At 36.7% G+C, this 50,844-nt stretch carries 47 protein-coding genes; 26 read left to right on the top strand and 21 right to left on the bottom strand.

From position 1 onward, the window contains the following. Nucleotides 1–82: 82 nt before the first annotated feature. On the bottom strand, nt 83–529 hold the full coding sequence (locus tag ACRD7B_RS17500; protein ID WP_430825907.1) for a YkgJ family cysteine cluster protein: 447 nt from the start codon (nt 527–529) through the stop codon (nt 83–85). 39 nt (nt 530–568) lie between these two features. Beyond that, nucleotides 569–1,627 (bottom strand): LamG-like jellyroll fold domain-containing protein, encoded by a 1,059-nt coding sequence (locus tag ACRD7B_RS17495; protein ID WP_430825906.1) that lies wholly within the window; start codon nt 1,625–1,627, stop codon nt 569–571. Between the two features lie 398 nt (nt 1,628–2,025). On the opposite strand from ACRD7B_RS17495, the gene ACRD7B_RS17490 reads away from it, so the two are divergent. Genes ACRD7B_RS17490 through ACRD7B_RS17475 form a run of 4 tightly spaced genes read left to right on the top strand, consistent with a single transcriptional unit; the run spans nt 2,026 to nt 6,618 of the window. Then, nucleotides 2,026–2,910, top strand: a complete 885-nt coding sequence (locus ACRD7B_RS17490) for an AAC(3) family N-acetyltransferase (protein ID WP_430825905.1) — start codon at nt 2,026–2,028, stop codon at nt 2,908–2,910. Beyond that, the gene (locus ACRD7B_RS17485) at nt 2,910–3,749 is read left to right on the top strand and encodes a glycosyltransferase (RefSeq protein ID WP_430825904.1); all 840 of its coding nucleotides are present in this window, start codon (nt 2,910–2,912) and stop codon (nt 3,747–3,749) included. The genes ACRD7B_RS17490 and ACRD7B_RS17485 overlap by 1 nt, the downstream gene beginning before the upstream one ends. 11 nt (nt 3,750–3,760) lie before the next feature. Then, nucleotides 3,761–5,254 (top strand): oligosaccharide flippase family protein, encoded by a 1,494-nt coding sequence (locus ACRD7B_RS17480; RefSeq protein ID WP_430825903.1) that lies wholly within the window; start codon nt 3,761–3,763, stop codon nt 5,252–5,254. 2 nt (nt 5,255–5,256) lie between these two features. Then, nucleotides 5,257–6,618 (top strand): polysaccharide deacetylase family protein, encoded by a 1,362-nt coding sequence (locus ACRD7B_RS17475; protein ID WP_430825902.1) that lies wholly within the window; start codon nt 5,257–5,259, stop codon nt 6,616–6,618. Here the strand turns inward: ACRD7B_RS17475 and ACRD7B_RS17470 are convergent. Continuing rightward, nucleotides 6,605–7,891: a CgeB family protein gene (locus tag ACRD7B_RS17470; protein ID WP_430825901.1), complete on the bottom strand. Its 1,287-nt coding sequence runs from the start codon at nt 7,889–7,891 to the stop codon at nt 6,605–6,607. The two genes, ACRD7B_RS17475 and ACRD7B_RS17470, sit on opposite strands and share 14 nt — an antisense overlap. A gap of 120 nt (nt 7,892–8,011) precedes the next feature. Here ACRD7B_RS17470 and ACRD7B_RS17465 point away from each other — a divergent pair, with 120 nt between their 5' ends. The 10 genes from ACRD7B_RS17465 (at nt 8,012) to ACRD7B_RS17420 (ending at nt 16,990) form a co-directional block, all read left to right on the top strand. Continuing rightward, the gene (locus tag ACRD7B_RS17465; protein ID WP_430825900.1) at nt 8,012–8,890 is read left to right on the top strand and encodes a cell division protein FtsX; all 879 of its coding nucleotides are present in this window, start codon (nt 8,012–8,014) and stop codon (nt 8,888–8,890) included. Between the two features lie 12 nt (nt 8,891–8,902). Beyond that, a complete protein-coding gene (locus ACRD7B_RS17460) occupies nt 8,903–9,154 on the top strand; it encodes a DUF3098 domain-containing protein (RefSeq protein WP_430825899.1) in 252 nt (83 codons plus the stop codon). Between the two features lie 13 nt (nt 9,155–9,167). Further along, the gene (locus ACRD7B_RS17455; protein WP_430825898.1) at nt 9,168–9,962 is read left to right on the top strand and encodes an undecaprenyl-diphosphate phosphatase; all 795 of its coding nucleotides are present in this window, start codon (nt 9,168–9,170) and stop codon (nt 9,960–9,962) included. 21 nt (nt 9,963–9,983) lie between these two features. After that, a complete protein-coding gene (gene truB, locus ACRD7B_RS17450; RefSeq protein ID WP_430825897.1) occupies nt 9,984–10,691 on the top strand; it encodes a tRNA pseudouridine(55) synthase TruB in 708 nt (235 codons plus the stop codon). A gap of 69 nt (nt 10,692–10,760) precedes the next feature. Continuing rightward, on the top strand, nt 10,761–11,810 hold the full coding sequence (gene queA / locus ACRD7B_RS17445; RefSeq protein WP_430825896.1) for a tRNA preQ1(34) S-adenosylmethionine ribosyltransferase-isomerase QueA: 1,050 nt from the start codon (nt 10,761–10,763) through the stop codon (nt 11,808–11,810). Between the two features lie 116 nt (nt 11,811–11,926). After that, on the top strand, nt 11,927–12,736 hold the full coding sequence (locus ACRD7B_RS17440) for a universal stress protein (RefSeq protein ID WP_430825895.1): 810 nt from the start codon (nt 11,927–11,929) through the stop codon (nt 12,734–12,736). A 75-nt stretch (nt 12,737–12,811) separates the two neighbouring features. Continuing rightward, nucleotides 12,812–13,846 (top strand): ATP-dependent 6-phosphofructokinase, encoded by a 1,035-nt coding sequence (locus ACRD7B_RS17435; RefSeq protein WP_430825894.1) that lies wholly within the window; start codon nt 12,812–12,814, stop codon nt 13,844–13,846. Between the two features lie 89 nt (nt 13,847–13,935). Next, nucleotides 13,936–14,640 (top strand): phosphoadenylyl-sulfate reductase, encoded by a 705-nt coding sequence (locus ACRD7B_RS17430; RefSeq protein WP_430825892.1) that lies wholly within the window; start codon nt 13,936–13,938, stop codon nt 14,638–14,640. 82 nt (nt 14,641–14,722) lie between these two features. After that, nucleotides 14,723–15,631: a lysylphosphatidylglycerol synthase transmembrane domain-containing protein gene (locus ACRD7B_RS17425; protein WP_430825890.1), complete on the top strand. Its 909-nt coding sequence runs from the start codon at nt 14,723–14,725 to the stop codon at nt 15,629–15,631. Between the two features lie 75 nt (nt 15,632–15,706). Next, nucleotides 15,707–16,990: an NAD(P)/FAD-dependent oxidoreductase gene (locus ACRD7B_RS17420; RefSeq protein ID WP_430825888.1), complete on the top strand. Its 1,284-nt coding sequence runs from the start codon at nt 15,707–15,709 to the stop codon at nt 16,988–16,990. Here ACRD7B_RS17420 and ACRD7B_RS17415 read toward each other — a convergent pair. The 4 genes from ACRD7B_RS17415 to ACRD7B_RS17400 all read right to left on the bottom strand — a co-directional run bounded on the left by ACRD7B_RS17415 (nt 16,987) and on the right by ACRD7B_RS17400 (nt 20,205). Then, complete coding sequence (locus tag ACRD7B_RS17415) at nt 16,987–17,502, bottom strand: hypothetical protein (protein WP_430825887.1); 516 nt, start codon at nt 17,500–17,502, stop codon at nt 16,987–16,989. The two genes, ACRD7B_RS17420 and ACRD7B_RS17415, sit on opposite strands and share 4 nt — an antisense overlap. Nucleotides 17,503–17,742: 240 nt before the next feature. Beyond that, entirely contained in the window at nt 17,743–18,768 is a 1,026-nt protein-coding gene (porQ, locus tag ACRD7B_RS17410) for a type IX secretion system protein PorQ (RefSeq protein WP_430825886.1), read from the bottom strand. Between the two features lie 65 nt (nt 18,769–18,833). Continuing rightward, the gene (locus tag ACRD7B_RS17405) at nt 18,834–19,325 is read right to left on the bottom strand and encodes a YkgJ family cysteine cluster protein (RefSeq protein WP_430825885.1); all 492 of its coding nucleotides are present in this window, start codon (nt 19,323–19,325) and stop codon (nt 18,834–18,836) included. Continuing rightward, nucleotides 19,315–20,205 (bottom strand): DMT family transporter, encoded by an 891-nt coding sequence (locus ACRD7B_RS17400; RefSeq protein ID WP_430825909.1) that lies wholly within the window; start codon nt 20,203–20,205, stop codon nt 19,315–19,317. The genes ACRD7B_RS17405 and ACRD7B_RS17400 overlap by 11 nt, the downstream gene beginning before the upstream one ends. Nucleotides 20,206–20,329: 124 nt before the next feature. Here ACRD7B_RS17400 and ACRD7B_RS17395 point away from each other — a divergent pair, with 124 nt between their 5' ends. The 4 genes from ACRD7B_RS17395 (at nt 20,330) to ACRD7B_RS17380 (ending at nt 24,857) form a co-directional block, all read left to right on the top strand. Further along, entirely contained in the window at nt 20,330–21,925 is a 1,596-nt protein-coding gene (locus ACRD7B_RS17395; protein ID WP_430825884.1) for a M14 family metallopeptidase, read from the top strand. 210 nt (nt 21,926–22,135) lie between these two features. Further along, entirely contained in the window at nt 22,136–22,579 is a 444-nt protein-coding gene (locus ACRD7B_RS17390; protein WP_430825883.1) for a deoxycytidylate deaminase, read from the top strand. Nucleotides 22,580–22,589: 10 nt separating this feature from the next. After that, the gene (locus ACRD7B_RS17385) at nt 22,590–24,194 is read left to right on the top strand and encodes a S41 family peptidase (protein WP_430825882.1); all 1,605 of its coding nucleotides are present in this window, start codon (nt 22,590–22,592) and stop codon (nt 24,192–24,194) included. Between the two features lie 408 nt (nt 24,195–24,602). Beyond that, nucleotides 24,603–24,857, top strand: coding sequence for a DUF4834 family protein (locus ACRD7B_RS17380; protein WP_430825881.1), 255 nt, complete (start codon nt 24,603–24,605; stop codon nt 24,855–24,857). A gap of 15 nt (nt 24,858–24,872) precedes the next feature. Here ACRD7B_RS17380 and ACRD7B_RS17375 read toward each other — a convergent pair whose 3' ends face one another. From ACRD7B_RS17375 to ACRD7B_RS17350, 6 genes are all read right to left on the bottom strand, one after another. Continuing rightward, nucleotides 24,873–26,117, bottom strand: a complete 1,245-nt coding sequence (locus ACRD7B_RS17375) for a DEAD/DEAH box helicase (RefSeq protein ID WP_430825880.1) — start codon at nt 26,115–26,117, stop codon at nt 24,873–24,875. A 44-nt stretch (nt 26,118–26,161) separates the two neighbouring features. Then, complete coding sequence (gene modC / locus ACRD7B_RS17370) at nt 26,162–27,244, bottom strand: molybdenum ABC transporter ATP-binding protein (protein WP_430825879.1); 1,083 nt, start codon at nt 27,242–27,244, stop codon at nt 26,162–26,164. A 1-nt stretch (nt 27,245) separates the two neighbouring features. Beyond that, nucleotides 27,246–27,953 (bottom strand): molybdate ABC transporter permease subunit, encoded by a 708-nt coding sequence (modB, locus tag ACRD7B_RS17365; RefSeq protein ID WP_430825878.1) that lies wholly within the window; start codon nt 27,951–27,953, stop codon nt 27,246–27,248. A 92-nt stretch (nt 27,954–28,045) separates the two neighbouring features. Next, nucleotides 28,046–28,495: a hypothetical protein gene (locus tag ACRD7B_RS17360; RefSeq protein WP_430825877.1), complete on the bottom strand. Its 450-nt coding sequence runs from the start codon at nt 28,493–28,495 to the stop codon at nt 28,046–28,048. A gap of 93 nt (nt 28,496–28,588) precedes the next feature. Next, on the bottom strand, nt 28,589–29,359 hold the full coding sequence (gene modA, locus ACRD7B_RS17355; protein WP_430825876.1) for a molybdate ABC transporter substrate-binding protein: 771 nt from the start codon (nt 29,357–29,359) through the stop codon (nt 28,589–28,591). Between the two features lie 16 nt (nt 29,360–29,375). Beyond that, nucleotides 29,376–29,984 (bottom strand): hypothetical protein, encoded by a 609-nt coding sequence (locus ACRD7B_RS17350; protein WP_430825875.1) that lies wholly within the window; start codon nt 29,982–29,984, stop codon nt 29,376–29,378. Nucleotides 29,985–30,180: 196 nt separating this feature from the next. Between ACRD7B_RS17350 and ACRD7B_RS17345 the strand changes: the two genes are divergently transcribed. Further along, nucleotides 30,181–30,894: a hypothetical protein gene (locus tag ACRD7B_RS17345; protein WP_430825874.1), complete on the top strand. Its 714-nt coding sequence runs from the start codon at nt 30,181–30,183 to the stop codon at nt 30,892–30,894. A 6-nt stretch (nt 30,895–30,900) separates the two neighbouring features. On the opposite strand, the gene ACRD7B_RS17340 is transcribed toward ACRD7B_RS17345, so the two are convergent. Beyond that, nucleotides 30,901–32,352, bottom strand: a complete 1,452-nt coding sequence (locus tag ACRD7B_RS17340) for a DUF5723 family protein (protein WP_430825873.1) — start codon at nt 32,350–32,352, stop codon at nt 30,901–30,903. A 4-nt stretch (nt 32,353–32,356) separates the two neighbouring features. Further along, nucleotides 32,357–32,959 carry a hypothetical protein gene (locus ACRD7B_RS17335; RefSeq protein WP_430825872.1) on the bottom strand — a complete coding sequence of 201 codons (603 nt, stop codon included), beginning with the start codon at nt 32,957–32,959 and terminating at the stop codon, nt 32,357–32,359. A gap of 191 nt (nt 32,960–33,150) precedes the next feature. On the opposite strand from ACRD7B_RS17335, the gene ACRD7B_RS17330 reads away from it, so the two are divergent. Beyond that, a complete protein-coding gene (locus ACRD7B_RS17330) occupies nt 33,151–35,148 on the top strand; it encodes a thioredoxin domain-containing protein (protein ID WP_430825871.1) in 1,998 nt (665 codons plus the stop codon). Between the two features lie 410 nt (nt 35,149–35,558). Here ACRD7B_RS17330 and ACRD7B_RS17325 read toward each other — a convergent pair whose 3' ends face one another. Then, nucleotides 35,559–35,786, bottom strand: coding sequence for a putative signal transducing protein (locus ACRD7B_RS17325; RefSeq protein ID WP_430825870.1), 228 nt, complete (start codon nt 35,784–35,786; stop codon nt 35,559–35,561). 191 nt (nt 35,787–35,977) lie between these two features. Between ACRD7B_RS17325 and ACRD7B_RS17320 the strand changes: the two genes are divergently transcribed. Next, nucleotides 35,978–36,352 carry a BlaI/MecI/CopY family transcriptional regulator gene (locus ACRD7B_RS17320; RefSeq protein ID WP_430825869.1) on the top strand — a complete coding sequence of 125 codons (375 nt, stop codon included), beginning with the start codon at nt 35,978–35,980 and terminating at the stop codon, nt 36,350–36,352. Next, complete coding sequence (locus ACRD7B_RS17315) at nt 36,345–38,342, top strand: M56 family metallopeptidase (protein WP_430825868.1); 1,998 nt, start codon at nt 36,345–36,347, stop codon at nt 38,340–38,342. The genes ACRD7B_RS17320 and ACRD7B_RS17315 overlap by 8 nt, the downstream gene beginning before the upstream one ends. Nucleotides 38,343–38,434: 92 nt before the next feature. Here ACRD7B_RS17315 and ACRD7B_RS17310 read toward each other — a convergent pair whose 3' ends face one another. Further along, nucleotides 38,435–39,946, bottom strand: a complete 1,512-nt coding sequence (locus tag ACRD7B_RS17310; protein ID WP_430825867.1) for an acyl-CoA dehydrogenase family protein — start codon at nt 39,944–39,946, stop codon at nt 38,435–38,437. 404 nt (nt 39,947–40,350) lie between these two features. On the opposite strand from ACRD7B_RS17310, the gene ACRD7B_RS17305 reads away from it, so the two are divergent. Both ACRD7B_RS17305 and ACRD7B_RS17300 read left to right on the top strand, forming a co-directional pair. Next, a complete protein-coding gene (locus ACRD7B_RS17305; RefSeq protein WP_430825866.1) occupies nt 40,351–41,274 on the top strand; it encodes an outer membrane beta-barrel protein in 924 nt (307 codons plus the stop codon). Between the two features lie 19 nt (nt 41,275–41,293). Continuing rightward, a complete protein-coding gene (locus ACRD7B_RS17300) occupies nt 41,294–42,862 on the top strand; it encodes a WG repeat-containing protein (RefSeq protein WP_430825865.1) in 1,569 nt (522 codons plus the stop codon). 3 nt (nt 42,863–42,865) lie between these two features. Here ACRD7B_RS17300 and ACRD7B_RS17295 read toward each other — a convergent pair whose 3' ends face one another. The 3 genes from ACRD7B_RS17295 to ACRD7B_RS17285 all read right to left on the bottom strand — a co-directional run bounded on the left by ACRD7B_RS17295 (nt 42,866) and on the right by ACRD7B_RS17285 (nt 46,671). Further along, nucleotides 42,866–43,285 (bottom strand): hypothetical protein, encoded by a 420-nt coding sequence (locus ACRD7B_RS17295; RefSeq protein WP_430825864.1) that lies wholly within the window; start codon nt 43,283–43,285, stop codon nt 42,866–42,868. A 129-nt stretch (nt 43,286–43,414) separates the two neighbouring features. Beyond that, nucleotides 43,415–45,289, bottom strand: a complete 1,875-nt coding sequence (locus ACRD7B_RS17290; RefSeq protein ID WP_430825863.1) for a metallophosphoesterase family protein — start codon at nt 45,287–45,289, stop codon at nt 43,415–43,417. A gap of 125 nt (nt 45,290–45,414) precedes the next feature. Further along, nucleotides 45,415–46,671 (bottom strand): ABC transporter permease, encoded by a 1,257-nt coding sequence (locus ACRD7B_RS17285; RefSeq protein WP_430825862.1) that lies wholly within the window; start codon nt 46,669–46,671, stop codon nt 45,415–45,417. A gap of 293 nt (nt 46,672–46,964) precedes the next feature. On the opposite strand from ACRD7B_RS17285, the gene ACRD7B_RS17280 reads away from it, so the two are divergent. Together ACRD7B_RS17280 and ACRD7B_RS17275 are read left to right on the top strand one after the other, a co-directional pair. Continuing rightward, nucleotides 46,965–48,428: a sensor histidine kinase gene (locus tag ACRD7B_RS17280; protein ID WP_430825861.1), complete on the top strand. Its 1,464-nt coding sequence runs from the start codon at nt 46,965–46,967 to the stop codon at nt 48,426–48,428. 265 nt (nt 48,429–48,693) lie between these two features. Continuing rightward, on the top strand, nt 48,694–50,607 hold the full coding sequence (locus ACRD7B_RS17275) for a S9 family peptidase (protein ID WP_430825860.1): 1,914 nt from the start codon (nt 48,694–48,696) through the stop codon (nt 50,605–50,607). A gap of 94 nt (nt 50,608–50,701) precedes the next feature. Here ACRD7B_RS17275 and ACRD7B_RS17270 read toward each other — a convergent pair whose 3' ends face one another. Beyond that, the gene (locus ACRD7B_RS17270) at nt 50,702–50,836 is read right to left on the bottom strand and encodes a DUF559 domain-containing protein (protein WP_430825908.1); all 135 of its coding nucleotides are present in this window, start codon (nt 50,834–50,836) and stop codon (nt 50,702–50,704) included. Nucleotides 50,837–50,844 lie beyond the last annotated feature (8 nt).

The following is a 50,844-nucleotide window of genomic DNA, read 5'->3' as shown; positions in this document are numbered from 1 at the left end:
ATACAAGAACTGCTTACAGAATATCAAATCAATCAAGATGTCAAAGAACAACTAAAATTATTTGGTGACTAATTTTAACGCATCAGCAGTAATTCATCATGAATAATTTGCTATTATTGGTGTCTTGTTCGTAAACATTGTCCTCGTCGAAATAAGTATCATCAACTTTTGTAAAGTTTAGTTCGCAAAAGGATAGTTCCCATTGATCACCAGCCTCGTTCATGTTAATTAATGGGTAGCCATGTGTTCTGCAAATAATAGGACGAGCGTTATAAATAGTGCATTGTCCGTTTATTAAAAAAGCACAACGTTCCTTGTTCTCGCTTTGATTAAGGGTTTTAATGATATCGGGATATTCTTTTTGGATTTGAACCTTTACAGCTTCATATTCAATAGGGAAGACATCGAAATCGAGACAGCATTTATCGCAACCTTTTTTACATACCATATTCTCTTGGTGTAATAGATCGAAATGTTTGGTTTGTGCGTCAATTTCGTTTCTTAGCTGATAGTACTTTTTAATACTCATTGTCAATGCTTTCCCTCCTGCAAACTTAAAAAATATGTTTTACTCTTTGAATATTAATTTAACTTCTTCATGTGTAAGAATGCGGTCATAAATTCTTAGATCATCAAGGTTACCATTTAAAAACCTATCCCAACAATTTCTTCCTGCACCTAACACGACGGCTTTATGCCCATCAACAGAGTGATTATTAGTCTTTTTTAATTTATTTACCAAGTTTCCATTTAGATAAAAATTAACATATTGTTGCGATATTGTTAAAACAGCATGATGCCATTCGCCTTCACTTATTTCAGTTTGAATAAGGTGTGGGTTCATTTTGTTGTCCATCCCACCAACATAGACCCAAACTTTATTAATTCCATCTATTTTTGATACTGAGAGCCTTGTAGAACTATTTGTTAAACTTGAATGGTCGCAAGAAATAATTGAACTCCAAGACGTAGTGGGGCTGTAATTGTAGTCCCAAACAGGTATTTTATTTGCCTTAAACCAAATAGAAAATGATTTTTCTTGTTTGTCAAAGTCTGTTGGTAGTTTTAAATATGAAGAAATACCATTTAGTTGAGCTGATTCACCATTCTTATTAACTCTTCCTTGGCCATAATTGATCATATAGTTCGTGGCATGATACTGGTTGTTTGTTTCATCATTTGAGTGACCATCAAAGGTATAATAGGCAAAAAGATTAGTAACAGGGCGTTCATCAACATCATTAATGTTAATGGTTATATTCGCTGTAGTTGAGAGAAAGGGATTTGCCTCCTCCTTTACTGATATGGCCAATTCAATTTTTTCTGAAATTTCGAAATCAATAGTCGCTGGATTAACTAATACAATACTCTTAGATAGTTGATCAATTTGAAAACCTCCATCCGTGAGATCATTCACAATTTCAAATGTAACATCGTGGTTTTCAGCATCTGAATATTCAAGTTTACCTATTATAGTACCGCTGGGACTATTCTCATCAATTTCAAAGGATTGATTCGTAAATGTTGGTGCAGTATTGCAGTAGTGATCTTCAGAACAGTTTGAGAATAAAACTGTAACTGCTAGCAATGAGAAAAGAAAGTTAATTTTTCTGAGGGTAAGTTTCATTGTTTATTACTTGGGTTAAAATTGATACAAATATAATATTATTTGTGTGTTTAAGGAATAAAATACACAGATTCCAATATGAAGTTATAGGGTTAATTAGGATTAACTGAATAATTACTCAATAATGATGTAATTTAAATACTTTGAAGATGTTTGTGTTGAAAACTTAATGTAAATAATAAAAATTTAATAGTTTAAATTTAAAAATATGTATTTTCTTCCGTAGTTTACTGTTACCGATAATTTCTAGCATCTTTTGCTATTTAAGAAATTGTTACGTTCTGCTGTAATAATCCATATTCTTCATGAAGTAGTATTAAAACTCTTTTTATTGTAACTTTCGGGCTGATTGCAACATTGAATTAAAAATCAACTGAACTATAATTTAAAGTGGAATAGTGGCGTCACGAAACGGTCATCTGAATTGGAGTAAAGAGGAATTAATACTTGATCTAAAAAAGATTGGTGTTAGCCTAGGATGTATACTTCATCTTAAAGTTTCCTTAAGGTCAATTGGGAATATTGAAGGTGGAGCACAAACGTTACTTGATGCTGTGTTGGATGTTGTTGGTAGTGAGGGTACTGTTGTTGTTGATGCCTTTGTCGAATCGTACCCTTTGCCTTTAAAAAAGAAACACGCTCTACTCATTAGCGATGCATTGACTCCTTCTTACGCTGGTGCTTTTGCTAATGTTTTTATTAAACATCCTAATGTTGTAAGAAGTAAACATCCTATCCAAAAGTTTGCTGCGATTGGCCCTAAGGCTCAAGAATTAGTAGGATGCCATACCGATAAGAGTAAAGGTTATGAGGTTTTTGAGACATTGTGTTCAAGTAATGCTGTAAACTTATCAATTGGGACAAATACTCATGGAGTTGGAACAACTCATGTGGCGATTGAATATCTTGGGTTCATAAAAAAAGGAATAAAAAAGGGAGTTAATTATAGTAATAGTGATGGATTGATTAAAACATTTCAAGTTGATTGGAATGGGGGATGTTCGCGAGGTTTCTCTAACTTTATACCCATATATTCCGAAGCCGATGCTGTTAGATTTGGTAAGATTGGGAATGCCAATGCCGTATTCACTTCTATGAAAAAAACCCTTGAACTAGAAATCATTAAACTTAAGGAAGACCCTTCATTTTTCTTTTGTAAGGATCCAACTTGTAAAGATTGTCGTTTAAACTGGGAGCATTCCTCTGGAAATTATTGGCGAGTAAAGTATTATTCTTTCCTTAGTATTATAAAACAAGCTTTGAATTTAAATAATGATCATTAATGTTTAAACATTTTTTAATAACTAGGTTTAATTTAAGAAATTTTCCGCTGGGGGAGAAGAAGCAAGATGAGTGGGTACAGTGGACAAGGGATAGGATTTCTTTATTTGATAAATACTGCTTACCATCATTGAGTAACCAAAGCAATAAAGATTTTAAATGGTTTATTTATTTTGATACGCAAACTCCTGATGAGTTTACTGATTATATAAATAAACTTAATGGTTTTGAATTTATTAAGGTTTGCTATTCAGATGGTATGGATAGTTTTGATAAAGTATATATTGAGGATATAAAGAATAATATTGGTGATTCTTCTTGGGCTATGATTTCGCGCATTGATAATGATGATTGCTTTGATTCAGCTGCGATAGAGAGGATTCAAGAAAGTTTTGTTAAGAAGGATGGCCATCTCATCTCTCTTGCTTCGGGTTATACTCTGGATCTTAAGAAAAATATTTTGTCGCATTACTTTTACCCAATGTCACCTTTTTTAACGATAATCGAATCGACAACGAAAAAGAACATTAAAGGCGTTTTTTGTAAGCCCCATAGTAGTTGGAATGAACTACGATTATTTATGTATAAAGAGGTATTTGGATTGAATAAACAATCGACGTTTATACTTGATAAACCATATTGGTTGCAAATCGTACATGATGATAATGTGTCTAATTCTTTTAAAAGAGGCTTTCCCGTATTAAAGTCTATTAACCTGGCCTCGTTTGGAATAAATGCTATTACAAAAAAACAATCAGTTCTAAATATATCAGGTTATTTTAATTATGTTTTTTGGAAGCGATATTTTAAAGCTTCTGTGGTTAAGTGTTTCAAGAAATAGATGCTGATAAAATGCTTAAAAATATAAGAACCCTTTTAAAAGATTTTTTTTTCTACGGCATTGGTAATTCTGCTGCTAAGGCAAGTGGGATAATTTTACTCCCACTATATCTTGAATATATTAGTACTGAAGAGTTTGGCTTGCTTGCATTGTATGAAACGGTTTTCGTAGTAATGTTAACAATAACCAGTGTTGGAACTAAAAGTGGATTAGCTAGATGGTATAATGATGTGAATAATCCAGATGAGAAAAAAGCACTTTTCTTTTCGGTAATGACATTTAATGTTTTTTCAAGTTTTCTTGGTATAATTTGCATTTCTATAATTCTCTACAACTCATCTTTATTTAATTCTCTTAATAGCAGTTTGGTTATCGTATGGTTCTGCTTATCAAGCTTGTTCAAGTTATTATTTGATGTTCCAACAGTTTTACTAAGATTGCAACAAAAGTCAAAGACTATTACGAATATTCAAATTATAAACATCATAATCACCTTATGCTTAACTTATTACTTTTTAGGTGTCCTTAATGATGGATTTATTGGCATCTTCAAAGCACAAGCAATTGCTAATGCTATTTCGTTCTTAATCGTTTTGCCAATAATCATTAAAAATAGTATTTGGTCGCTTAAACTAAAGATGCTTGTTGAATTAATACAATACGGCTATCCATTAGCTATTTCTAATGTTTTAACAACGGGATTAACTTTAAGTGACCGATATTTTATTGAACATTATCAATCCTTAACAGATGTTGGTAGTTATTCAATGGCTTATAAAATATCAAACCTATTGCAATTTATTGTTGTTGCATCATTTATAACATCGTATACTTACAATTACTATAAGTCGATGAATGATAAGGGGAGTAAGGCTTTTCTGGTGACTTCATTCAATTATTTCATATTTTTGATGACCATACTTGGTCTTGGAATTATATTTTTTAGTAGAGAGGCAATTTATATCTTAAGTTCTGGAGATGCCACTTTCTACGATGCAATTCCTGTAATTCCAGTTTTAATATTGGGGCTAATATTTTCAGGAATAAGGCAAGTCTTTGTATTGCCCATCACCAAGGCAAAGAAAACAAAGATTATTTCTTTGGTGATGGTACTTACAGGGCTAATCAATATTGGGTTAAACTTCATTGTTATACCTTATTACGGAAAAGTTGGTGCCGCTTTAACAACATTGATAAGTCAACTATTTGCAGTTATCTGGTTCTTGATCGCTTTAGACAAATTAAAAGCAAATATTTATAATGTGCGAAAGATAGCTCTGGCTTTGTTTGTAGGTATGGTTTATTGTGTTCTTTTCTTTTTTATACCATTAATCAACATTTACATTGATGTTTTAATAAAAATATCATTATTGTTTATGTGTGTATTAACGCTTTATGTTTTAGGTTTTTTTGAAAGAGATGAGCTTGAAAAAATGCTACAAGCCTGGCATAAATGGAAGAATATATCGCAATTGAAAAGTAATATTTCTCAGCTAAAAAAGTGATTATGCAAAGTATTCTAAGTAATAACCAGTTGGATTATGTGTTGTTTCATTTGGAGCAGCATGTTGACTTGGGTACTTTAAAGAAGCAGATTGTTTACGGCACTAATTTAAAGTCTGAAATTATTTTTTATTCTTCTGATAAAGAAATTAATGAGATAACTCAATTAGAGTATAAAAACAAGACTATTCCCATTCTTTTTCCGCAAGCTGATAGTCAATCATTTTATACCTTTGAAGATGGGAAACTTATTTTTCATCATGATTTATTAAAGTCAGCTTTCTATCTACTGAGTGGATATCAGGAAACGCTTCCAAGTGTCTCGGATGCGATGGGACGATTTCAATACAAGTCTTCCATTCAGTATCGATTAGGGATAGTTGAGGTGCCTTTGGTCAATTATTACTTTGAGATTATCATTGAAGGGCTTGAAAAATACGCTGCGTACCATGGTTTAACTATAAAACGTAAGCGTTTGTTTGATGATTTTGGTTTTATGCTGACGCATGATGTTGATCGTGTAGATTACTACCATTGGCGTGAAACAGTGCTAAAAATTATGCAGATTCTCGGACTTAAGCCTTCGGACTATGCTGATAAAAAACAACTTTTTAAAGCAACCTTGGATGCCATATTGCCTACTTTATTCCCCGGATATAAAAAAGACCCATGGTGGAATTTTGATGAGCTACGGCAAATAGAAAAGCAGCTAGATATTAAATCAACATGGTACTTTCTCAATCGCGATGGATCGCCACATGATGCTAAATATATACTTGAGGAAGATCGAATTAAAAAGCAAATATATAAGCTAATAGGTCAAAAATGTGAAGTTGGCTTACATGGTTCTATTAAGACTGCTGATTCATTAAGTGATTTGCAAAAGGCAAAAGATCGACTTCAAAAGCTCACTTCCATCGAGGTGGTTGGAACAAGGCAACATTTTCTCAAACTTCATTATCCATCTACTCTTGTTAATCAGCAAGCATGTGGTTTGAAATATGATTCAACTTTAGGTTTTGCTGAACATGAGGGCTTTAGAAATAGTTACTGTTACCCATTTCATCCTTACGACTTTGAAAATGATAAAATGATGGCCATTTGGGAGTTTCCTTTGGTCATTATGGACACTACACTTTATGGGTATAGAAATCTAATTAATAAAGAAATATTACAGGCATCTGATGTAATAATTGAGGAGATAAAACGATTTGGAGGTTTATTGGTGTTATTGTGGCACAATTGTAATTTTAACGAATATCAATACCCTGGAATTGAGAATATCTATAAAGAACTGTTGAGGCAGATTATGGATAAAAAGGCAAGCTCTGTTGTTGGTGCAGATGTTTTAACTATGCTAGATTAAATAAAAGAGACTTAATTTTTCTATCTATCATTTCGGCTCTTTTTTCAAAGGTATGATCATTAAGGGTACGTCTCTGTCCGGCTTCTGTAATTTTCTTTAACTCTTGGGGTTCTGAAAGCAGCCATTTTATTTTCTGAGTAGCTTCATCTAAATTGCGATAGGTGATAATTTCTTCACCATCTGTGAAATAGTCATTAATGTCAGGTTTCCAGTCGGTAAGCAAGCAAGTGCCGGCTCCGGTAGCCTCATACATGCGCATGTTAGCGGCGAAGTTAGCAGCAATATCACCGTGAATGTTAAAGGCGATTTTTGACAGCGCCATCTCCTTGAACATATCGATGCCAAAAACAGGTGATTTTATTTGTTGAGCCAAAGCTTTCGATACCTTCGATGCACTTGGCATATAGTCTAAGCGATTAACTTTTTGTAAAGGTTTAATGGTTTTATTAACAGATGATAATCCTATTTTATTTAAACATTTACTAGCAAAAAAGGCCATCTGTTTAACAAGTAGATGTTTTGATGCGTTTTGGTTAAGATTGACCAATAAATTAATATCAACCCCTGCTTTCACTAGGTTCTCTAGCAGTTGAATTCTTTCTTCATGAAAACGTTGATCGAGAATTATGGATCCTGAAAATAGGAAATCGTGTTGTTTAGCTTCAGCTGGTACTCGCTTTAAAATGCGTTTGTCGAAAGCATGTGGAATAATCAGACATTCGGGCAAACCTTTTTTCTCCAATAAATTTTTGAAGTAAGGTGCGCAAACAGTAATAAAATCAAAGGCTTTAAAGTCGGAATAGTACTTTGATGAAATGGGCGAACAACAATTACCTATAGCTATCTTAATGGTAGGTATTAATGCTTTAAGCTTATTAATAAATTCTCCGTTATAGCTATAGCTATCCTGAAACCATACAACATCGGGTTGAAGCTGTTTTAATTGGGCAATTAAAATTGAATTGCTATCAGTCGCCTTAAAATTATTCTCTTCGCACCATTGGTTTTGTAAGGTCATTGCATTAGCTACAATTTCAGACGCTTGATTACCTTGTTGCATAAAAGCTTGTGCATAAGCATCGGACCAGGCAAAGCGCTGTTGCATTAAATGCGCGTATTGTTGATCAAACGATTGTGAAACTACTTCTGGAAATCGCTCATAATAGTATGAGAGAAAATCTTTATAGTAAGTCGTAATTTTTACAATGCGATAGTTCATTTGATACAGCTTGAGCAATAATTCAGTCAAAAGTGCGAATAATCTTGAAATCATCTGCAACTGTATGGCCTATTTTGCCTTGCTTACGGTTAAATTTTGTTAATTCGCAGATAAATTCGCATCTTTTTCCGTTCATACATAAGGCATTTTATATTTTTGCAGTAATTATTATAAATGGCACAGTCGAAACAAATAAAAAGTGGTAGGAAATTACGTAGCTCGTATGTTACCACAACCATAAGTATAGCATTGGTTCTTTTCTTGTTGGGTATCATTGGTTTATTGTCGCTCAATGCGCAAAAACTTTCTCAATATGTGAAAGAAAACATTGGTTTTACCGTGCTTATTAAGGATAATGCCCGTGAAGCTGAGGTTAAACGTTTGGAGAAATTATTAACGACCTCCCCATTTATTAAGCAAACCGAATATGTTGATAAGGAGCGCGCAGCAGCCGAATTGACTGAAGAGCTTGGAGAGGATTTTGTTGACTTCCTGGGATACAACCCTTTGCTATCGTCAATTGAAGTGAAATTATTTGCCGATTATGCTCACCCTGATAGTATTGCAACTGTTGAAGCGGTAATAATGGATTTTCCACAGGTTAAAGAAGTATTATACCAAAAAAACCTGATTCACCTAGTTCATCAGAATGTGCAGCGAATAGCCTTAATACTTGGAGTATTTGCATTAATGTTGTTGTTAATTGCCATTGCATTAATAAATAACACCATTCGCCTTTCAGTTTATTCTAAGCGCTTTTTGATTCGAACAATGCAGCTGGTGGGAGCTACCAAAGGGTTTATACGACAGCCATTTTTAATGACAAGTATATTACATGGACTGGTGGGAGCAACTTTAGCGATCGTTCTTTTGGCCGGATTAGTTTATTATACAAGTCATGAATTGGCCGGTGTGATTGGTTTTCAGAATATGGATTTGATTCTGATTCTGTTTGGAATTGTAATTGTTAGCGGCGTATTAATTACGCTTGTATCAACTTATATAGCAGTTAATAAATATTTGAATTTACGTACCGACGATTTATATTTTTAAGGATTAAAAATTATGAGTAAGAAGGATAACGAACAAAAATTTCAGTTTGCATTGGGTAAAGAAAACTACATACTATTGGCAATTGGTTTTGCAATAATAATCGTTGGTTTTTTGCTGATGATGGGTGGTCGTAGTGATGATCCTAGTGTTTTTAATGAAGAGATTTTTAGTTTCAGACGAATTACTTTGGCACCTATGATTGTGTTGTTCGGATTTATGTTTGAGATTTATGCCATAATGAAGAAGCCTAAGGCTGAGAAATAAGCAGTAAATTTTTATGGGAATATTTGAAGCGTTGATTCTTGGAATTATTCAAGGATTAACTGAGTTTTTGCCCGTCAGTAGTAGCGGTCATCTCGAAATTGTGAAAGCATTATTTGGTAGTAATGCCATGGCTAAGGAAAGCATGTTCATGACTGTAATGTTGCACGGCGCAACGGCTTTAAGCACAATCGTAATTTTTCGAAAGGAAATATTGGAAATTGTAACTGGCTTATTTCAATTTAAATGGAATGATCAAACAGTGTTTTCTTTAAAAATTATATTGTCGATGCTTCCTGCTGCCTTTGTTGGTGTAGTTTTTGCGGATGAGCTTGAGGCGCTTTTCGACAGCCAAATATTATTGGTTGGATTTATGTTGTTGCTTACAGCTGGTTTGCTTTTTCTGGCAGATAGGGCAAAAACGACAGAGAAAGGTGTTTCTTTTTGGGGAGCTATCGTTATTGGGGTTGCTCAAGCCATTGCTATTCTCCCAGGCATTTCTCGTTCTGGAGCTACTATTTCAACATCAGTTTTGTTAGGTGTTGATCGTAGTAAAGCTACTCGATTTTCATTTTTAATGGTAGTGCCGTTAATTTTGGGTAAGATGGCCAAAGACATGTTATCCAGCGATTTTACCTTACAAGGCGAAAGTATATTGCCTGTACTCATAGGCTTTGTGGCTGCATTTGTAACGGGTTTGTTTGCTTGTACATGGATGATTAAGCTAGTGCGAAAAAGTAAGTTGAGTTATTTCTCTATTTACTGTGCAGTTGTTGGCTTAATTGCGATTGTTAGTAGCCTTATTAATTAAGAATATAATTAAACACGAAGAATGGAATTGAGTGTTGATGGGTTTGTGGCAGGTCAGGTATTGCTTGTGAATAAACCTTTGGAATGGACTTCGTTTGATGTTGTAAATAAAATACGTTTTTCATTAAAACGCTATTTAGGAATAAAGAAGATTAAAGTTGGGCATGCGGGTACGCTTGATCCTTTGGCAACAGGTTTGGTAATTGTTTGTACAGGTAAAGCAACAAAGCAAATTGATCAATTTTTAGGATTAGATAAGCAGTATATTGCAGATATACAACTTGGAAGCACAACGCCATCCTATGATTTAGAAACCGAGCCTGATGAATTTTTCCCATGGGAGCATATTGATAAGGAAAAAGTTGAAGAGTGCTTGCAAAACTTTAAGGGTGATATTGAGCAAATGCCACCTATTTTTTCTGCCTTAAAGGTGAAAGGTCAAAAGGCCTATGACTTAGCACGAAAAGGTCAGGCGGTTGAGCTTAAAAGTCGTAATGTACACATAAGCGATATTAACTTGCTCGAAATGCAAGGCAAGGATTTTAAAATTGATGTTAATTGTAGCAAGGGGACTTACATCCGCTCTCTGGCGTACGATCTGGGCAAAGCCTTAGATTCAGGAGCACATCTGACGGGTTTGGTTCGAACACGAATAGGCACTCATTTGCTGAAAGATGCGATGTCGATGGAAGAAATTGAAAAAAAATTAGCTTCCTTTGTAACTAATTGAGAAAGCTTGCGTATAAGGTAGGCCAATATTGTCTGTAAATAATTCACTAATAGGGATAAATAATACTTTATGAAGTTATCAAAATTTAAATATAATCTTCCCGAAGATTTAATTGCATTACACCCAGCTCCGAATAGAGATGAATCGCGTTTGATGGTGTTAGATCGTAAGAAAAAAACGATTGAGCACAAGGTATTTAAAGATGTTATCGATTATTTCGATAATGAGGATGTGATGGTTTTTAATAACACAAAAGTATTCCCGGCTCGCTTATATGGAAATAAGGAGAAAACAGGTGCTGAGATCGAAGTGTTTTTGCTTCGCGAATTAAATCAGGATCAACGTTTATGGGATGTTTTAGTGGATCCTGCTCGTAAGATTCGTATTGGTAATAAATTGTATTTTGGTGAGGATGATATGTTGGTTGCTGAGGTAATTGACAATACAACATCACGTGGACGTACTTTACGTTTTCTTTACGATGGCTCATATGACGAATTTAAGAAGATGTTATATGGATTAGGTGAAACACCGCTTCCAAAGCAAATTAATCGTGAAGTAACGCCTGAAGATCGTGAGCGTTACCAAACAATTTATGCTAAACATGAAGGAGCTGTTGCTGCACCAACTGCAGGAATGCACTTTAGTCGCGAATTAATGAAGCGTCTGGAAATTAAAGGAACTGATTTTGCTGAAGTTACTTTACATGTTGGATTAGGTAACTTCCGTCAGGTAGATGTTGAGGATTTGACCAAGCATAAAATGGATTCAGAGCAGATCTTTATAACTGAAGATGCAACAAAAATCATCAATGCTGGAAAAGACAAGAAGAAACGTGTTTGTGCTGTTGGTACTACAGTTATGCGTACTTTGGAAAGCTCGGTTTCAACATACGGTCATGTTAAACCTTTTGAAGGGTGGACAAATAAATTCTTATTCCCACCATATGAGTTTCAAGTTGCCAATAGCATGATTACTAACTTCCACTTGCCGCTATCTACCTTAATGATGATGGCTGCTGGTTTTGGTGGTTATGATTTTATTATGGAGGCATACGATGTTGCTGTTAAGGAAAAATATAGATTCGGAACTTACGGAGATGCCATGTTAATCATCTAATAAGTACTGAAATATCACAAAATAGAAAGCCAGCTTCTCAGAAGCTGGCTTTTCTATTTTTAATAAGCTTCTTTTTTTTGTAACTTGGTTTACCTAAGTAATAGAATTCAGCGAAGATGGTACAGATATTGGTTCCAATAGATTTTTCAACAAGCGCCATGCATGCTTTGGAGTATGCATTAAAGTTGGGCGAAAAAATGCCATCCAATATTTGTTTGATTCATTGTTTATCTGATTTGGTTGAAGAAACAAACGCAATTTTATCGAATAAGCAAGTAGAGGTGGAGCTTCAGAAAATCAAAACAGATTTAACTCAAAAGCATCCATCACAAAAGGTAACTGTTCGAATTGAGCAGGGTTATCCTGAGGATATTCTGGTAGGGATCAGCAAACGCGATGAGCCTGATGTAATTGTAATGGGAACGAAGAGTAAAGAGGAAACAATTAAAGAGCTTTTGGGCAGTGTCACAAGCGATGTCATTAAAAAGGCACGTGTTCCTGTTTTAGCCGTTCCTCATAAATCATCAGTAAATTTAGATCGTCTTAACCGCATTTTATTTGTTACGGATTTTGGAGAATCGGATTACCGATCGTTACATAAATTGGTTCGTTTGGTTTCTCCATTCGAAACACAAATACATGCGGTTCATTTCACTACTTCAATGCCCGATAAATGGGATAAAAAGCGAATTGAGCAAATGCAGGCGTATTGTGAAAAGACCTATCGGAATCACACGATGGATTTTGAGTTTATTACAGGTTCAGATTTCTTACACGCATTGGATGTTTATATGGCCAATAAAAGCATTGATATGATTGCAATGACTCGTCATAAGCGAAATATGATTTCAAAGATTTTTCATTCCAGTATTACGCGTAAGTTGTTGTTTCATACTGAGGTGCCACTTTTGGTGTTTCATGAGTAGCCCAAGGGGGCAAATATTCATTGAGAATTTTGTTGTAAAAAGAGTATTTTCGAATGATTATAAAAACCGAATACTATGGGAAAAGATAAAAAAAGGATTGGAATCCTTACAGCTGGAGGCGATTGCCCTGGTATTAATGCGGCCATTCGAGGCGTTGGTAAAACAGCTATAGTGAAGTATGGAATGGAAGTGGTTGGCATTGCCAATGGTTTCAGTGGGTTGGTCGATATGGAAGTGCACCCAATGGAAGAAAAGGAGCTTTCAGGTATCATAACCGTTGGGGGAACCATACTAGGAACTTCAAGATTTAAACCATTTAAACCAGATGCAGGTCACGCTATTACAGATAAGCCACAAATAATCAAGCAGAATTACGAAAAACTTGGTCTTGATGCATTGGTATGCATTGGTGGTAATGGTACTCAAAAAACGGCTAATTTACTATCAAAAGAAGGTTTGAATGTGATTGGTATTCCTAAAACCATAGATAATGATGTTTGGGGTACAGATGTGACTTTTGGTTTTGATTCGGCTGTAGATATAGCTACCGAAGCCATTGACCGCCTGCATACAACGGCTAACTCGCACAAACGAGTTATGGTTATTGAGTTGATGGGGCATCATGCTGGTTGGATTACTTTGTATTCGGGCATTGCAGCTGGTGGCGATGTAATTCTATTACCTGAGTTAGAATATGATTTAGAGAAGGTTGCAGAATGTCTTTTGGAGAGAAGTAGAGTGGGTAAACCATATTCAATTGTGGTAGTGGCTGAGGGAATTGAGAGACCTAAAAAGAAATCAGCGGCAAGCTATATTGGAAAGAAAATTGAAAAGATGACTGGTATGGAAACGCGTGAAACCATACTTGGTTATATACAACGAGGTGGTACACCAAGTGCACAAGATAGAATATTAGCAACTCGCTATGGAGCGCATGCAGCCGATTTAATTCATCGTGGTGAATTTGGCACAATGGTTTCACTTAAGAACGATACCATTACTTCGGTTCCGCTTGAAGAAGTAGGAGGTAAATTACGTTTATTAAAGCCTGATCATTATTTAATTGAACAAGGACGTAGTATGGGTGTTTGTTTTGGAGGTAAGTTGTAAATTCGATGAAATGAAAATATTTTGAACCACCTTCAATTGTTTGGAGGTGGTTTTTATATGTTATCTTTGCAATCAAATTATTCGTAAACATGAAGATTGAAGAAATTAAAGAGCTGAATGAGCAGTTTCGTTCTGCCAGCGCACAAGAGATACTTAAGTATTTTGCTGAACGTTTTGGTGATAAAATTGGCTTGGCTTCTAGTTTAGGTGCCGAAGATCAGGTATTAACCGAAATGCTTGTTGCAATCAACCCCGAGATAGAAATATTCACCTTAGATACAGGTCGTTTATTTCCTGAAACCTACGATTTAATTGATAGAACCTCTCGTAAGTATAAAAAGAACCTGAAGATCTATTTTCCAAAGAAAAAGAAGGTTCAGAAAATGGTGAATGCCAAAGGGATTAACCTGTTTTTCGAAAGTGTTGAGAACCGAAAAGAGTGCTGTAATAATCGCAAAATAGAACCATTAAAAAGGGCTTTTAATGGTCTTGACGTGTGGATTTGTGGTTTGCGAGCTGGCCAGTCGGTAACTCGAACTGACATTAATGTCGTTGAATGGGATGGCAATAATAATTTGATAAAGATTAATCCGTTAGCTAGTTGGACAGAAGAGCAGGTTTGGGATTACATCAAAGAAAAAGGAATTCCTTATAATACGCTTCACGACAAAGGGTTTCCAAGCATTGGATGCCAACCTTGTACACGCGCCATTGAAGAAGGTGAAGATGTGAGAGCTGGAAGATGGTGGTGGGAAAGTCCTGATACCAAAGAATGTGGATTACATAAACGTTAAACACGTTTCTAAATATTTTTTTGAGAACCATGCAGGTCATTTGTTGCAAGCATGGTTCTTTTTATGATTCGATTTAGAATAAATGGCTGAGCAAAAGCAATTAATTAAAGTTTTGAAGTTAGGGCTAAAGATAGCATTCTCGGCTGCTGCTATTTATTATATCGTTTCTCAGCTCGACATGCAGCAGGTTGGTAGTTCCATTGCTACGGTTAAGCCCATATATGTTTTTATTGCCATGTTGTTGTATGGCGTTTCTCAGTTGGCTAGTGCCTATCGTTTAAATACTCTGTTTAAGTCTCTACCCTTAAAAATTGCCTACAAAGCCAATATTAAACTTTATTGGTTAGGCATGTTTTATAACTTTTTCCTACCTGGGGGTGTTGGGGGCGATGGCTATAAGGTTTACTATTTAAGAAAGAAGTACAAGCTAGCGGTTAAGGAATTGATAGGCGTGGTATTGGCCGATCGTGTGAGTGGATTGTCAATCATCCTGGTATATATTTTTGGACTGGTTTATTTTATTGAATATGATCTGCCTTATAAAGGGTGGTTTTTTCTACTAATTCCTTTTGTGAGTGTCGGCTATTATTTGTTTTTATGGTTGTTCAATCGTAAAATGACCAAGGCTTTTTTGCCGGTTTCATTATGGTCCTTGCTGGTTCAAGGCATTCAGATGTTGGCTGTAATGTGTTTGCTAATGGGTATGGGAGCTCAGGTTGATGGTTATTGGGATGATTATATGTTCTTGTTCTTTTTATCAACAATCGCATCAGCAGTTCCTATTACATTGGGAGGAATTGGAGCTCGTGAATTTACATTTATGCAAGGGGCGATCTACCTTAGCATAAACAAAGAACAGGCCGTAGCCATTAGTGTTTTGTTTTATCTCAACTCTTTAATATGCTCACTGCCGGGTATTTATTATGCCATCCGAACCAATCGTATTTTCGCAGACGAGGAGGTAGATGCTGAGAATACTGATACGGTTTAATTTTAATTAGATAATTTTTTCTTCAATTAACAAACTTTCCTTTTGTTTGGCTGTTCTTCTTGCAAAATATTTCTCATGAAGAATAGCTTTAATCTACCTCAGAATAAGAAAAAACGAGTTGTTATAATTGGTGCTGGTTTTGCTGGTTTAAAATTGGCTCGTAAGCTCATAAATTCACCTTTTCAGGTTGTGGTGATGGACAAGCAGAATTTTCATCAGTTTCAACCATTGTTTTACCAGGTGGCTACCTCCGGCATTGAACCAAGCTCCATTTCTTTTCCTGTCCGTAAAATATTTCAGAAACATTCGAACCTGCATTTTAGGCAGACGGAATTATTAAATATTGATCATGAACAGAAATATGTGATAACTAGCAATGGGCCGCTATCTTATGATTATTTGGTGATTGCAACAGGTGTTACAACTAATTACTTTGGATCCGATAATCTTGAAAAGTACGGTTTGCCAATGAAAACAACAGCGGAGGCTATTAATCTGCGCAACCGTATTCTGTCTTCCTTTGAAAAGGCTATTTTAACCGATGATGCGGACAAGCAAAGCAAGTTGATGTCTGTTGTAGTTGTTGGAGGTGGGCCTACCGGAGTAGAGTTATCAGGTGCCATTGCTGAAATGCGACGTTATGTATTGCCAAAGGATTATCCGGAATTGGATTTTTCGCGCATGAAGATTTATCTGTACGAAGCAAGTGATCGTTTATTAAACGGTATGTCGGTTGAGGCTGGAAATAAGGCACTTTATTTTTTGAAAGAATTAGGGGTGGAAGTACATTTAAAAACACCTATTGTTGATTACAATGGCGATAAGGTTAGCTTGCCTGATAACAAAGTTAAATATGCGCGTAACCTTTTATGGACAGCTGGTGTTAAAGGGCGCTTCATTAATGGTATTCCAAATGAGTTTTGGATGCGATCAGGGCGTATAAAGGTTGATTCTTTTAATCAACTTGAAGGTTTGCATAATGTATATGCCATTGGAGATATTTCTTGCATAAGCGATGATACTGAATTTGAAAACGGGCATCCACAAGTGGCACAAGTGGCCATTCAGCAGGCGGATAACTTAGCACGGAATATTTTAAAAGGAAATAAGAAAAAATTTAAATATAAGGATAAGGGAAGTTTGGCTACCATTGGGCGAAATATGGCTGTAGCTGATTTACCAGGAGTGAAGTTTTCAGGCGTATTTGCTTGGTTTCTGTGGCTGTTTGTTCACTTAATGGCCATAGTTGGAGTCAAGAACCGATTTTTCATATTTGTTAATTGGGCACAAAGTTATTTCTCGCGCGATCAATCCTTGCGCGTATTAATTCAACCATATATTCGGAAAAAATCAGTTTAAAACTCAATGTCAGAGAATCCTGCTGTGATGTTTGTGAAGTTAGTTTCTGATTCTTTTACGATGGCCACTACCTGGTAATTGTCCATTTCGAGTGCTTTCTTCTTATTCGTTTTAAAATCAATTTTATGAATACCTATTCGTAAATAGCTTTCTAGGTAATTCTTTAGTTTTTCGCAATCCGAAAATTGCTGGATTTCACTTGCCTTACCATTCTTTATTGATGTTGGTAAACGAAAATTGAGCACCTTGGGAGCTTCTTTTTGCCGCTTACTTTGAAGTAGGTCAATGTTTTTTCTCAACTCACTGAGTTGATCAATTTTTTGCTTCTTAGCATCATCTGAGGCTGGCGGATTTTCATCAGGAATTAAGCCCTTTTTTACCATATAATCTTTGGCTATATAATTACGTGGTTCGGGTTTAGCTTCAGTATATGATAGAAAATTAAGTGAATCAAATAATTCTAAAACAAATTCCAGTTGTTCTTCGGGGATGTCAACATTAAATGTTTTCATGGCTATGACTGTTTTATTATTTACGAAATATAAAATGTTGGGTGTGCGCATTCCTTATTTATTCAGAAACACAGCTAAAGTATTCTATTTGTATAGAAAGAATACAATTGCCAATGCTCCCTTTGTAAGGTAACATGTATCACAAATTATTGTTTAGGGAAAAGGATATGGTATAAGTAAAGATAATTAATTTAAAGTAATTATGCTGCTTAATCAAACTTACTTGTTAATTAAGTTAAATTAATTCGACGATTTAAAGTTGCTCAAGCTGGTTGAAATGCTAAAGTGATTTGACGAACCTGCCAGATGATAACGAGCCGATCCGTATGAGAAGTGAAACTTGTACACCTTAAATCCAAAGCCCCATGAGAAACCAGCTGTTGACATTTTTTCTTTAATGCCCAACTCTTTTCTTCGTCGGTGATTGTATCCGGCATTTACATAGAAGTTTTTATGGGGCAGAAATTCGAGGCCAATAACCATGTGGCGCATTAGTTGATCAATGCTAGAATCGGTATTGCTTAACTCACTCACTTCATCTCCATTACCATCATAAACAGTGTACTTTGTTTTCCAATCTAATAAATCTTGAGCCGTTAGGCTTAAACGAAAAGGTGCATGAGCCAATTTCTTGGCAATACCTATTTGTAAATCGCGCGGCAATGGTTCGTAGGTATCGTTATAGGTGGTTATTTGCGAGCCAAGGTTTTTTAGTGTTATTCCTGCACTGAAAAGTTGATCACTTGATTTATACATGACACCTATGTCGGCTGCCAGTCCAAAGGAATTGTACTGTTCAAAATTTGAAATGATGGGCTTCAAGGCAATACCAGCTTGTAGTTTAGGTGATAGTACTTTGGCGTAGTTTAGGTGGATGGCATATTCTGCAGCACTAAAGGTACCCTGCAGGTTACCATTTTCATCGGCCCGATCAAAAGTGCCGTAATTAATGGTTTGAATACCAAGTGCGAATGATCCAATTTTATCATTGTGATGCGCATATGCTGCAAATGCAGTATTGATATCACTTACATATGGTACATAGTTTAAAGTGATTTGTCCGTTAAGAGCAGAGGATAAATTTGCTGGATTATTAAATACGAGGTTGATATCATCATCGGCCAAACCAACTTGATTACCTCCCAAAGCACCAACTCTTGCCGAATTTGTGACATTCAAGAATTCGTATGTAAAGTTTCCTGCCTGCTGCGCTCGAGTCGTTAACCCAAGTGATACTATAAAAAGCAAGCTTAATATTATTCTCATTCTCTCCATTTTCCTTTTGTAGAACGGCAAATTTATCAATTTAGTGTTAAAAGCTCATGTGTTTTTTATTCATATATAGGTTTTAAACCTTCCACTACATCAAAAACAGCCGGACAGATAAAAGTGTTTTGGTAGGTGAGTTTACTTATTTGAAAAAAACGTTTGCGATCTGTATGTGGATATTCACGACAAGCTCTTGGACGAGATTCATACACCATGCAATAATTATCAGGCATCAGAAATGGACACGGGCTTTCTCTAAAAACGTAGTCACCATCTTCATCCAGTCGCAAATAAGCTTCAATAACAGCCGATGGTTTCATACGCAGGTGCTTGCCTAAGCGATCAATGTCTCTGTCGATTACAATTGGACTTATTGATTTACAACAATTAGCACATTCCAGACAATCGGTATATTCAAATACTTGCTCGTGCAGTGCATGTGTTTCATCATCCAAGTCCTTGGGTTTTTTCTTTTTTAACTTAGCTAAGAAAGCCTTGTTTTCCTTTGCCTTATTTTGTGCATCGGCTCTTAGTTTGTCAGGATCAAACACCATTCTTTCTAATTTTTAATTGCGAGATAAAAACACCTCCCACAACAATAATAATTCCCACAATCTTTTGAACGTTTAATAATTCGCCCAGAATAAAATAAGCAAATATGGCGGTAAACACAGGTATGAGATTAACAAAAACATTGGCTTTGGTAATACCAATGATACGCATACCATAAGTAAAAAATATAAAGGCAAGTGATGATGCAAATATGGCTAATTGTACCACTGCCCAAATGGAAGTGCTTGTAATTGTAGTTGATATAAAATGCTCCCATTCATAGGTAAAAAATAAAGGAAGGAAAAAGAAAATGCCGATCATATTTTGATAGGTGATGATACTAACAGCATTGTATGATTTTGGTATTTTCTTTAAAACTACTGAATAGCCTAAAGCTGCAAATACTGCCAAAAAGACTAGCAAAATGCCGTAAAGCGGAGCCGTTAAATTAAAGCCATCTTCGAAAATAATAAAAAGTACACCGGCAAAAGAAATGACAATACCAGCAATATTCATTGCGCTAATTCTACTCTTAAAAAACAAGCGATCGGTAATTGGAGAAAATAATGGTATGGTTGAAACAATTACTGCACCAACGGTTGAGGAGACCACTTGCAAACCAAAACTCTCGCCCATGAAATATAAAAATGGTTCGAAGAAAGCCAATAAAACAAACCATTTGAAATCTTTTAAATGAAGCCTTTTAAGCTTCTTCATAAGCGTAAGAATTACAAAAAGTAAGACGGCGCTCAAGGTCAGGCGTAATACGACAATTGTAAGTGGATTGAATGATTCAAATGCCTGTTTGATCCACACAAATGAGAAAGCCCAGCATATCATCGACAACAGTAGGCTTAAAAATACTTTCACTTTTTCTGACATGGCGCAAAGGTAGCACATAGTCCTGTTTTGCAAAATGCCCACATGTTTTAATTTAAGCACATTCAGGTTTTGTCAACCATGCTATTTGGCTATATTTAGGTCATAATACTCAAAACCCATTTAAATGAGATATCTATTTATCGCTTCAATACTTATGCTTGGGCATATCAGTTGGAGCCAGAATAAAATGCTAAGCGTAGCCGAATCATCTGATTTTACCCGAACGGCTAATTACGATGAGGTGATTCAAGCTGTTGAATATTTGGATAATGGTTCGAATCTTATTAGAGTAGAAAATATTGCAACAACTGTTGAAGGACGTAAGGTTCCGATGATGATTGTTGCTAATCCAATGCCAAAGTCGATTGCCGATTTGAAGAACGATGAACGAATTGTTGTTTACATCCAAGCCAATATTCATGCTGGCGAAGTGGAGGGAAAAGAAGCGGCGCTAATGTTAGCACGCGATTTAATTAGCGACGCTAAAAAGGATTATTTGAAAGATGTTGTTGTTTTAATTTGCCCTAACCTTAATGCCGATGGCAATGAGAAGATGAGTACGAAGAATCGAACGCATCAAAATGGGCCTGCTTCGGTTGGGATTAGATATAACGGGCAGAATCTGGATTTAAATAGAGATGCATTGAAGTTGGAGTCACCCGAAATGCAAGGTGTTATAAAAAACATCCTTAATAAATGGGATCCTGCCATTACGCTTGATTGCCACACCACAAATGGTTCGTACCACGAAGAGCCCATTACTTTTACTTGGATTATGAATCCTAATGGTGATAGGCAGCTGATAAATTATATGCGTGATAAGATGATGCCTTGGGTGCACAATCAAATGTCGGATGAATACAATACACTTAATTGTTTCTATGGCGAATTTATTGATCGCTTGAATCCTGAGAAGGGTTGGATATCTTACGCTGCCGAACCGCGATACATGGTTAATTACATTGGTGTACGTAATCGCTTGGCTATTTTAAATGAGAATTACGTATATGCAGATTATAAATCTCGTGTCGTGGGTTGTTACAACCTCATGTGGTCTGTTTTAGATTACGCTGCAGATAATAAGAATGAAATTAAAACCCTATTGGCACAAGTAGATGAAAAAACAATCAATCGAAGTACTCAAGCCTTACCTGCGGATTCGTTTGCCATTAAATACGAAGGTAAACCAACACCAGAACCAGTAACTATTTTAGCTTTTGAGGCGGAATACACACATACCGAAAATGGATGGAAAAGATACCGTAAAACAGATCGTAAGATAAAAGTGACCGTTCCGTACATTGCCGATTATTTTGCTGAAGAGAGTATTAGTTTTCCTCAAGCTTATGTGTTTTCAACTAATATTGATGAAGTAAAAGTACTTCTTGATTTGCATGGTATTACCTATTCTTTTCTAGAAGAAGAGCAAAGTTTTGAGGTGGAGGAATTTGTGTTTAGTGAACTTAGTCCATCAAAGCGTTTGAATCAAGGGCATTACACCAATGTAATTGAGGGTGCTTTTGAAAGTAAGACCAAAACCTTTAAGAAGGGCAGCATTTATGTTCCAATGAATCAGAGATTAGCTAATCTTGCAGCCTATCTTCTTGAGGCACAATCAGACGATAGTTTGCTTAAATGGAACTTTTTTGACCGTTACATTGTTGCACAATGGGGAACAAGGTATTATCCTTATCCGGTTTATCGAATCACAAAGTTGTAAACCCTATTTTTAAAAGCACGAGTTGATTGTTTACTGTTAGCTAAGGTGTTTATTTTGAATTACAAAGCATTGGTTCCGTTTTTATAATATGCGAATGTTTGATAATCTGAAAATAAATCTAATGTCTATTATCTAAAATCTAAGCATCTCTAGAAATAGTCAACAAGCATATTTTGTTACATTTGTGCTTATCATGCTTAAAACAGTTGAATGAATAGTAAAAAAGACAATACTAAGCAGTTTCTGCTCGACCAACGTTATCTGGCAATGGCTAGAGTTTGGTCTCAAAACTCATATTGTAAACGTCGCCAGGTAGGTGCGCTAATCGTGCATAATAAAATGATTATTAGCGATGGTTATAATGGCACACCATCGGGTTTTGAAAATGAGTGTGAGGATTGTGAGAATAAAACGAAATCATACGTATTACATGCCGAGGCCAATGCAATAACAAAAGTGGCTCGATCAAATAATAGTTCTGATGGTGCAACGCTGTATGTAACAGCATCGCCTTGTATCGAATGTGCCAAGTTAATTATTCAGGCAGGCATTAAGCGTGTTGTATTTATCGAAAAGTACCATACCGAGGATGGCATACAACTATTAGATCGCGCCAACATTGAATTAGTACACATTGAAGAAGAATTAATATAAGGATTCAAGAATGAAGAATACTAAAAACCAAATATTAATGCCTGTAGTGTTTGCGCTATTGGTAGTGTTAGGAATTTTTATCGGACGTAATTTTATGCCAGCTCATTCGGGCAGTGGTAATCCACTTATGATTTATCCTCAAACCAATAAGTTGGATGCTTTGATGGATCATATTGTTGAGGAATATGTTGATACGGTAAATCGAGAAGAAATAGAGGAAGCCATTATTCCTGAGATATTGAAGAAACTTGATCCACATACGGTATATATTCCTGCCAAGGATTTAAATAAGGTTAACGAAGAGTTACAAGGTAATTTTGGCGGCATTGGGGTTCAGTTTAGTATGCAAGAGGATACTGTTCTGGTAATCAATGTTATTCCGGGAGGACCATCTGAGGAAGTTGGTTTATTGCCCGGCGATAGAATTGTTATGGTTGATGATTCAATTATTGCGGGTAAGAATATTGATACCAATGATGTAATGAAGAAGCTGCGTGGCGAAATGGGCACACAAGTTAAAGTGGGTGTTATTCGTCGTCCGTCGTTGGAGGTTGCTGATTTTACTATTACCCGAGGTATTATTCCTATTTACAGTGTTGATGTAGGCTATATGGTGGATGACGAAACGGGATACATTAAAGTTGATCGCTTTGCTCAAACAACCTATCAGGAATTTTTAACGGCTTTGGCTAAGTTAAAAGCTAATAATTGCCAGCAAGTAATTATTGATTTTAGAGGTAATTCGGGAGGTTTGTTGGATGTGGCAATTGCCTTATGTAATGAGTTTTTGGCAGCGAAGGAATTAATTGTATATACTGAGGGTAAAGCACAAGCTCGTCAGGATGTGTATTCAAATGGATCTGGTACTTGTCAGGATACAAAAGTTGTTGTTTTGGTTGATGAATTTTCAGCTTCGGCTAGTGAAATATTCGCTGGAGCCATACAAGATAATGATCGCGGAGTAGTGGTTGGGCGTCGTTCTTTTGGTAAAGGATTGGTGCAGCAGCAGATTCCATTACCAGATGGTTCAGCTTTACGTTTAACGGTTGCGCGTTATTACACACCAAGCGGCAGATGTATTCAAAAACCATACGAAAATGGGGTTGAAGATTATTACCACGATATTTATAACCGATTTGAGCAAGGTGAGTTCTTTAATCAGGACAGTGTTCACTTTGATGAATCGCTGCAATATAAAACCAAATCGGGAAAGATTGTGTATGGTGGCGGAGGCATCATGCCTGATGTCTTCGTACCTCGCGATACTTCTATGATAACAGATTACTTTGTTGACTTAAGAAGGAATGGTATTATTTATCGATTCGCGCTTAAATATGCCGATGACAATCGAAAAGAATTAGAGAATTTGCGCACGGCGAATGCCATTAAAGAGTATTTGGATGCCAAGAATGTAGTTGCTGACTTTTTGCTTTATGCAAAGGATAAAGGGGTTAAATTTGACAAGCAACAGTATGAGCAATCAAAGGAAATAATCGATACAGAACTAAAGGCTTATGTGGCTCGAAATTTAATAGATAATGAGGGTTTTTATCCAATCATTCACGAAATTGATGACACCTTTCAGAAAGCATTAGAAGAGGCTAAAAAACTATAGATTAAAATAATCGATACAAAAGCCTGTTGTACATCTTTGTACAACAGGCTTTTTGACTTTTATTTCTTACACTTGTGGTTATTGAAAAGTTAATTCGGGTAATAGGACTGAGGTTTTTGAAACAATTATTATTAGCACTGAGCTCAGTTTTAATAATGAAAACTGCCTAGTATACTGGCAACACGACCGCCGAAATGACAAAAAGAAGCGCAGTTGGACTGCCATTCCGTCTGTATCTGACCAACACGCAAGTGTTTCGATGGTGATGCAGTTTTAGCACGGTTATTGAGTAGCAAATACTACCATTTTGATTTTAAACGAGAATAATATGCACTTGTGTAAATGCAAATTTAAGAGCTCATTTCAAATTACGAGTGGTATATTCTATATTTGTAAAAAATAAATTTCATGAGAATCATATTATTCCTTGTCGGTTTCTACCTTATATCCAAGCTAATAAGGCATTATGTACTGCCCCTGTTATTAAAAAAGGGTGTTGAACGGATGCAACAAAAACAGCAAAATGCAAGTGCTAACTTTAAAGAAAAGGCAAAACAAGAAGAGGGTAAGGTAACGATTAAGCGTACTCAACAAGAATCAACCCCGAGTAACAAAGCTGATTTAAATGATGGTGAATATGTTGATTTTGAAGAGCTAAAGTAAGACGCAGCCAGATTATTATTTTTTCTTCTTTTTCTTCTTCTTTGGTTTGAAGTTTTGCTCATTTTGCTCGGCTTCCTTCATTAGATTTTTCCAATCCGTGCTTGTTTCGCTCGAAAAGTCAATGGTGTCGGCGTAGTCATCTGAACCTAAATCTACGACATCAATGCTGCCTCCCACATAAGTTTCAATTTGTGTAAGTAGCTCCTTTTCTTCATCGCTGCAAAATGAAATTGCGTAGCCTTTATTTTTGGCACGCCCTGTTCGTCCAACCCTATGCACATAGTTTTCAGGAACCTCAGGTATATCGTAATTAACAACGTATTCAACATTAGGGATGTCAATTCCGCGGGCGCTTACATCTGTAGCAATTAATACCTTTATTTTACCACTTTTAAAGCTCTCCATTGCCTCGCTTCTTTCTTTCTGGCTCTTATCACTATGAATGGTTACGCTTTCAATATCTACGCGCTCCATGGCCTTCTTTACTCTTTCGGCTCTTACCTTGGTACGTACAAATACTAATATTTTATTTTCGGGATGAGAATTTACAACGCGTTCTAAAAAGAAGCGTTTATCATCCATTTTTATAAACGCCAGCGAATGTTCTATGTTTTTAGCAACAGGATTCTTTGGCGAAATTTGAATGCGTATGGGGCGACGAACCAATGAATAGGCCAACTTCTTTATTTTTGCATCAATGGTTGCTGAAAAGAATAAGGTTTGTCGCTGTTTAGGCAGATATTTAATTAAATCTTCAATGTCCTTGATGAAACCTAAAGCTAACATATGATCCGCTTCATCTAATATCAGCATTTCAGCATTGTATATTTTCAAATGTCCCTGATTCACAAAATCAAAAACACGACCTGGAGTTGCAATTAATACATCCGTACCTTTTTTTAACTGTTCAATCTGAGTGTCTTGCTCTGTCCCTCCATATATTGCTGTGAATTTCAGCGAAGTATGTTTTCCTATTTGTTTGAATACATCGGTTATTTGAATAGCCAATTCGTGGGTTGGTACCATTACTATGCAACGAACACCATCGGCATGACTTCTCTTTTTTTTCTGAAGCATGTGTAAAACTGGTATCACAAATGCGGCAGATTTTCCTGTTCCGGTTTGGGCAATGGCCAACACATCCTCACCTTTTAGAATGGGAGGAATGGCTTTGAATTGAATATCTGTTGGGCGTTTATAGCCTAATTCGTCAATGCTACGCAGTATCTTGGCATTGATGCCAAACTCTTCAAACTTCATATAATGCTATTATTTCCGACAAAGATACGATTAAAAAATTGCTATTAACCTGCCACATCAATGGCAACTGATTTAAATAAGCACCAAACCAAACTTCCAACTTCAATGTTCATTCGTTTTTGTGATTCAGCTGTAATTTCAACCACCAGTTTAAATCCTACATCAACAATACACAAACTTGTGGATTCTCGCTTTATTATGTCCGTAATGTTTCCTTGTAACTGATTCTGAATGGTTATACCTTCTACCTTTTTTTCGGAAAGCGCAATGTCATCGGAACTAATAAATAGTTTTAGTTCTTCGCCAATTCCATATGTTAGTTTACTTTTTTCGCACTTTACGCGCACATCGCTCTCATCGCCATTGTTAGATAAAATCGTAAGTCCTTTCGCTGGGTCGATGGCTTTTACAGTCATCGTTATAGCATTCATTATGGCATCAGATGCAAATAGTTTTAATGAAGTTTCCTTTTTCAATAATTCATGGTAATCATCATGCCCAATACAATGGCCATTATTTATAAGGCATAAACGACTACTCAGTTTTAAAAGGTCGGGTAAATCGTGGCTAACAACCAGAATTGGAATATCGATGCTTTTGTGAATTTTTAAAAGAAAGGGAATAATCTGACTTCGCAAATGAATATCAACCGCTGAAAATGGTTCGTCGAGTAATAAAATATCCGGCGACGATAATAAAGCTCGTCCAAGCGCGGTTCGTTGCCGTTCGCCGCCAGAGATAGCACTTGGTTTTCGTTTAAGAAGAGACCTCAAATTAAGTAAGTCGACTACTGCATCGAAGCTCAGTTGCTTGGGCGAGTGCTTATTGAAACCGTAATTTAGGTTCTGCTCAATACTGAGGTGAGGAAACAGTCTTCCTTCTTGAAATACATAACCAATGCGTCGTTTTTCAACGGGTATATTGGTGTTGTTTTCTGCATTAAATACTTCATTACCATTGATATTGATAACTCCTTCTTGGGGTTTTATTAATCCGGAAATTGCTTTTAGAAGAGACGTTTTTCCAGCGCCGCTAGGACCATAAATACCTGTAATGCCAGCATCAAATTTTTCGTTGATGGCGAAGTTAAAATTACCTTGTTTTAATTTGAACTTAGTTTCTACCATCCTAATTAAATTTACGTGCCTTCATTCTACGTACCATCCATTCCGAAATTGCCATAACAATAAACGATAATACAACCGACACTAATACCAACCGAAGGGTTGTTCCTTCCTGACCAGGAACCTGCATGTTACTATAAATGGCCAAAGGAAGGGTTTGTGTTTCGCCTGCTATGTTGCCAGCAAAGGTTATGGTGGCACCAAACTCACCTAATGATCGGGCAAAGGCTAATACGGTTCCGGAGATTATGCCGGGCAAAGCTAAGGGAACGGTTATGCGGAAGAATGTTTTTAAACGATTAACACCCAATATGCGAGAGGCATCTTCAAGATCAGTATCCACCATTTCAATGGCTGTGCGTATGGAACGAACGATCAAGGGGAACGAAACGATGATAGAAGCAAGAACAGCCGCATAAAAACTGAAAGCTATTTTAATATTAAATGTGCTGTAAAGCCATTGACCAATCCAACCGTTAGTTCCGAACATTAGTAGTAGAAGATAGCCTGTGGTTACGGGAGGTAGCACCAAGGGCAGGTGCACTAGACTTTCGATAATTGATTTACCATAAAATGAACGACGAGCCATGATGTGAGCAAGCCACAAGGCAAAAGGAAGCGAGACAAGCGCACAGTAGAAAGCCACTTTTAAGGAAAGTAAAATGGCTTGAATTTCGGCGGTGTTAAAACTGAGTAATTCTATTCCCGTCATTGTTAAGCATCATTCTTTGAGTGAATCAATGCCAAAAGATAAGCATTCTTTAGGGCTTTAATTGTTGTATAATTCAAAAGCCTTTTTCTTTATTATTCAAATATAATCGGTAATTCTGTTTTTGGTATCTCAATTATACTATAAGGTTGACAAATTACTGTAGCCATAGATTGCTTTTCAATGGTTGAAATATATAAATGATTTTCTTTTTCTGTCACCTTATTGATGCCTACTTCATGACCGTACATTTTTATTTCTAAAAAAACAGCAATTATAGTATAGGAATCGAAATCTACGTTTTTTTTATTGAAATTCTCCGTAGCGTTATTATAAGAATCCATTTTTGTCATTAAACTTTTCCAATCGTTTTCATTTTGAATTACCATGTTCGATTGAGAAATTCCTTCTTCACCATTCCCGTATAATGCACTTTTGGCAATTTCTTCAAAAGAAATATCTTTTACTATAGGAATGTCATTCGCATCATTGCAACCTAAGGTAATAATTAAAATTATTATGAGGATTAATTGAGTCTGATTCATAACCTTGATCTTTAGTTGTATGATGGATAATAATAGAAGTGGTTGCGTTTAATTTGAGATTGTGAACTTCAAGAGAAGATATTAAAATATTATTCAGGGTTTTAAACCTTGTTCAACGTAAATGCTTTTTGCGGTTTCAGATTGAATAAACTCAATAAATGCCTTTGATGCTTTATTTTTATTTAATGATGAAGCTATGTATACAATGTTTTCATGCGAATGAGATGGGAAGGTACCTATAAGTTTTACTTTATCAGAATGTAAGGCATCGGAACGGTAAACGATGCCAAATGGTATTTCACCCATTTCAACCAACATCAATGTTGAACGCGCATTATTAGCAGTTATGATATTCTCTTCTATAACCTTTCTCCACCTAAAATGATTGATCGTCTGTTGTGCATATTGTCCCACCGGTACGTGTTTAGGATTACCAATCGCAATTCTACCCTTACCAATCAGAGTTTTGATGTTAAATGCCGAATCGATGGAAACTGGATCTATTTTTAAGCTCTTATGGCATATCAGCACCAACTTATTTTCTGCAAAGTCCACTTTTTTAGCTTGTTTCAGATAGCCAAGGCTGTCAAGGTAGTTTATCCAAAGCTCATTTGCAGATAAAAAAATATCAGCATTTGCGCCTTGTGAAATCTGCTGGGCCAGTGTTCCGCTGGAAGCAATATTTGTTTTAACAGTACATTCAAACTTGGTTTGAAAAGAATCAGACAATGCTTTAGTTACTTCGCCCAAACTGGCGGCAGCAAAAATCCGAAGCTCTAACTTGTCTTTATTTTTGGGCGTGCATCCACTGATTATAAATAAACAAGCGACCAGAATAATGCTGTACAGTTTTGTGGTTTTCATGCTTTTAGTGAAGATGTTAATTATTCATCAAAATCTGACTCCTGATGGTTTCAGCTATACTAAATAATTGTTCGAGCTTTTCATCTTCAAGTATCCATTCACCGGTAATGTATATTCCTAAATGTGGTTTGCCTTCCAATTCTTTAATGTAATCAAGACTCATGGCATTCAGTCCAGCTTTCATTCTTAAATCTAAACCAAATGCTTCGAGTATTTTTTCTTGAATTTTCTGGTTTTGAAATATTTTTAATCGACTATGGTCAGAGCATTCACTGATGATTGTTTTAGAGTCAAAAACCGAGTAACCGGTTTTAGCTCGTTTGTTTTTAGAAAAGATATTGATTTTATCCAACATATCTTTTTGTCGTATTACAATTTTATCTTTGGATGAAACAGGAAAGAAGACGCCACAATATATTTCTAGGTCACCAATTTTTTTAGGATCGTAATGGCAGACTAATAGGCTTGTATTATCTGCGTTGTTGGGTATGTGTAAAAGCCGCTGATGATGTCGAACGCGTGCCATAGCATTAGTAGGATAGGCTTGCACCGAACAATGAACACTTCGGTTGGTGCGATTGGCAAAACTTTTTAGTTTTTTGATTGAAGGATCTTCTGTTGTCATGGTGTAAGGATTAAAGTGTAATATAAAGTTAGGTATTTTTCTTAGTAATTACTCCTTTTATGGAGTAAGACGAATGAACCTTAACTTTTACTACATTTGAGTTATTAGTCTTTATTCAAAAGATGATTTTGAACCATGCTACTACCTTTCTTGTTTGATAGGTGAATTAATATAAATCTCAAAAACTCATTATTCAATGCGTACATTTTTAAAGCTTCAGATAATCGCACTCGTTCTTGTAGTCTCATCATGTCAGAATGCCCCTAAGAAAAATCAATCGAATGAACAATTACCTCTTGGAACTCACCGAGGTGAGGTAAGCGATGTAATACAAACAGCATCGTATACTTATTTATTGGTAGAAGAGAATGGCGCAGAGAATTGGATTGCTATTCCTCAGGAAGTTGTAAATAAAGGGGAAACAATATATTACGATGGCGGTTTAGAAATGAAAAATTTTGAAAGTAAGGCATTGGGCCGCGTTTTTGAAACGGTTTATTTTGTGCAATCTATCCGTTACGAAGCAGTTAAGCCTGTGCAAGAGGCCATTCAGGAAAAAATGAATAAACAATCTGCTGTTAGTAAAACGGATGTTTCAATTGACCAGCCAGAGGGTGCAGTAAGTGTTGCTCGTATTTTCGAGAATCAGAAAGATTTTGCCGATAAACGGGTAACTGTGAGAGGTAAAGTTGTGAAAGTAAATAATGGCATATTAGGTGTTAACTGGTTGCATATTCAAGATGGCAGCAACTACAATGGCGATTTTGACTTAACCGTAACTACGGATGAGTTATTCTCTGTTGGTGATGAAGTAACATTTATTGGTAAGCTAGGATTAAATAAGGATTTTGGTGCTGGTTATTCATACCCTGTAATTTTAGAAGAAGCCAAAAAAGTTAAAATGCAATAGCTAAACTTATCTTCGTCTTTTCTTTTTACGATCGCTCTTATATGGGCTAATGTAACATGGCAAGGCGGAGATACCATTTTTTGACTTGGGTTTCATTACACTCGGATCGCAAGCTGGAATAATACTAATGCCAATTCTTAAATTGGCATTTCTTGTGTTTGAAAGATTTGTAAAGGCTAATAAATTATCGCTTATGGCATGAATGTGAACTGCTCCCAATTTAGCGCCAATACCTGCACCAAAGTTCAAATAACTCCCGTTCATAACTGAATACGAAACCGAGCCGTTTAGCTTCTTATAGTTCATGGTATTGGCCGAAAGGGTTAAAGAGCTATGCGATTTGTTACGGTAAACCTCGTTACGAACAACAACGCCAGCATTTAGATGTTTATTAAGCGTATGTGTTGCTCCCAGATACACTTGTGGAACTAATCTTGAGATATAGGTCGACTGTGAAGGAATTGGCTCAAATTCGTCTTCGAAGCTATCTCGCAATTCTTCAAAATAATTGGGGTTGTTAAAATCACTCTCATCACCAGTACCCTTATAAAGAAATGAGCCACGTGACTCAAAGTTATGTACGTCTGTTTTCCATGAGATTAAACCTAAATCAAGCATACTGCCTGAAAGAGTAGTTTTCTCATTTAATTCGTAGATAAATCCAAAATCAATAGCAAACCCCAAATTGCGTCGATTCATCATGTAAGCCATCCAATCAACATTATCTTTTAAGGAAATACCAGATACATATCCCTCATCATCAGTTTCCACATCTATTGGAAATGAAGAATTTATTTTCGTGTCCAAATCACCATATATCTGAAAGTTTCGCTCATTGGTTCGAATGCTTCCTTCGGTTTTGGGCATGTAAACATTACCCTTTCCGAATAACAGTTTTGCTTTAATGCCAATCCGCATTCGATCACTGGTTCTGCTTGCAATACCAAGTGCGTATTCGCGGTAGTGATTACCGTTGCCTCTGATGCCTTTTAAAGAGGCCTCCTTTTTAAGAAAAGAGGAGTTGCCATACCATGCAAGCTTTGCTGCATCACTGTTAATGGTATTATAGCTAATTACTTTCTCGGTGATCGAAAATGTGAAATAGGATTGCTTTATCCAGCGACCAAAATAGATGGGTGTATAATGGGTTTCGGCTGCCACTAATTCCTGACCTTTCATTTGGTCAATGGCCTTGCTTGGGTTAAAATAGAGCGAATCGTTATTTGTGGCAAGTATGTCTTGCAGAGTAAAGGCAGTATTGCTATAATTGGCATGTATCGATGCTAAACCCGGAAATCCAATTACGGTTGGGCATTTGGCCGCTACTGCAGGATTAACAAAATTAGCCTGGGGCAAATCATGCATTAAAAACAAAGTGAGGTTCTGCTGCCCCAGCAATGGTAATGGTACCAGTGTTAAAATTAGTAGGATAAGCTGTTTGGAAAAGGTTTTGTTCATTCAGCTAATCCTCAAATATAAGTTGGCTCTGAACACCTAAATCTGTCAAAACCATGTATTCATTAAAATTAGCTCTTATCTCTGGAGTTAATATAAAATCGATAAAACCTACTTCTACTACAACTTTATCAGTGGTCATTAGTCCATCAATTTGATCTTCCTGAAGCATAAAGTTAGTAAGTGTACCATTTTGTGAGAAGACTTCACCTTGCTCATTTAAAACTGCAGCTACCAATTCAATACCATCGCCAGCTGTTAGGTAAATATCTGTTCCATTTTCATCGATGTAATATAGTTTAACCTGTATGTCTGCTGGGAATCGATTGATTATATCGAACTGCAGCAAAATGGAAACAATGTTTTCGCGTGAATCGAAGCTGTCCGATATGTTAAAAGCTAATGTATCCGTGTCACTAAAGGTATAAGGGTGACCATAAACTGGAGTCATAATTGGCAGATCATCAACGGTTTCGTATTGTGCCAAGTATTGTCCAACAGCTAAGGACACATTTGGTCCATAGGTTGTTTTATCAGAAATCAGGTTAGAATCCAAACCAAGACATCCTGTTAACAGGGTTAATAGCGATATAATTAATAAGTACTTCATTGAACTGAAATTAAACAAATTTAATATGCTTTTTTAAAATATTAATGCCAAAGCAGTAAATACTTGACGACTTATTGAACAGATATGCTGCGATAACGTTTGGTATTTATGACTACAAGGTGGTTGATTCTAATGTTTGGAATGGTGCAATTTATTGCTTGTCAAACACCCAATTCTCAAAATAAACGAATATGAATTCGAACAAATTAATAGCTGAAACCAGCCCATATTTATTACAACACGCACATAACCCAGTCCATTGGTATGCTTGGGGTGAGGAGGCTTTTGAGAGGGCAAGAAATGAAGATAAATTGATACTCATAAGTGTGGGTTATTCAGCATGTCATTGGTGCCATGTTATGGAGCACGAATCGTTCGAAGATGAAGAAGTGGCCAATTTGATGAATGCACACTTTATTTGTGTAAAAGTTGATCGAGAAGAGCGGCCCGATGTGGATCAAATATACATGGAGGCTGTTCAGATCTTAACAGGTCGAGGAGGATGGCCCTTGAATTGTTTCGCTTTGCCCGATGGTCGTCCGGTTTGGGGAGGTACTTATTTTCCAAAGAATCAGTGGTTGGAAGTGTTAACGAGTTTGAGTGCTTTGTATACGAATGAGCGAGAAAAATTATTGGATCAAGCAAAGCAGCTCACCAAGGGTATACGCTCAAATGATTTCCCTAATATAGTAACAACAGTGCCTAGTATTGATGAAGAACTGATTATTTCGAATACAAAGGTTCGCTTTGATAATACTTATGGTGGCTATGGTGGCGCACCTAAGTTTCCTATGCCGGTATCACTTAATTTAGCTCATCAATTGGGTGTATTAAAAGGGGATGAGGAGTTGATGGACTTTGTGTGCCTCACTCTGGATAAAATGGCTTCTGGTGGAATATACGATCAGGCTGGGGGAGGTTTTTCGCGCTATTCGGTCGATGAGCGCTGGTTTGCGCCACATTTTGAGAAAATGCTTTACGACAATGCTCAGCTCTTATCATTATACAGCAATGCCTACAAAACTTCGGGTAAGAAATTGTATGAGCGAATTGTTGAGGAGACTTTTCAATTTTTACAGCGTGAATTGCAATCACCCGAAGGTGCTTTTTATTCGGCACTGGATGCCGATAGTGAAGGTGTAGAGGGTAAGTTTTACACCTGGACAAGAAGCGAGTTAAAAGAAATTTTAGGTGAGGATGAGCATTTCTTCAAATATTTTGAAATAAGTGACGGTGGTAATTGGGAGCATGGAGTGAATATTCTTCATGGATCAATTACGCGTGAGGAATATGCAGCAAACAACAATCTTGATTTTCCGGCTTTTCAAACAAACCTACAAGCATCGTTGGATAAACTACTTGAGGTACGAAAAGGCAGAGTGCGGCCTGGTTTGGATGACAAAATTCTGACAGCATGGAATGCTTTAACAATAACAGGATTGTGCGATGCATACCAAGCCTTTGGTGACGATAAATACAAACAAGCGGCTGAGAGAGCCATGCAATATTTATTGAAGGTTGTAAAGCAGGATGATGGAAGATTGTTGCGTACCTCAAAAAGTGGTGTTGCTAAAATTGATGCCTTTCTGGATGATTATGCTCTTATGATTGAGGCATTTTTGTCCTTATACCAAATAACTTTTAACACGGATTATTACATAGAGGCATTAGCACTTAATAAGCTTGTGTTGCGCGATTTTTATGATGAATCTAAGGGAGTAATCTATTATACATCCGATAAGGGTGAGCAGTTAATTGCACGAAAAACAGATGCGCAGGATAATGTGATTCCATCATCCATGGCGACTATGGCTAAAAACCTGATGCAGTTATCACAGTTAGGTGAGCACTCTGAGTTTAGAGATATTGCTCAAATGCTGATAGCCAAGATGTATGAGCAAGCCGAAAAGAACCCAAGTTACTATGCGCGTTGGGCACTGTTATCCGTTTTGGATAATCAACATTTGCAAGAAATAGCGATACTCGGTACTGATGTCGATTCTTACAGAAAGCAGCTTCAAAAACGATTAATACCTGGTGTTGTTTATGCAGGATCAGTTTCGGATAACGACCAGATATTCTTGTTGAAAGACAGATACGTTAAAGGGCAGACCTTAATTTATAAATGTGAAAACAAGGTTTGTGAACTGCCCATAACTTCTCCAGAGGTCTTTCATCCAAGTAAATAATAATTTGAATCCATAAGGTGATTAATACTTATCTTAAATATTTACTTATGCTAGTATATCAGGTTGAACTATTTAAGAGCCCTATGAAAAAAACACATACGAAAGATGAAAATAGTATCCAATGACCTATAATTCTATATTTTCTGTATCGTTTTAGTGCATTTCTATGATCAGGAGTTATTTCATTTCCATCAATTAAATAATCAAGTTCAAATAATGGCAAACCTTTATATTTTTCAATTGACCTTTTTTGTAATTGATAACCGTTTTGCGATACTAAGGAATATGATTGATCTTTAATATATAAAACAAAGGATGAGATTATTAAAATGACAGGTAATATTTCCATAGTTTACACTTTCTTAGTAATCATATTTTACTAACACTAATGAGTAACGCCTAAATCGAAATTAATTACTCGTACTAAAATGCTGTAACAATACTAAGGCATCGGCTTTGTGTTTTTCCATAACAATTACACTTGCTTCCGGCACGATGTGAGGAGCAATAGTACTTGTGAACTGATTTAAGATGTTTGCTTCAATATTGTGGTTGGCTAACATTTGTTTAACGATGTCAGCATCTACTGGATTGCCTTCGTATACAACTACTAATTTTTCGCTATCTGCTTGGCTCATGTTCGTGTGATTTTAATACTACTTACTCAAAGATAGAATTTTTTCTGAATAAAATGACTTTCTACAGAGCCCTATTTGTCGGTGTTTTGACCCTTTAAACTTATTCATAAGTCAATTAACTTAAAAATAAGTTGACAAACTTAAATTTAAGTTATATGTTTGTAGTGCTGATTAACTAACTTAGTAATACAATGGTAACTTTAACAAAAGCAGAAGAAAAGATAATGCAGATTCTTTGGGAGCTTGAAAAAGGTTTCATCAAAGATATACAGGCTAAATTTCCTGAGCCGCAACCACCATATAATAGTGTGTCAACCATTGTAAGGGTTTTGGTAAAAAAAGAAATTGTTGGATTTAATAAGTTTGGGACTACCTACGAATATTATCCGCTTATTTCGAAAGACAATTACCGAAGCAATCAATTGAGTTCGCTGGTAAACAACTATTTTAATGACTCGTTCAAACAGGTGGTTAACTTTTTCTCTGAAAACAAAAACCTTAAAACCGAAGAAGTCAATGAAGTAATTAAAATGCTTGAAGACTTAAAACAGCAAAAAGATGGCTAAGTTTCTACTTTACTTATTCGAATCGGGATTGTGCCTAAGTATATTTTATTTGGGTTATGTAGTGTTTTTTCGCAAAGAAACCTACTTCACATTTAATCGTTTCTATTTACTAGGATCGATGTTACTGGCTCTTACTATCCCGCTTATATCCATTCAAATGGATGTGGTAAACTATGAGTACATAAAAGATACAAGTCAAGGTATTGAGAAATTCAAGAGTTACTATGAACACCTAATTCTTATAACCGATCCGGAGTTTATAGATGAAGTTGAAACAAGCAATCTCGCAGTCGATCAAAGTAATGTCATTCCGTTGGATCAAGTGAAAAGTGATACTGCTAAATCAAGTAATAGCTGGAAAATATCGAGCATAATATTTATAATTTATTTTATAGGAGTACTCTTTTTTACTTTTCGTTTCCTCTTTTTATTGAGGAGTTTACGTCGAATTATTAAACAAAATACCAGTAGCGAAACGGATGGGATAAATCTGATTTATCTGAAGGAAGAAATGCCTTCGTTTTCATTTTTAAATTGGGTTTTTGTTAATAAGGAAATACTAAAGAATGAAGAGTTTGAACAAGTACTGGAACATGAAAAAGTTCATGTCAACGATAAACATTCTGTGGATTTAATACTGGCGCAAATCATTACGATTTTCCAGTGGTTTAATCCGCTTACATGGCGCATACAGAAATCAATTAAAACATGTCACGAGTACATTGCCGACAGGCAAGTGGTAAACAAAGGGCATGAGTTATTTGATTATCAGTCTCTACTACTGAGTCAGTTAATCAGCATTCGCTCAGTTGAGCTGGTAAATAATTTTAATTTATTATCAATTAAAAAACGAATAGCCATGATGAACAAAAATAAATCGGGCTTACTGGCCAAAATGAAGGCCGTAGCCATAGTACCAATACTAATTGCCGCCTTCTTCTTATTTGCAGATATGACAAGTAGAAGCAATGAGGTGATGGCAAGTAACAAAGCAACTGTTTCTAATTCGCTTAATGGTGATTGGATGTCAGTGAATAGCCAATCAGGACAAGCTCAACTCCTAGTAATACGTGACAATAAGTTAACTACAATGATTCTAGATAGCGAGAATGTAATTAATTCTATTGTGTATGATGTAAAAATAAAATCAAAGAATTTTATTCTGATAGATGGTAAAGAAAAGCAAAAAGTTAATTATGAATTTGAGAATGAAGAATTAATAATTAATTGGGATGAAGAAGCTATCGTTACATATAGGAAAGCTCCTAAAGGAGAGAGTTATATAGTGCTTGATGCAAATTTTCAAAAACTAACCTACCCTAAGGTAACCGAGCTTAAGCAATATAGAAAGGATATGATTTTAATGCATCTGTTTCTTTCTGGAGAGGAGTTATTCTTTGAAGGGAAAAGGCGTGATTTTAGCGATTTAGATGCCATTTGCAAAAACATTGAAAAGCCTGAATCTTCTAAGTTAAATCGTATGACAACGCTTCTAGAAATTGATAAAGAGGTGCTTATGGTTTACGTGGACAAGGTTAAACAAGCCTTGCGTGAAAATAATTATCTGAAAATTGGTTATGTTGCTAAGCATGAGGATAAAGCTCAGAATGAAACTGACTTGGCGCTCTTTATGTTGTTGCCTCCAATGGATGCAGAGTTTTTAGAGAAAAGCGAATTAGCCGATAGGGGTATTAATCTTTTTACAATAGATGGTAGCAAAGCGATAGATAAAAATCTACTGACCAAAAAGCTGAAAAAGCACATCTTAAGTAACGAAAAGTATGTGATGCTTTATGAATATGAAAACGCAACCAGTTACAATGATTATTTAACAACGGTAAATACAGTATTTGCAACCGTTAATTCTATTCGACGTGATTATTGTGAAAAGCAAGGTGATGATTATGACAAGATGAGTAGCGAGGAGCAGAGGAAGATTCGCAAGAAGTATCCAATTACATTAACAAAGAGAAATATAGATACAGAATAGACAAAAAAGGTTCCGATCAGAATAAGATTGGAACCTTTTTGGGGTTTAATACGGATGGCATCTATGGACATAAAGATGTCATCTATTTTCTTTTACACAAAACTCAACCAGTCACTATTGCCTTTATAATCCTCAATCACTTGTGTTTTATTCGAATAGTTAAACGACGAAATGAGGTTTGATATTTCTTGTCTTAGATACTCAACGGCACCATCAGTCAGCTTCTTGTCAAAGCCTTTTTCATTAAGAGCGCTTACCTGATCGATACAAATTACCCGTCCAAATATCTGACCTAAATCAACCAATTTACGTTGTGGCATGGCCTGATCAATTTTAAAGTTGATCAAATCTTTCACAATGTCACTGGCGCGTTGAGTCAAATCAAAACCCTTGGCAAAGTCCAATATATTATCAAGCTTAGCCTTGCGCATCAGTTTCAATACTGCTTCCGAAATTTGCGAATACAACATATCGTTCGATCCTTCAAAAATCTGGAAAGGACGACTGTCAACAGTTGAACGGCCTGCAATATGATTCAACTTATAACCTTTGGCACCAACTAATTGTAACAGAGTTTGTGAAGCAGCCTGCATCATGTCAGTGGCAATGCTTTTCACGGCATTTGCTTCAATACCAATGCCCGACAAGTCATTTTTTAAGCCTGCTTTTTCGGTACTGTTTACACACATGGCAGATACAATGGTAAAGCGCGATTGCAATTCCGCCAAACGCTGTTGAACTTGGTCGTAATTAATCAAAGCCTTGCCACTCACGAAACGTTGCTGGCAATGCGTAATGGCTTCGTCGAGCATGCGCTGAATAAAACCCATGGCCATTCCCGGGAACGACATACGGCTGCGATGCAGTAAATCTAACATCATTTTTACACCCGAGCTCTCAGGAATTAATTTTTGAACTTGTGGTATTTGTATATCCAGTTTGTTTCGTCCATAGGGTATTTGGTATAAACCAAGGTTTTCGAAAAACTCTTCTACTTCAATAACTTGTTCGGTTTGCGTTACATCACAAATGAAATAATCAATGTCGCGAGCTAATTTGCCATCACCAACATTCTTTCGGGCAGTTAATAACCAGTAGTCGGCCCATCCTGTTAGGCCAGCCCAATGCTTGGTGCCTTTAAGGTGATATTTGCCATTATTCTCAGTAAATGAAGTACGCATGCTTAATGCATCGCTACCAAAATCTGGTTCGGTAATCATTAAGCCACCCATATTCTGTTGGGTAAGAAAACGATTCAATACCTGTGCTTTAGCTTCTTCTTGAGCCGATTTCATTACAGGTTGCAGAAACAGAGCCATGTTAATTCCAAAGGTTAGCGATAAGGCTAATGACTCATATGATGCAGCACTCATTAAGGCAATACTTTCTTTCACATCTCCACCTAAACCGCCATACTCTTTCGGAATGATTGCTGAAAATGGATTGGCTGACATTATTTCGCGCATCGCAAATGGCGGCATTCCTCTTTTAACAGCTAAATCATCCGTATTGCTACGTTCATGATATACGCTGTGCATCTTTTGTTTTAGTTTATTCAAAAGAGTATCAAACGATTTTCCTTTTACTTCTCCTGCCTCAGACATTTAATTTGTTTTTATGGTTATCTCAAAACGTGTTGTCAATAGAATACTATTTCAAACATGTTCGAGCCTTTTCAACAAACTAGCTGTGAATAAGTTTTAGCTATAAGAGATAAAACGATGCGAATATATTAGTAGAAGATTCCAGAGCGATAAATAGTACATTGATTAGTAGTGCTTATCGGCCACGCTATGGAAGTTGGTTATGGGTTTTTCACTTTAATTTTTATTTGACTTGTAACAAATAGAATGGGTAGGTCGTCCTAGATTTGTGAGAAGCAAAAACAGATAATATTGCTTCGAAAGATGATATCAACATTCACTGATGTTCTTAATTTAAAAATCTCCGGGGATTGTAAGGCTAAGTTAGAATGTAGGATAAAGAAAATAAAGTAAAACCTGAAATCATGACTAAATCAGTATTAATAAGCATAGTTCTTTTTACAGCATTTACCCTTAATCTTGCTGCACAAAGAAATAGAGATAAGCGAAATGATCGTTCAACACGTGTTGTCACCATCTATGAAGAAGGAGCCAAGACTGAAGTAAGTGTGCCTGGTATAAAGGTTGAGGTAGACGATTTTAACGATACCATCACGAAAATCACCATTGGTTCTCGTCGCTTTGAGGTAATTGAAGATCATAATCGTTCGAGAGTTCGTATGGTACGCATACCAATAGACCGATTTAAAGGTCATTGGGCCGGTTTTGAGTTGGGTTTTAATGGTTACATGAGTTCTGGTTTTTCAACCAGTTTACCTGCCGATGCTCAATTCATGGATTTAAATCAGGGTAAAGCAGTTACTGTAGGCATTAACTTTTTGCAATATAATATTGGACTGCAACGCTACAAAAACAACCTTGGTTTGGTGGTTGGTAGTGGTTTAACCTGGTATAATTACCGAACAGATAAACCGTATTATTTCGAGCGTGATCCTGAAACAGGCAGTACCATTGGAGTACCAGTGCCCGATAGCAAAGCAGTGACTAAGAATAAAATCATGTCGGCTTTCTTGAATTTTCCCTTGTTGCTCGAGTGGCAACTTCCGGCGACTGAAGATCGCCATCGCTTCTTTATCTCAGCAGGGCCATATTGTGGTTTTCGCCTGTGGGGGCATACTAAAATGGCCTATCACGAGGGAGGAAGTCGACATAAAGAGAAGAGCAAAAAGGACATTAATATAAATCCTTTTCAATACGGAGCTATGGTACGAGTAGGTTATCGTTTCATCAAGTTGTACGGAACCTATAATTTCTCAACTTTGTATACCAATGGTGGAGGGCCGGAATTACATCCTTATACCATTGGAATGACCCTAATAAGTTTTTAATCATTAATTAACCACTAACATGCATTTACGCTTTCTATATATTCTTGCTCTGTTTGCTTTTGTATCGTCTGTTCAGTCACAATCAATGGTTGATAGTACTTTGGCAAATTACGATAGGCATTGGCAAATTAGCGACGGTATTTATCGCGTTATGCTTGATAGTAAAATTGGTGTTATTGATGATGCCGGAACCGTTATTGTTCCTTGTGAATATAATCAGGTTTGGAACCTTGATGACAAGGGCTTTTTTCGTGTGTTGAAACAAGGGAAAGTCGGTGTATATCATCAAAGTGGACGAATAGTAATCCCGCCCGAATACGATCAGGTTTGGTCGTTTGGTAGCAATGGTTGGGCAAAGGTGATGAAACATGGTAAGTTGGGTTTCTATGATGAAGAAGGCAATCCGGTTATTCCTTGTGAATATCAGCAAATATGGTCGTTTGAAGAGGGTAGAGCGCGTGTTCTGAAAAATGGGAAGATTGGCTATGTTAATAATGTAGGTAGTGAAATAATACCATGTGAATATCAGCAAATATGGTCGTTTGAAAATGGCCGGGCACGTGTATTGAAAGATGGCAAGGTTGGTTATATTGATGAGGCAGGTAATGAAGTTGTTCCGCCCATGTATTCGCATATTTGGTCGTTCGAAGAGGGTAAGGCTAAAGCTTTGTTAGAAGGTAAAATGGTGTGGATTGACGAGCAGGGACAGGTTCTTGATATTCCAATTGAGCAGGCAGTTTTGGACGAAAAACCAAAAACGGAGACAAACATAACTGTCGGAAAAGAAAAACACATTATCATTGAGGATAAAGGAGGTGAGAAAACGCATATTCGCATACTGGGCGGAGAGGTGATTATAGAAGAACAGGGATCAAATACCTACATTGAAATGGGGCCTAATCGCTATCGAAAAGAAAGAGTTAGTCGCAATCGACGTTTTCGAGGGCATTATACAGGTTTGGAATTTGGTTTTAATGCATATGTTTCACCAGATGGATCAACCAATCTGCCACCTGAATCATCTTTTATGGACATTGACCAAAACAAGTCCCATACCTTTGCTTTTAATTTCTTGCAGTGGAGCATTGGCTTACAGCGGAGAGGAAATATTGGATTAGTAACAGGCTTAGGGCTTGAATATGGAAGTTATCGTTTTTCCGGGCCATATATTTTAAAAAAGGATGAAGCTGGTAACATTGATTACGACCTGAGTATACGTGGAATTAGCTCAAACCGTTTGTCAACGACTTATTTAAATATGCCACTTTTGTTGGAGTTTCAAATTCCAACCAACCGAAATAGACATGCCTTTTATGTATCAGCAGGAGCTGTTGGTGGAGTGCGTTTGCATTCATTTACTCGTGTGAAGTATAACGATGGTGAAAGCCCAGAAAAAGTACGTTCAACCAGTGATTATAACCTTCAGGATTGGCGTTATGGGGCAATGGTTCGAATGGGGTATAGAGCGATCAACTTGTACGGCACGTATTACATGACTCCTCTATTTAAAAAAGATACCGGTCCAGAATTATACCCTTTCTCGGTGGGCTTATCCATTGCCTTTAATATGTGGGATTTGGGTGGATAAAGGTTATATGTCCGATAGTTTATTAAACTCCTGAAAACTCACATTCAAATTCAGGTGTTCGTATGCTTTCTCCATCGTGGAACAAACCCGCCGTTGGCCCTCCAATTGTTTGATGAAAAAATGGGCAAAAGCAGTTTCGATAGGAGAATTAACCAGATAGGCAATTCGTTTACGATTGTTGAGGTGTCTGTACTTACCAATTAAGTCAAGAAATCGAAACGTCTCTTTAAGCTTGAATGTAAACTTACAATTGCGAATATCAATTAGCATAAAATGAATTAGGCGGGTATCATCGTCATCCAGGATGGCTTGTAATACCTCGCTTATTTCATTCAAACCCTTTTTGCCAGGTGTAAGTTTCAAAACGCCGAAATTCAACTCATTATAGATAAAGTACCTATCCTTCTCTTCTTTCTCACTCATTTATTAAGTATTCTATCATAAATATAGATCGTTAGATCATAGAAACTAGATTTTTTGTATGTTGTAAATTGTAACGCAGAAGAGTGTTCAATATCTGTTAAAAACAGATATTGCAATTACTATTCTGATTTACTTTCTAAGCTCTAAATTATCAATTTCATTTAGCGTATCCGGATTGATTACTTTCATCTTAATACTTGAACCATCAACCGTAAAAATACAAACTGCGTTTTCCACACTGAAGGATTTTGTGTGAGCACTCCAAGGCAGAACTTCCTGTGCATAATATGGTGCTCCACAAGCGCCATTGTTTATTTGATAGATGGGGCGAGATAAAACAATTTTTTCAGGTTCATAATTCTCAGGATAGCGAGGCATCTCTTCTGTAATCTTCAAATAATTATAATTGTGCTCATCACCAGTTAATATGGCTATCACTTTTGTGCTTTGATTAACTAAAATATCGAGGTACTCATCGCGTCTTTCCAGTATACCTTTATCAACGGGTTTGCCATCTATATAAGGACGTTTATCGTTGTTGCCACTGTACCACATGTCATCGCGACTATGCCCACCATTAGGGAATGCAGGCGTGTGTTGCGTCACGAATATATGGTCGATGTTGCTATCATTTTCCAGGTTTAATATGCTTGCTTTAAGCCAGGCCATCTGATTGTCCATGAGGTATCCGTGTAAACCACCACTGGTAGCTGTGTTTCTACTTAAACTAGGCGTGTACCAATAGTCGCTATTCAAAACAATCATTGCAACATTGTCGTAGGTATAATAAAACACATTCTCACTATACGATGGAAAATCGACTTTTCGAGGGCGAGGATCGTATTTACTTCCATCTTCACTAATAGGGCCATTTTCTGGATTAACAAAGGCTTCTTTCATGGCTTGTTCAGCCGAGTGTGTTTCATAAGGAAAACCATCTATCGACGCCATATATTTGCCTTCTACGTTAAAGAATGCCGGTCCCAATGCTTCGTGATTACCTTGACCTACATAAAAGGGAATGTAATGCCAAAATGGTTCAACAGCTTTTTTCCAGTTGGTATATTGCACGTGTTGTTCTTCTTTGTGCGTTAAATAGCCATTTATCATGTCACCAGTAAACTGCACAAATTGGGCTTTCTCATGATGCGCAACAGCAGCCATCTTTTTAATGATGTATGAATTGGCGCCATAAATTTTTCGCTCGCCACCGCCAGTTGCATGACGACTATCGCTGGTATAGGCAAAGTTAAACGCTTTTCGTGTGCCGCTTTTCGGTGCCGTATTAAAGTGATAAGTTTGTTTAAAACCTTCCACATCTACCGTGTAATCATATTGGGTGTCAGGGCTTAGGTTTATCAGTTTAACCTCGTGATAATTAGTCATTTTATTACTTGGATAAACTAAGCCATTACTTTCAACAGTAGCCTTTGATGGTTCTGATGTATTGAAAGAAATAACAGCAGTTGAGTCCGTTACAATATTAACGAATGGGCCTTCGTAAATAACCGGAACAGTTGTGAAAGGACCCGTTCCCGAGATGGCTACCTCACCATCAAAAACAATCATGCCAGTTTCGTTGATTAAACGATAGCCGAGTACACACTGACCACTTTCTGACCATCCCACAAAATCGTAGGGGTACTTAAAATTATCCTTTATATTAATGGCTACTTTACCATCTACCAGAGGTAACTGAAAGCGGAATACGGGTAGTGGATGAGGTGCTTTACCATATGGGATTAAACCATAGGTGATGGTCCCTTTGAAATTACCAAAATCGAAAAAAATACCGGTTTTGGTGCCAATGGGTTGACCTAATAATTGGGTGATACTATAATTGGCAGGAGCCGTTTCTGCATAGTAAATGTTTTCACCATCTTTAAAAGTCAAGCGACCTTCATTATCGTACTTGATATTGCTAAAGCTAGCAGGGATCTTCGAATTTTGAGCTTCAATGTTAAAAATTGAAGCCACTAGAAGTAGACTTAGAATAAATTTCATATTACTATTATTTGAGTTTTTTGGGTCATATTCCTGCACAAGGCAGATTGAGAAACCGCTACAGTTCTTTAAGTTTTGTCCTTTAGAATAACAAGTTTAGTATTCTTATGTTTTTGATTTCATTGTTATAAGGAATTAATGGCTTCAACCGGATCCATTTTTGAAGCCGTCCATGCCGGAATAAAACCAGATAAAATACCAATAGCTGCGGATATGCTTATGCCAGTGAGTATGTTGCCTAAGCTCAATGCCACCCTTGTATCGGCTATGAGGCCAACAACAATTGTTATTAAAAACACAATGAGTAAACCTGCAACTCCACCAATTAAAGAAAGAATAGTGCTTTCAATTAAAAATTGCCAAAGGATAAAGCGACGTTTGGCGCCCAATGCCTTTTGTATACCAATAATGCGAGTGCGTTCACGTACTGATACAAACATAATGTTGGCAATTCCAAAACCTCCAACAAGTATTGAAAATCCACCAATGAAAATGCCAGCCTTATCAATGAAACTGAATAATTTATCCAGATCTTTCTGAATTAAACTAATGCGGTTTAAGGCAAAATCGTTTTCGCCAGCAGGTTTGATGCGGCGAATGGCACGCATAATACCTACCATTTCATCATTTAAATCGTCGGAAGTATAGCCTTTTTTAGCTTTCACCATAATAAAGGGCTGAACACTTTCGCTGCGCAGGTTAAACAGGTTTTTGGCATAATTTACTGGGATAATCAAATTCTTATCGAGGCTATTGCCAAACATATCTGTGCCCTGTTTTTCAATTATGCCAATCACATTAAATTTCCGCCCCATCATTTTAACACTCTTGCCAATTGGATCTAAGTCTTGAAACAACTCTTTGGCAATGTCGGCTCCTATAAGCGCCACATTGGTTCCGTTATTTGAATCGTAATAGGAGAAATACCGCCCCTGAGCAATTTCAAAATTCCAGATACCTTCGAAACGATGGGTAACACCCATTACACCAACTTTGTCGTAGGAGTTATTTTCATAGGTCACGCGACGTTGCGAATTCATTATAAACGCAACTTCTTCGGCCAGTTGTGAGCGTTTAGCTACTTGCTCGTAATCATCAAGCGAAGGAACCTGTCGGTTCATGTAACGCCACCAAGGGTATTCCGTTTCTCCTTCAGGAGGAGTCCAAGGCCATTTTTGAATGTAGATAACATTGTCTCCCAAAGATTCGATGCTATCTCTTACCTGTTTCTCCATAAAATCGATGAGCGTAAATACGGTGATGATGGAGAAAATACCAATGGTAACACCCGATAGCGTAAGCACTGTTCTAAGTACATTAGAGCGCAAGGCATTTATGGCAAACAGAAAGCTTTCTTTAAAGAATTTATAGACCAGGATCATAGTTTGATATCGTTTGAACAAGCAAGATAAGATAAAAAGTCCGAAGTCCGAAGTTGAAAGCTGACTGTCCGAAGTCGACAGTCCGAAGTAAAGAGTCAGTCCGATACACAAATGGGGCGCTCAGAATATCGAATGGAGATAGTAATCGTTTCTTTTACTCAAAAATTCCAAACAAAATTGAGAAGTCGACCGTTAAAGGCTCTATTGTTCAGAAATAGTGACATTGAAAGAGGGGTAATGCAGAGCACAAACTGAATCTGGAATGATAAACAGAGGATAAACAAAAAAGTAAGATGCGAAAATACCTAAGCATATATTTTAATAGTGATTATGGCCTGCTTCAACGCTCCTTTAGGGCTTTGGCGGTAATATCTGCTGTTGGGCATTTGCTTTTTCACGTTGTTGATAAATATATATTTGGGCTAAACGATGATTTATATATGCGCCTGGTAGCTTCTGTCCTTTCATTGGGCTGGCTTTTGTATCGACCATCAAAGCCACTTACCTTAGTTAAGAAACTGTACTTCGAATTTTCGCTAAGTATTACTCTACCTATATTATTTACTTGTTTTTTGCTACTTAATGATTTTCATCCTTATTGGTTGGCATCACAAATGTTTGCAGCTCTTTTGTTTGGCTCAATCATTAAGCCAGCACGTGCGTTGTTTTTATGGTTTGTTAGTTTCTTTATTGCTCTATGGATTTATCCTTATTTGTTTTCTTGCTCCTTATCAAGAGGTGTTATTGACGAAGCCTTTCAAATACATTTTGGCGCTTTCTTTTTGCTTTTTATTGTTGGTGTTTTTCAAACCATTTACCTGCGGATACATCAGGAAAAGGATGAATTAAATGGATTGGTGCATCAGAAAAATAAGGTTCTAAGTCGGCAGAAACATGAAATTGAAAATCAGCAAAAGAACATTGTAGATAAAAACCATGAACTGATAGCCATAAATGAGGAACTGAAAAGTACCAATGAGGATTTATATAATAAAAACGAAATAATTGAGGAGCAGCATGAGGCTTTAGAAAAGGCACTTAAAATACAAAAGGAAATGCAGGCACATTTAATTCAATCGGAGAAAATGGCCTCACTCGGTATTCTTACCTCTGGTATTTCACACGAATTAAATAACCCACTTAACTTCATTCGAGGTGGAAAAATGTCCATTGAGATGAAAATGAAGGAGGAGAACCCCGACTTTCTGGATTCTTATGGTGATTACCTTAATATGATTGAAGAAGGCGTAAGTAGATCGACCGCAGTAATAAATGGCTTAAACATGTTTAACGATCAAAGTACTGATAGTGACGAAAGCTGTGATGTTCATGAAATACTTGATAACTGCTTATTGGTGCTTAATAATGAAATTCAATATACTATTTCGGTTCAAAAAAACTACCTAGCCAGTACTTCAGTTATAAAATGTAATCGTGGCGAAATACATCAGGTATATATTAATTTGCTCTTAAATGCCATTCATGCTACGTCCAAAAATGGCATCATTCAAATTCTTACTCGCTTCTCAAATAATTGTTTGTATGTGCTTGTGAAAGACAATGGGCACGGTATAGCTGACGAACATATTGAGAATGTCACAACACCATTTTTCACAACAAAGGAGCCTGGCCAAGGTGTAGGTCTGGGTTTGTCCATTGTGTATTCCATTCTACAAAAACATCAGGGTAATATTCGCCTTAAATCAAAGGAAAACAAAGGATGCAGCGTAATGACTTGTTTTAAGATATCTTCTTAATTACGGGTTGGGAAAAGTGTACTAAACACTTCAAGGCGATTTTTCTGAAGGAGAGAAAGTGTGCAACATGCTTGATTTACGAGCTGCAGGGTCGAATGCTTGCTTTGGGAGAAGTGATTTCTTCTAAGTTTCTCGGACTCAGATAAACTGCGACTATTTGCTAGTTTTATTTAAAGTCGCTCCCATGGGCGTAATTAGCTTGCATTCAATTAAAAGAATCCGTAATTTACAGCTATCACATATTTTCAAATTTAAACCCTTTAATATGAAAAAGAATTTTCTCGTTGTTTTAACAACTGTGCTAATCCTTGTTATTGGATGTAAAATGGCTCCGCCTAAAGAAGAAAGAGCTCCAATTATTCCCGTTGAAGATTTCTTTAAAAATGCTGAAAAGACCAGTTTTCAGATTTCACCCGATGGAAAGTATTTCTCATTTAAAGCACCTTATCAAAATCGCATGAATGTATTTGTGCAAGAGGTAGGTGTTGATGAAGCTGTGCAAATTACCTTTGAAACGGATCGTGATGTATCAAATTATTTTTGGGCCAACGAAAACCGAATTCTTTACCTGAAAGATGATGGTGGAAATGAAAATTTCAAACTTTATGGTGTTAACATCGATGGTTCTGACTTGTTATGCTTCACTGATTTTGAAAATGTTCGTACAGGTATTATAGATGATCTTCGTGATATTCCTGAAGAAATCATTATTAGTATGAATAAGCGTAACCCACAAGCTTTTGATCCATACCGATTGAATATTGTAACAGGCGAAATGACTTTGTTGTATGAAAACCCTGGTAATATATCGCAATGGATTACTGACCATAATGGTAAATTACGCGCGGCTATTGCTGTTACAGATATGATTAACCAAACCGTGATGTATCGCGATACTGAAGAAGAAGAATTCAAAGGTATCCTGACGACTTCCTTCAAGGAACAGATGGCTCCGATCTTTTTTACCTTCGATAATAAAATGTTTTATGCAGCTTCAAATATTGATCGTGATAAGGCTGAGATAGTAATTTTTGATCCGGCTACGGCAAGCGAAAAAGAAGTTCTTTTTAAGCATGCTGATGTGGATGTTGAAGGATTGTATTACTCACGCAAGCGTAAAGTGCTTACAACAGCTACTTATTATACCGATAAGGCCGGTCGCCATTTCTTTGATGCAGAATCAAAGGAACTCTATAATCAGGTGCAGCAAAAATTGCCGGAATACGAGGTGTTTTTTGCTAGTAGCGATAAAGCAGAAGAGAAATTCTTGGTTCGTACCTATAGCGACCGTTCGTTAGGAGCTTATTATTTCTTTGACATGGCAAGTGGTAGTTTAACGCATTTAACCGATGTGAGTCCTTGGTTGGATGAAAAACAGATGGCTAAGATGAAGCCAATCAAATACACTTCTCGCGATGGATTGACCATACATGGTTACCTTACTTTACCGGTTGGAATAGAAGCCAAAAATCTTCCTTTGGTTGTAAATCCACATGGAGGACCATGGGCTCGCGACCGCTGGGGATTTAATCCTGAAATTCAACTTTTAGCTAATCGCGGCTATGCGGTTCTTCAAATGAACTTCAGAGGATCAACAGGTTATGGACGTACCTTTTGGGAAGCATCCTTTAAACAATGGGGCTTGACCATGCAAGATGACATTACCGATGGTGTAAAATGGCTGATTGAAAAAGGTATTGCAGATAAAGAACGGGTAGCTATTTATGGAGGTAGTTATGGTGGATATGCCACCTTGGCCGGATTAGCTTATACGCCTGATTTATATAAGTGTGGTGTTGATTATGTTGGTGTAAGTAATCTGTTTACGTTTATGAATACAATTCCGCCCTATTGGGAGCCTTATAAAGAAATGCTGTATGAGATGGTGGGAGATCCGGAAAAGGATAGTCTTCTTATGGCGGCAGCTTCCCCTGTTTTTCATGCCGATAAAATTACAGCTGCTCTATTTGTTGCTCAGGGAGCTAATGATCCACGTGTAAACATAGATGAGTCAGATCAGATGGTTGCGGCTATGAAGGCACGTGGAATAGATGTACAATACCTTGTGAAGGACGATGAGGGTCACGGTTTCAGAAATGAAGAAAACCGCTTTGATTTCTATCGAAACATGGAAACCTTCCTTGCTAAACATTTAGATAATAAAGTTGTAGCTGAATAAAAAGAATACACTTAGAATGAAGAAACGGTTCTTGCTTAGGTGCTTTGCACTTAAAGGGAACCGTTTTTTTTACCCAAGTATCGAGAGCGGCTCTTTATTGGCTACTTGTAAAAGAGCGCCGCTCTTCATTGCTAAAGCGAAATACAGTAATGCCGAGTCTTTCCAGTTCTGCTGTTCTTCCTTCGTCATATTCTTTCTGATATTCATGAATTTCACCATCAACTTCCACTACCAGTC

It is taken from the genome of Carboxylicivirga fragile (assembly GCF_050589805.1).
Lineage (GTDB): Bacteria > Bacteroidota > Bacteroidia > Bacteroidales > Marinilabiliaceae > Carboxylicivirga > Carboxylicivirga fragile.
This window is presented reverse-complemented; position numbering and strand designations above follow the sequence as displayed.

Bases quoted from the DNA above. Each gene is read 5' to 3' on its own strand.
- ACRD7B_RS17500 (WP_430825907.1), bottom strand. From the start codon at position 529: ATGAGTATTAAAAAGTACTATCAGCTAAGAAACGAAATTGACGCACAA.
- ACRD7B_RS17495 (WP_430825906.1), bottom strand. From the start codon at position 1,627: ATGAAACTTACCCTCAGAAAAATTAACTTTCTTTTCTCATTGCTAGCA.
- ACRD7B_RS17485 (WP_430825904.1), top strand. From the start codon at position 2,910: ATGTTTAAACATTTTTTAATAACTAGGTTTAATTTAAGAAATTTTCCG.
- ACRD7B_RS17480 (WP_430825903.1), top strand. From the start codon at position 3,761: ATGCTTAAAAATATAAGAACCCTTTTAAAAGATTTTTTTTTCTACGGC.
- ACRD7B_RS17475 (WP_430825902.1), top strand. From the start codon at position 5,257: ATGCAAAGTATTCTAAGTAATAACCAGTTGGATTATGTGTTGTTTCAT.
- ACRD7B_RS17470 (WP_430825901.1), bottom strand. From the start codon at position 7,891: ATGATTTCAAGATTATTCGCACTTTTGACTGAATTATTGCTCAAGCTG.
- ACRD7B_RS17465 (WP_430825900.1), top strand. From the start codon at position 8,012: ATGGCACAGTCGAAACAAATAAAAAGTGGTAGGAAATTACGTAGCTCG.
- ACRD7B_RS17460 (WP_430825899.1), top strand. From the start codon at position 8,903: ATGAGTAAGAAGGATAACGAACAAAAATTTCAGTTTGCATTGGGTAAA.
- ACRD7B_RS17455 (WP_430825898.1), top strand. From the start codon at position 9,168: ATGGGAATATTTGAAGCGTTGATTCTTGGAATTATTCAAGGATTAACT.
- truB (WP_430825897.1), top strand. From the start codon at position 9,984: ATGGAATTGAGTGTTGATGGGTTTGTGGCAGGTCAGGTATTGCTTGTG.
- queA (WP_430825896.1), top strand. From the start codon at position 10,761: ATGAAGTTATCAAAATTTAAATATAATCTTCCCGAAGATTTAATTGCA.
- ACRD7B_RS17440 (WP_430825895.1), top strand. From the start codon at position 11,927: ATGGTACAGATATTGGTTCCAATAGATTTTTCAACAAGCGCCATGCAT.
- ACRD7B_RS17435 (WP_430825894.1), top strand. From the start codon at position 12,812: ATGGGAAAAGATAAAAAAAGGATTGGAATCCTTACAGCTGGAGGCGAT.
- ACRD7B_RS17430 (WP_430825892.1), top strand. From the start codon at position 13,936: ATGAAGATTGAAGAAATTAAAGAGCTGAATGAGCAGTTTCGTTCTGCC.
- ACRD7B_RS17425 (WP_430825890.1), top strand. From the start codon at position 14,723: ATGGCTGAGCAAAAGCAATTAATTAAAGTTTTGAAGTTAGGGCTAAAG.
- ACRD7B_RS17420 (WP_430825888.1), top strand. From the start codon at position 15,707: ATGAAGAATAGCTTTAATCTACCTCAGAATAAGAAAAAACGAGTTGTT.
- ACRD7B_RS17415 (WP_430825887.1), bottom strand. From the start codon at position 17,502: ATGAAAACATTTAATGTTGACATCCCCGAAGAACAACTGGAATTTGTT.
- porQ (WP_430825886.1), bottom strand. From the start codon at position 18,768: ATGAGAATAATATTAAGCTTGCTTTTTATAGTATCACTTGGGTTAACG.
- ACRD7B_RS17405 (WP_430825885.1), bottom strand. From the start codon at position 19,325: ATGGTGTTTGATCCTGACAAACTAAGAGCCGATGCACAAAATAAGGCA.
- ACRD7B_RS17400 (WP_430825909.1), bottom strand. From the start codon at position 20,205: ATGTCAGAAAAAGTGAAAGTATTTTTAAGCCTACTGTTGTCGATGATA.
- ACRD7B_RS17395 (WP_430825884.1), top strand. From the start codon at position 20,330: ATGAGATATCTATTTATCGCTTCAATACTTATGCTTGGGCATATCAGT.
- ACRD7B_RS17390 (WP_430825883.1), top strand. From the start codon at position 22,136: ATGAATAGTAAAAAAGACAATACTAAGCAGTTTCTGCTCGACCAACGT.
- ACRD7B_RS17385 (WP_430825882.1), top strand. From the start codon at position 22,590: ATGAAGAATACTAAAAACCAAATATTAATGCCTGTAGTGTTTGCGCTA.
- ACRD7B_RS17380 (WP_430825881.1), top strand. From the start codon at position 24,603: ATGAGAATCATATTATTCCTTGTCGGTTTCTACCTTATATCCAAGCTA.
- ACRD7B_RS17375 (WP_430825880.1), bottom strand. From the start codon at position 26,117: ATGAAGTTTGAAGAGTTTGGCATCAATGCCAAGATACTGCGTAGCATT.
- modC (WP_430825879.1), bottom strand. From the start codon at position 27,244: ATGGTAGAAACTAAGTTCAAATTAAAACAAGGTAATTTTAACTTCGCC.
- modB (WP_430825878.1), bottom strand. From the start codon at position 27,953: ATGACGGGAATAGAATTACTCAGTTTTAACACCGCCGAAATTCAAGCC.
- ACRD7B_RS17360 (WP_430825877.1), bottom strand. From the start codon at position 28,495: ATGAATCAGACTCAATTAATCCTCATAATAATTTTAATTATTACCTTA.
- modA (WP_430825876.1), bottom strand. From the start codon at position 29,359: ATGAAAACCACAAAACTGTACAGCATTATTCTGGTCGCTTGTTTATTT.
- ACRD7B_RS17350 (WP_430825875.1), bottom strand. From the start codon at position 29,984: ATGACAACAGAAGATCCTTCAATCAAAAAACTAAAAAGTTTTGCCAAT.
- ACRD7B_RS17345 (WP_430825874.1), top strand. From the start codon at position 30,181: ATGCGTACATTTTTAAAGCTTCAGATAATCGCACTCGTTCTTGTAGTC.
- ACRD7B_RS17340 (WP_430825873.1), bottom strand. From the start codon at position 32,352: ATGAACAAAACCTTTTCCAAACAGCTTATCCTACTAATTTTAACACTG.
- ACRD7B_RS17335 (WP_430825872.1), bottom strand. From the start codon at position 32,959: ATGAAGTACTTATTAATTATATCGCTATTAACCCTGTTAACAGGATGT.
- ACRD7B_RS17330 (WP_430825871.1), top strand. From the start codon at position 33,151: ATGAATTCGAACAAATTAATAGCTGAAACCAGCCCATATTTATTACAA.
- ACRD7B_RS17325 (WP_430825870.1), bottom strand. From the start codon at position 35,786: ATGAGCCAAGCAGATAGCGAAAAATTAGTAGTTGTATACGAAGGCAAT.
- ACRD7B_RS17320 (WP_430825869.1), top strand. From the start codon at position 35,978: ATGGTAACTTTAACAAAAGCAGAAGAAAAGATAATGCAGATTCTTTGG.
- ACRD7B_RS17315 (WP_430825868.1), top strand. From the start codon at position 36,345: ATGGCTAAGTTTCTACTTTACTTATTCGAATCGGGATTGTGCCTAAGT.
- ACRD7B_RS17310 (WP_430825867.1), bottom strand. From the start codon at position 39,946: ATGTCTGAGGCAGGAGAAGTAAAAGGAAAATCGTTTGATACTCTTTTG.
- ACRD7B_RS17305 (WP_430825866.1), top strand. From the start codon at position 40,351: ATGACTAAATCAGTATTAATAAGCATAGTTCTTTTTACAGCATTTACC.
- ACRD7B_RS17300 (WP_430825865.1), top strand. From the start codon at position 41,294: ATGCATTTACGCTTTCTATATATTCTTGCTCTGTTTGCTTTTGTATCG.
- ACRD7B_RS17295 (WP_430825864.1), bottom strand. From the start codon at position 43,285: ATGAGTGAGAAAGAAGAGAAGGATAGGTACTTTATCTATAATGAGTTG.
- ACRD7B_RS17290 (WP_430825863.1), bottom strand. From the start codon at position 45,289: ATGAAATTTATTCTAAGTCTACTTCTAGTGGCTTCAATTTTTAACATT.
- ACRD7B_RS17285 (WP_430825862.1), bottom strand. From the start codon at position 46,671: ATGATCCTGGTCTATAAATTCTTTAAAGAAAGCTTTCTGTTTGCCATA.
- ACRD7B_RS17280 (WP_430825861.1), top strand. From the start codon at position 46,965: ATGCGAAAATACCTAAGCATATATTTTAATAGTGATTATGGCCTGCTT.
- ACRD7B_RS17275 (WP_430825860.1), top strand. From the start codon at position 48,694: ATGAAAAAGAATTTTCTCGTTGTTTTAACAACTGTGCTAATCCTTGTT.